The sequence below is a fragment of the Bacteroides sp. An51A genome, assembly GCF_002161565.1.
Classification (GTDB): Bacteria; Bacteroidota; Bacteroidia; order Bacteroidales; family Bacteroidaceae; genus Phocaeicola; species Phocaeicola intestinalis.
In genome coordinates this window covers 230,330-281,584 of record NZ_NFIC01000007.1, presented here as the reverse complement: position 1 = coordinate 281,584, position 51,255 = coordinate 230,330, and the positions used below count along the sequence as shown (strand labels likewise).

The following is a 51,255-nucleotide window of genomic DNA, read 5'->3' as shown; positions in this document are numbered from 1 at the left end:
TAATTAATTAACAAAACTCGGTTTAGGGCACTCAAAAGTGCCCTTTCAAAGGGGGATGCCCTAAATTGAGTGCTTACTAGTAGCCCAATTGGCAAGTGGCATGGTCCACTTCTTCCGTATATTGCGGTATGCAAGATAAACCAGTTTTTCAAGGGCCGTATCCGACGGGAACACGCCCTTATTTTTTTGTTACCTTACGGGGCTGGCGGTGATATCCTTCAACGGTATTTGTAGTATATATAAGCTTACGGATAGCCGGAGTGTACTGGAAGTATTCGGACAGTTTATCCCAATTGTCCTGCCAGGACGAGGATGTAAATTAAACTGTGTCAACAAAGAGTAAAATAAAATATTAACTTTGCTAACACAGTTTTTTTATGAAAGAAGAATTTGATTTTGAATTCAATATACTAACTATTAATAATCCCTTTTATTAAATCTTTAATCTCTTTTGGAGACAGTTGCTCGTACTTAGTATCTGTGTCACTTGTTACGCCCTTCTTAGTCTCTAAATATGTTAGCCAAAGTGCCAAAAAGGTCTTGGTAAATTCTTTCGCAAATATGCCATTAGAATACTTTCCGACATATCCGTTGTATGAGGTTAATATTCCACTTCTGACTGGATAAAACTCATAATCATCTTCAACGACTTCAACATAACCAGACTCATTGATAACGACATAATTATCATGTCGGTCATCTGCTGCCATAACTACATATTTTAATTCCTTGTAATTAAAGATATGCTTAGGGACTTCTACCAAAAATAAATATGGATAAAAGTATGCATCTAAAGTCTTATACTCTTGCCCATTTGCTATACTATACTCTTCAAGTCTTTTGCGCAGCCTTTTATTAAGATTAATTGCATTCTCTCTTCCGTAAATATAGTATATCTCTTCCGAGTCATTTTTTACTTTTTTCACCCGGCCATCTTTGCATAGAAAATAATCAATAGAAAAATCGTCAAGTAATCCTCTAGATTCCATTAAGTTGAGTTTAAAGCAATATTTTACAGATGCTTTAGATTCTTCAACTAGTAAATCTACAAAATTGATTTCGTCATAATGACTTTTAATTAAATCTCCATCATGAGAGGTGTCTATTTCAAGTAAATCCATACCCAATGTCCTATCCAGTTTGAAAGGATTTTGAGAATACTTATTTCGTATAAGTGTAATATCTTCTTCGCTCAAAATTGAATAATAATCATTACGCATTGAACAAATGTAAGAATAGAAGTCCTCTTCGGAACAATCGGCATGTCTTCCGTCAGTTGTTTGACTTATTGATTCAAGTTTCGCAAGTTCAACTTGCAGGTTTTAATCTATAAATGTCGCAAATATGTTTCATATCTTCCTCCCTGTTGATGATAGCCTGATAGATATCTTCATCAGTCAATCCGAAGAGTTCCGCAACCGCAATGACCAGTTCTTGCATGACGCCCCATATCCTTTCCGCAACGGACAGTTCCAAAGAATCCTTGGTTACGTCTTCAAAGAGCTTTCCCATGGTCTCGTAGGCTGCAAACCTCTTCACTAAGGAAAGGATGTTGTATTGCAAAGCCGTCAGGGATGTCGCCGCGATTTGCGAGGCGAAGTTGCCGGCCTGGCATTTGCCCAGCCCCAACAGCCCCTTCGCTTCCTTGAACACGACTTCCAAAGACCACCTTTGGGCATAAATCCGGTACGCTTCAAGGAACTCAAGCCGTATGTCCGTGGTCATCAGGCCGTTCCATGCGCCCCGTTTGCTTCTCCTGACAAAGTACAGGCGTACCTTGGTATCCGCAAAGGTCACGTCCGCCACGATGTAATAGCAACGCAGTCTCCTGCTGTACTTCCGCCTGCCTTGCCTGTTAAGGTGCCTGATCAAGGCCGGCGCGGTATAAGGCTTCCCGTCCAGACAGTATTTTGTCCTGCTGTTTTCTCCCACCTTGATCATGCCCAGGTAATCGCACCTGACGTGGCGGGAGCGGATGAACCGGATGACATCCTTGCAGGCGAACCAGCTGTCTGCCAGCACATACCTGAACCTGACCCCTTTGCGGATGGCGCGTCTTATCATGGCAATCATCAGGTCGGTTTTCTTTGCCGTGTATTCACCGATACGCTCCTGCAAGGCGTCGCCGCTGTCACGTCCTTTGGTGAAACGTCTTGCGAGCTCTTCATCGGACATCCCGAACTTTCCATCCTTTCCTTTTTCACCCAGCAGTGCAAAATCCAGAAGCATTTGGGTTGTCCCGTCCGTGACGGCAAGGAACAATGCCTTGAAACCGAGGATGCACCTGTGATGGACATGGGAAAACACCCTGCCGATGTTCTCCATGCGCCGTCCCGTCTTGGGATAGTCCGTGTCATCGACTATCAGACAGACCGTGCCTTCCTTGCGCCCGGAGCCCCACCGTCAAGTTAGAAGTGCAACTCCGCCACCGCCTTCCTCCGTCCTTGGAGCGTAGCGGAAAGGGCGGAGGAAGGCGGTGGAAGCCCGGAATCAGGGTCATCCGGCAATACAAAATAAAAAAGGGAGACCTCTGTCTCCCACGGATTAATTACTTTTGTATTGTCTATGAAGTATAAGCACTTAACCCGTGAGCAAAGGTACGCAATTTACCTGGGACGACAAAAGGGTGAGACTCTGGAAATGATTGCTCGTTCCATAGGAGTCCACAAATCGACGGTAAGCCGTGAGATAAAGCGTAACTCCACGCCGAGCGGCAAGTATGTATGGAACAAGGCGCATGACATGGCAGAATCCCGCCGGTGTCATACGCCCGGCAACAGGGGGCTGGATGATGTGCTGCAATGGCGCATCATTGAGTTCATAAAAAACGAGCAGTGGTCTCCCCGGCAGATATCCGGACGTTTGAAGCTGGAGGGTATAAACGTCTCCCATGAAGCCATTTACGCCCTCATCCGCAAGGACGAAAGCGGGGAACTGGCTTCCCATTGCCGGCATAAGATGAAATACAAGCGCAAGGCCTCACACCGTCATGAGACTAAGGCCACGAACATCCGTAACCGTGTGAGCATACACGAGCGTCCGGCGGAAGCCGACGGCAAACGTTTCGGGGACTGGGAGATGGACCTCATCGTGGACAAGGACAGCAACGCCATCCTCACGCTGACGGAAAGGAGCACGAACTTCCTGTTGATGGAAAGGCTCAAGCACGGGAAGAAAGCGAAGCCTGTGGCAAGAACCGTGTGGAGGTTGCTGCTGCCATACAAGGGAGAGGCCTTGAAGTCCATCACCACGGACAACGGCAGTGAGTTCGCCGAGCATGAATGGATAACCAAGAAGCTCAACGTGCCCGTGTATTTTGCCGATTCCTATTGCGCATGGCAGAAAGGAGCCATAGAAAACGGCAACAAGCTGATACGGCAATATATCCCGAAAGGAACCGACATCAGTACGGTTACAGAAGGAAAAATAACCAAGATCAGGAAGAAAATTAATGCCAGACCGAGAGAAAAACTCAATTTCTTGACTCCGGCTGAGGTCTTTTTCAAAAATATTTCGTAATGTTGCACTCGCTGGTTGACTCTGCCCTTGCGCCCGGAGCGGAGTCTGATCTTCGACCAAAGCTGGAGGGTGAGGTGATAGACGGACTTCCGCCAGTTTATCTTGGGATTACTCATGAAACGGTAGAACACGTCTTTCTTGCATCCCAGCAAGCCGCTTAAGGAAGACCCGGTGAAACGATAAGGGTTACGGACCATGAAACACGGGTACAACAGCAAAGCCTGGAACACCTGCAACAACGGATACACATTGTTGCACTTGCTCTTCATGCCGAACAAGGTGGATTCATTCATTCTTAACCATTTGATAACGTCCAGTATGGAATACATCGCTTTATGCGCGTCATTTTTTCTAAAAAATGCGCTGATTTCTGAAAGAAAGTCTGTAACTTTGTGCAAGGGCATAGGGCTGAGTAATGTTTTGATTTGCAACTATAAAATTACTCATTTTCTGCGATATGTGGAAATCCCTGTGCCTCTTTTATATCCCAAGAAGAAGGTTATCTATTAACTTGCGAAACTTGAATTATTGAGTTATAAAAACTACGCTTAGCGACAAAGACTATAGCTCCATGACAATACCTTTCTACACGTTTTGCATCAACTGGTAATGGTTCGCCTGTGTCATAATCATATACTCGATAGATCCAATTCTTAGCATCGATGTAATGAGCCGGCTTATCTTCAATCAATTCTTCACTAATTCGATCTTCAAAAATAAAAGGAAGTTTATCAAATTCAAGATAGAAATAATTCCACAATTCATCTCCAACAAAACTTCTGATTACTAAACGTTTTGGCTTACAAATAAAAGTAAATTGGTAGTCCAGATAAATACACCCTTCTTCAGGTGCAATGCTCGCTCCTTCCAGCTTTAGACCGCCTCTAGAAGGCAACATGGAATAATTCAATACGCCATATCTCGATAAAGCATTTAGAGTCTTTACAATATCTTCTCTTTCTGTAAGGACAGTATGAACCGGTTTCATGCCTCTAAAGAGAATTTTATATATGAAATTCCATTCTTGTATATTTCTTAGACGTAAATCACCATCAGATCTTTCCCAGGAATCCAAGGCTGCAATCAAATCATCCATATTCGGTCGTTTCCTCGGTTGTTCTTGTGTTGCATCATGAAGAAAATCATCTATTTCTACAAGATATTTACCTCTATACTGCTGGATATCATGAAGGCTGATAGAACTATATTCAACATCATATCTTCCATCAAACCCATCTTCATCTGTGGCTAAATACATCCATAATGACTTAGCCAAAGAGTATACATCTGCGGCTGGCGTAGCTTTACTTGCATCCCTTAACACCTCTGGGGCTATAGTATTCCAAGCTCCCAATTTATCACCTTTCTTTGTTTGATGATCGCTGTCTGGGATATCTACAATACCGAAATCTCCAATTAGAAATTTATCATCCAACCGATATAAATTTTTAGGTTTAATATCACGATGAGTATAACCAAACTTATGAACTTGCGATAAAGTTATAGCGAAATTGCGGAATGCTTCAACTGCAAATTTCACAATATCATCTTTATACATATCTTTCGGAAGTGCTTTTTCTATTTTCTTCTTCCAATCCTTAATTTCGTCACTTATGCTTCTAGCTATTGGCATCACATACCAACACTCATCAATATTAAAATCAATGATTGGCATAACCCCCTCTATGCCCTTTCTCGCACACATACGCATCACTTTGATTTCATCTTTGAATCGTGATATTTTATCTTGATTTTTCTCATAGAGAAACTTAATAGCAAATTCTTGTCCATCACTTTTACGCTTGCATCTAAAGACTTTAGCAGCTCCTCCAGATCCTAAAGAGGATTTCATATCTACATCATATATATCTACATATGATTGTCCAATATTTAGAGAATTTATTTGATTTTTATATTTGATGAGCATACTCCACTTTACTTTTAGATCTTTAATAATTTTCTCTTTAATACTTTTCAAACTATACATAGTGATAATAAACATAATGTTCCCTTAACCCCATTTCAGGTAATATTTCAATCATAATTATATTGTATGATTCCATTGCGCTCCATGTCTAGCATCACAAAACGGACACCTTCAACCACTGCCCAATGGTAGTAGTGATTGACCATAACACCAAGTGTGCAAAGAATGACCATCAAGACGGAGCTTTTCCCATAATTTTGACATAGTCTCTAGCTCTGCATTTTTAATTCAGGAAAAATATTTAAAATCATCACTACCCCCAATATACCACTAGAAAATAAAAGACTCACCCTGAGCGCGCTGTTCTTATGGGAAGCGAGGAGAGTATGTTATTGCAACATTTAATTAATTCAAGTTTCGCAAGTTAATAGATAACCTTCTTCTTGGGATATAAAAGAGGCACAGGGATTTCCACATATCGCAGAAAATGAGTAATTTTATAGTTGCAAATCAAAACATTACTCAGCCCTATGCCCTTGCACAAAGTTACAGACTTTCTTTCAGAAATCAGCGCATTTTTTAGAAAAAATGACGCGCATAAAGCGATGTATTCCATACTGGACGTTATCAAATGGTTAAGAATGAATGAATCCACCTTGTTCGGCATGAAGAGCAAGTGCAACAATGTGTATCCGTTGTTGCAGGTGTTCCAGGCTTTGCTGTTGTACCCGTGTTTCATGGTCCGTAACCCTTATCGTTTCACCGGGTCTTCCTTAAGCGGCTTGCTGGGATGCAAGAAAGACGTGTTCTACCGTTTCATGAGTAATCCCAAGATAAACTGGCGGAAGTCCGTCTATCACCTCACCCTCCAGCTTTGGTCGAAGATCAGACTCCGCTCCGGGCGCAAGGAAGGCACGGTCTGTCTGATAGTCGATGACACGGACTATCCCAAGACGGGACGGCGCATGGAGAACATCGGCAGGGTGTTTTCCCATGTCCATCACAGGTGCATCCTCGGTTTCAAGGCATTGTTCCTTGCCGTCACGGACGGGACAACCCAAATGCTTCTGGATTTTGCACTGCTGGGTGAAAAAGGAAAGGATGGAAAGTTCGGGATGTCCGATGAAGAGCTCGCAAGACGTTTCACCAAAGGACGTGACAGCGGCGACGCCTTGCAGGAGCGTATCGGTGAATACACGGCAAAGAAAACCGACCTGATGATTGCCATGATAAGACGCGCCATCCGCAAAGGGGTCAGGTTCAGGTATGTGCTGGCAGACAGCTGGTTCGCCTGCAAGGATGTCATCCGGTTCATCCGCTCCCGCCACGTCAGGTGCGATTACCTGGGCATGATCAAGGTGGGAGAAAACAGCAGGACAAAATACTGTCTGGACGGGAAGCCTTATACCGCGCCGGCCTTGATCAGGCACCTTAACAGGCAAGGCAGGCGGAAGTACAGCAGGAGACTGCGTTGCTATTACATCGTGGCGGACGTGACCTTTGCGGATACCAAGGTACGCCTGTACTTTGTCAGGAGAAGCAAACGGGGCGCATGGAACGGCCTGATGACCACGGACATACGGCTTGAGTTCCTTGAAGCGTACCGGATTTATGCCCAAAGGTGGTCTTTGGAAGTCGTGTTCAAGGAAGCGAAGGGGCTGTTGGGGCTGGGCAAATGCCAGGCCGGCAACTTCGCCTCGCAAATCGCGGCGACATCCCTGACGGCTTTGCAATACAACATCCTTTCCTTAGTGAAGAGGTTTGCAGCCTACGAGACCATGGGAAAGCTCTTTGAAGACGTAACCAAGGATTCTTTGGAACTGTCCGTTGCGGAAAGGATATGGGGCGTCATGCAAGAACTGGTCATTGCGGTTGCGGAACTCTTCGGATTGACTGATGAAGATATCTATCAGGCTATCATCAACAGGGAGGAAGATATGAAACATATTTGCGACATTTATAGATTAAAACCTGCAAGTTGAACTTGCGAAACTTGAATTATATAATTGGGAAAAGAAATGGTTGGAGAATAATAATGAAAATTTTAATTTGTACTTGTTGCAAGGAAAAAGAAAATACGCTAGAAAATTTTCTTATTATTGTGGACAAACTATTAGATGCGTATATAGAAGACTAAAAGATAGGGATCATCATTTTAAAGAAATAGAACATAGCGATTATTCTATATGGATTGGTAAATTTTCCAATGTTGTACCTAATAAAACAGATATAAATGTAGTAGAGAAAATCATAACTTCAGAGCTAGCAGAATTAGAATTAGGATTTGAAAATATGATGAATGAAATAAATTTCCATCCACCAGTTTTCGATGTATATATTATTAATCAGTGGTATCATCCTATAAAAAATAGTGAATGGAAGAGGATACATTATAATTCACCTGCTAATTATATTCCAGATTTAATGATTTATGATTCAAACTCAAAAGAAATGAAGGGAACTAGAAAAATAAGGAAATTAGGAATATTGGAATAAGTTTCATGTAATATTCAGATTTAGTCTGATTTTACATCCAGATTCTGTGTGTGACATTTTACGTTCAATAGTTGAGATTTCCAGGTCGCGAAGGGTATGGGCAAAAACATTCTTGATTAGGGTAGCAGTATGAATACGCTTTCTGCCAAAAGCCTTGCCAATATTCCAACCAAAGTGCATAATGTCAATGCTTTTAAGTTGTGAGTCAACCTTTACGGGCGATACCTTTTGTAAGGTATCGCTTGTACTATATTCTGTAACGTATGTGCATAGACGGTTGAGATCTTCTTCACTCATATAGGCAACCATTGTTTGCTTCGTATAACTAATGACCTTTTCCAATTTGCTTTGAATAGCACGATTCATTTTTGCGATAGAATTGGTTCGCATAACTTCATATTCTGAAGGTTCAGAGATTGTTTCTTCAGCGGCAGAAGCAGGGTCTATGATATTGGGAATAGCCTGATTTGAATCTTCAATTGTAAGGGCTTCCGGTTCAGAAACGGTATCATTGTAATTTTTCATCGTTTGAAAAGCAGAGAAACGCAATAGAAAAGCTTCTATGCGTGGTAGCAGGAACTGATTAAAAGTTGTCTGTAAACTGGCATAGATCGCCATCAAGACAATTACTGTTGCAAAAAATGCAACACTGCTACTGAAATCGTCAACACCTTTGGATAAAACAAACTGCCGAGCTAAAACGCCAACAACAAGAGTACCTACCAATACAAGGGAATAGAGTGCTATATGTTCTATACTTTTCTGATTCATAGTGATATTTGCTAATTGTTTGTGCGCAAATATATGTCATTTCATAGATACCATGTTATAAATCCAGGAAAGTGGCAGCATTTGTCCTCGATATGGTACTTATTTCTATACCATCTATGCCACAATAGAATAAAAAAGAAGAGTCCGACTAGTTTTTAACCCCATGTCGGACTCTTCTTACGTTACAGAACTTTATACTTATTTCAGCGAAATCTTATTCGCCGTCTCTCGCTTCTTGGAATTGACCAAATCAGCATAGATTTGAGTAGTGGTGACATTCTTATGCGTTAGCATCTTCGACACTGTGTAAATGTCTGTACCTAAAGAGATTTGGATGACGGCGTATGAATGACGAAAGCAGTGGAAGGTTATGTGTTTTCTGATTCCGGCTTCGGCAATCCACTGTTTCAAGGGATGATGGGTCATGGAACGGGTTAAGCCTTTGAAGACTTTTCCGGTGCCCCATTCGCCACACAACTCCAGTGCCTCCTGACTGATGGGGAGGGTGGCTTCTGTTTCTGTCTTTTCGGTGCAGATACGGATGTAGTAGCCTTGATCCGGGCCGACTTCAAAATCACGCCAGTCCAACTTCAGAATATCACTGATACGGAGACCGGTCATGCAGGCAAACAGGGAGGCCTGTTTCAAGACTGGAATCTTGCATGGCGTAGCTGCCAATTTCTTGACTTCATCAAGTGTCAGATACTCTTTCTTGACCTCTTTCCATTCAATCTTTTCCAAAAAGTCGTTCAAGTTCTCACGCAGCATCTTCTCTTTATAGGCTATTTTCAACAAGGCTCGGAAAGTTGAATAATAGCCGGCTGCCGAATTTCGTGAGATGTAAGCATTGGGATGATTGATCTGTTTGCATTTGAGCAGGTAATCCCTGAACTTCTCGCAAAGTTCTACGGTGACATCGCCAAAGGTGCATTTACCGCCGACAAATTTCTCGAAGTGATTGTAAACGCAATCCCATTTCTCGTACTTTTCTCGTGCTTTAGTCCGGAAATAGGCGAGGAAATCTACCTTTTGTTTGTTCTTATCCAGGAACCCGAATTCTTCATTGATAAGCGACTGGACACGGATACAGCGGATTGCCTCTGCCTTGTTCAGCATATCCTGATTGAACATTCTTTGCTGCTCGTTCTTGGGCTTGGCATAAATGTAGATGCCGAGGAATTCCCGGCGGCTCATCTTCATCGTGTAAGGATTGCGGATGGCCGGGTAATAATCCAGATAAAGAGATATGCGGTCGTTACGCAATGGTTTTTGTCTCAGTGTTACGTTGGTGCATGTAAGTGTCATAGCTATATTGTTTTTTGATTAATACTTGTTTTTGTTGCAAATAAAATAGGTGTTCTAATGGTGGTATATATCACCGGAAAATAACTTTTGCCTCATTCTATCTTTGGAGGCTCAAAAAACTTGTCCAGCTCTGCCCGCAGGATCTTGGTATATTTACCGACCTTAATACGGGGAATATTATGGTATTTCACATAATGGTAGAGTTGGTCTCGTGTCAGATTGAATCGCTCCATCGCTTCGGCAATGGTGTAGTATTTAGGTTCTTCGGGAGCTATGAGGCCTTTGGCAATGTCCACATGTTTCTTGGAGTAGTACACCATGATGCCGACTTTCTTTTTGGGAATGGCATTCTTTGATACAAAAGAATAGATGGCCGTTAATGTCATGCCGAACTTCTCCTGCATATCTTGCGTGCTGTACCATTCCTTGATTTCAGGATCGGGAGCTTTCTTTGCAAAGTAGTCATCAATATGCTTTTTGCTCCAATAGGTTTTACCACGGTTAAATGTCCGGGGTATATTATGCTCTTTAGCTATATGAAATATCCAGGAATCTTTGACACCGAATTTCTCTTTAATCTCATTGGTGGTATAGAAGTCTGTGATAGGGATTGTATCTTTGGGCATTCGATATTGATAAGGCTTATTTTGAAGCATAGCATCAATATCAGTCCTCCTGATAAATGAAAGCCTACTGCTAATTTTAGACGCTTTAAGGTGACCTGCCTTTACCATGGTATAGATAGCTTGGCGAGATAGACCTAACAGACGTCCTGTTTCTGAAAAGGAAAGATATTCCTTCTCCTTAATGTCTTCAATGATGCGTTCAGTTTTCTGAACTTGAGTTTGTGACTCTGTTGTCTGCACTCGTTTTTTGCGTATGGCCCGTTTATAGGCAAAATTTGCACACCTGTGTGAACAGAACCTTGTAGAAACTTTCTGAGCCTCGAATTCTTTACCGCACCACTCACAAATCTTTTTAATTCTAAAGTTACTAGTTGCCATTTTTACTTAATATTTAGGGGTTAATTCTCCTTCATTTCTCCTGTTTTTTGTCAACCATCGTAAACTATTGTCAACCATAGTCAACATTCTCCACGACCTTGCCAACGATAATCCTCGTATTTTCGTGGTGAGGTACACAGGAGGTACAAAAAATGGCGTAAAAAGGCTTAGCAACGATTATCAACGATACTTGAGCAACAAAAAAGGCGCCCGTAAAGAGCGCCATATTAATCGATTATAATCAATTTAACTATTTGATAATCAAGTATTTACTTACCGATGCAGAAAGTGCTATATTTTAATAATTTATTTTATATCAACGATTTATATATGTATATGTGTTTGTTAAGGGACAAACTGGGGACAAAAATTGGGGTAAAAAATGCAAAAAAGAACAAGTATAGACATTGAAATTGGCTCTTCAGTCCTGTTTGATTCAACTGATTTTTTTTGTAAAGTTAAAAATCTCTGATATTACTTAAAGCAATTTTGTCCCCCGTTCATTACTAATTTTGTCCCTGGGGACAAAACTTAAATCTGATTGAAAAAAATAGAAGTTTAGTTTGGTTTTTGTATATCTTATCAAGTTCTAAACTAAACGATTTTTGCAGCCAAAAGAAATAAACTCTCTTTTCCCTTTTTATTTTTTCGCTGCACCCCTCTTTTATACGGGAAGCATCTTCCGATACTCCGCACACCGACTTTCGGCCTTCCTGATAAGAATTATGTCGCGAAGGTATATGTCATGCCACATTGTTCACAAGGTCAAGTCTGCCGATTCTTACCAAAATCTCCACCTCGGTTTCACTGAGGTTGTATTTTGCTGCGAAACCTTGCCGGAATGTTCCATGACACCTTTTGTTGCGCCAAAATTTTATCAAGCCCGAAAGTAGCGGATGCTACCAGAGGGAAGACAAAAAACTTAAAATATTGAGATTATGGCAAATTACGCAACAAACAATTTCTTCGCACAGACGGAGAACGAAAAAGACCTTATTACGATTGAACAGTTCATAGAAGAGAATTTCTGTGATAACTACATTGCGAGACATGGACAATGTGTCGAGAGCGAGTTTTACTCCAAATGGGAGTGTCCGGAAAAAGAGATGAATGAACTTATTTCTTTATTGGAAGCTCCAAAGCAAATTTACATTAGCATACATTCTTATGAGCTTTCAAATGAGTATGTGAGTTTTAGGACATTTTCAAACGATGAATGGAAAATCAAGTAAAGACAGTCTTATGTACGAGAATAATGAAGAACAGTCCGACATCATAGGTAAGAGCTGTACCTTGCTTAACCCGTACAAGGGTTATACGGAGGGAACTGTTGTCGGCGATTATGGTGATAGAATCATTGTCTCCCTGACCAGTGGCAAAGAAATATCCGAGTACCGGGATGAAGTAATCATTTATGAATAACCTAAAAATATACTTATGACACCGATAGCAAAAAAATTTGTCCAGTGGGAAGTGCCTGCACTGGAGACATTGCAGAACAGTCGTGCGTACAAACTTCGTGAGAGCCTCAATAATGGCGGCAAGTTGAGCCGTGAAGATAAGAATTGGATTACACGAGAAGTAAGAAATGGAACCTATTTCAATAGAGGTATCGCATTAAGGGGTTATTACTTTAACTTCTCTGATGTGCTCAAACGATATTTCGTCAAACAATACGGCCATATTTTCGAGTGTTATGCCGTCGATAAAACAGCTTTGCGCTCAGCTCTTTACGGCAGAATTGAAACTATTGTAGAATTAAAATAAGACAGGAATAATGGGAAAATATCAATTTTATCAAGACCGTAAGGTTACAAGTTGGGAACGTGATTATTTCACGGTGGAAGCGGCAAGCTACAAAGATGCGGAAGCCATTGTCCGTTCATGGAAGTGTGAGGATGTTTCTAATATCATTGACAGCCGTTTGTGTTACGACGAATGGCGTGCGTTGGCCGACACATCGGAATGTATGTTCCCGGACGAAAATGGCGGCTGTCCGACAATCGAGGTATATAATTCTAAAGGAAAAGCTATTATAAACAATGCTCCTGAAAAGTCTTAATCAAAATAAATAGCCATGAATATAACGATAGAACATATCTTCTGCCCCTATTGCGACGAAGTGATAAACCTGTATTTTATAATTATGAACACGATTCTCTTTTCGTGTAATGAAGCTGAACTTCGCACAAGTATGGAACGTCTAAAGAAAAAGACCAGGTTTGACGAGTATTTCACATACGGCTTTGGGGCACATCATCTTTGGATTTATCACAAGAAAAATAAAATCAAAAGTGGTATTGAACTTGTTTGCATAAACGACTGATTCACAAACAAACTCTTTTATTTTCCACTTTTGATTTTATTAGTATTAAATAAGCCCTTTCAGGAAAGCCTTCAGTTTAGGGTCTTTTTCCCAAGACTTCTCTATTGTGGGGGTTCCTATATTTTCATACGCCTTTTCTAATGCTTCTCTTTTTAGCTTAGAATCCGCTCTTGCATAAATTTCAGTAGTCTGTATTGAAACATGTCCGAGTATATCTCTTATGTATATAAGATTAACTCCCGCCTGCAACAAGTGCATTGCTCTGGAATGCCGAAGCACATGAGGACTTACAACACCGGGGAACAATTCCGCATTTTTTATTTTGGCTATAGAAACGTACTTTTGCAATATGTATGTCATACCCGTAGAGGTGAGCTTTTCTCCCCAGCAATTGCTGAAAAGGGGGCGGCTTTGGGTTGAAAACGAATTAAGGTTCTGTTCCTCCATGTATTCCATTAATAATTGCATAATTCCGTCCTCTATCGGAACAATTCTCCTTTTTTTTCCTTTGCCCAATAATTCGACAGTATATGGTTTTGATGTTCTGACAGATTCAGGGGTTAAATCAATGATTTCTTGTACCCGTGCTCCTGTATGATACATTAAAGCCAACAATGTCATATCCCTTCGCCCGTGTTTTGTGTCTTTGGGTATTTGTTCCAATAAATATTTTACAGCATCAATCGTGAGATAGGAAATACTTTTCTTAGAAGCCCTTTTTAGCCGTATGGTACAGATGTCTTTCCATTGTGACATATGCTTTGGGTCTTCGTAAATCATGAACCTGAAAAAAGAACGGATTGCCGCATATCTTTGATTTCGGGTGCTTGCGGAACTCCGGCGTTCATCCTGAAGCCAATTAAGAAAACCTATAACCGTTTTTCGATTAACATGATAAAATGAAAGGTTCTCCGCTTTCACATGCTCCTTGTCCTGCATGTAAGTAATAAACAAGACAAGCGTGTCACGATATGAACGTATCGTATGATGACTTGTTCCACGTTCCTTAACAAGGTACTCCATGAAAAATTTTTCTACACACCTTGCAAAATCTTCATATTCATTCATTCTTGTGTAATATTAAATGTTTTTTACGATACATGCCCCTTATATATACCGGATGTAACGTTTGGAAATTCGCTTATTAATTCCGGATACATACTTTGGGTAAGTCTTAAGTAATGTTCTGTATTTATGGGATTCTTATGTCCCATGAAAGTTGCAAGAATTGGAAGCGTACAGTATATGTCCATCCCGTTGCGAACCATATTAACCATTGTATGAACACATGCCGTATGACGGAGGTCATGTACCCTTGGTCCGTCATGGTTTCCGATATAAGGTATTCCTGCATTGATTATTATCTTATGAAACCAACGGCTTACCGTACTGGAACCGACTCTTTTTCCCGTACCGGAAACGAACAGATAGCCGTTCGGAGCAGTAATGTTTGGAACGGATAGCCTGTCCCTGTAACTTATATACTGTCGTAGCACAATTTCAAGGCTATCGTTTATTGGAACCAAACGCTGAATATGGTTTTTGAGGCTATCCACGACAATAAAATGTCTGTCAAAATTTATATCCCGATTCCGAATGTTCAATGCTTCGTTTATTCTCAAGCCTGTACTATAAAGTAATCTTATTAATGAAGGTAACACCATTAATATTGTATGTGAATGGTATTGACTTGCAATTCTTAGCCTGTCGCACTCTTTGAAGACCTTTTCCATTTCTTCATGTGAAAAGATGTAGGGAATAAAATCTGACGAGGGATTCTTATGTGGATACGGTATGTAGCAATCATTTCCGACCGTACACATGTATTTAAGAAAAGCTGTCATCATCAGTACCTTGGTGTGTATTGTGGTACGTTTTCGATTAACAGATGCCCACTCATACCAGCCATCATACAATTCTTTGGTAATCTGTGTAGAAGTCAGATTGTTCTGTTGAAAATAAATATCTAATTCATGGAAAAACCATTTGGTCTGGGTTACAGTATGTCCGATTGCCTCTTTCTCCTTTATATACGCATACATATATGGAGAAAGCACACTATTATATCTCATTTGATTAACCATATAGAACCCCTCCTTTCTGATTATAAAAGTCATCACTAACCGAAGGCACGGAAAGGGAGCACCGCAACAAGGCATTAATATCAATCTTTAAGTATGAAAGCGTAGTTTCGGTTGTACTGTGCCCAAGCACTTCTGAAATAACTGGCATTGAGATTCCATTTTCTAACATTCGTGATGCTAAACTATGTCTTAAGCTATGAGGTCCATGGTGTTTTTCTTGGAATTTGACACCTGATTCCCGAAAATATTCCACTAAAATACATCTGAAAGTTCCTATTGATAGTGGTCTGATTGGAGGGTTTAGAGACAAAAAGACAGTTTTAATATTCGATTGAGGGCGCACATAACGGAGATACTCAGCCAAAGCATTTCCAACTTCGGTCAATAGAGGAAGGACAACTTCCTGTCCAGTTTTTTGTTGGGTCAATCGTATAACATTATTCTCCCAGTCTAAATTGTCAAGATTGAGATTAACAATGTCAGACCCTCTCAGCCCCAATCTGGAAGCGAGCAATATCATGGCATAATCTCTTTTCCCTTTACAGCTACTTCTGCAGACCGCATTTTCAATAGCCAGCACTTCTTCTTTCTCGTAATAAGAAGGAAGTTTTGTTCCTTTTTGACGTACCATACCAAACAAGAGTTCTGACAAGTCTCTATTCGTTTTGCCTGCCGTGAAAAGATAGGATAGGAAGCGTCTTAAAGAAGAAAAACGGTCAGACTGTATATTATGCCGGGAACTGATAAAAGCATAAATATCCGTATCTGACAATGTAGAAAGTGTGACTCCACGCATTTCCATCAATACTGAAAAGTTATTCAGCTGAAACCTGTATTGTCGAATCGTTTCTTTACGGACACGGTTCTCCTCGCTGTAAATTTTTATAAACTCTAACGCAGCCAAACCGATTTCTCCCGGAAATGGGTAATCCTTGTATTGGTATCGAGGATGTTGTGGGATAACAAAAGTTTTTTGTCCTTCAATATAAGCATTTAATGCCTGAATAGCAGGTATTACTTGTCTGCATCTGTACTTGTTTACACTTTGCTCGTATAAATCGTTGATACATTGTTCGCCTATTTGGGGAACATATTCACATACATCATGTGACTCCATGTATCTGCAAAGAAAGGCACAGCCTTTGAGACAGCATCTTATCTGCTCTGCCGATAATTTGTAGATACAAAAAACCTTTTCCGCAAAAGGAATCAAATCTTTACGGGCTACTGATTTTATTTGCATAATCCTAAATATTTAATGGATGGCGACTTTGCCAACCCAATGCAATAATAAGAATTTTGAGTGATATTATCTATAAAGATTATCATAAGTATCACTGAAAAACAAGTATTTATAAAAAATAGTATTACTTACTTTTGATTTTATTTTTCTTGTGATAAACCCAATTATCAAAACCTTTTGATAATTGGATATGCCAGAGGAAACCGAGCGATAAAAACAAGGTCTTCGAGCATCGCATCATGATTGCCCGTTTCTGACCTTGCTGTATATGTATAGGTAAGGATGGATTGCATTTTCTGGATTATTCAAGGTCATATTCTCAATACGGCGTATTGAGAATATGTACCTTCGATACTTTTTATCATGGCTATTTTCCGGGGGCAGGGATTCCTTTTTTAACGTGAGTTCGATGAATTTAGAATAAGGCAAGCTGTGTATCCAATGTGCGTTGTACATGGATGCAAGGCTTTTTAGGGAACACGCAATAAGCGGCAATTGCCCCAAGCATGTTTACTATGAAATTCTCAAAACTCCTGTGCCTTGAATGCTCCACTTGTGCGATGTTTTTCAATTCGTCATTCACGGTTTCAATTATAGCCCTCTTTCTGAGAAGAAGCTTGTCTGAGACACTCATCAACGCACCTTTCATGTTGCTTTTCAATTTTGTGATAAGTTGTATGCCATCGACAAAGAGCCTTTGGAAGAGATTCTTTCCGATATAGCCTTTGTCACCGACGAGCTTTCCGTAAATGAATTCAACAAAAGCCTTGTACTCAAGCGGTTTGCGGTCATCTACGTCACCTGGAGTTATCATGAAATTCAAAATCTCGCCCTTCTCGTTGCAAATCAAGTGCAGTTTGAAGCCAAAGAACCATCCCATGGAACATTTGCCTCTTTGCGCAATGCCCTTGAATACTTTGTGGATATGTATCCTTTGGTTCCTGCACACCCTCAACGGAGTGCTGTCGACAAAGCTTATGCCTGTACACTTGCCCAGCAATACCTTCTTTATAAATAAGGCCAAGGGGACGGCAACCTGCTTTTCAAGTTCCACGAAGCGGTTGTAGGAGACAACCTTGGGGAAGAGGTGGCGAAGGTGCTTGCAGACTTTTTCTACATAAAAATGCTTTAGGCAACGATAACCAGAGTCATGAAACAATATCATAATAAGCATAATTTCAGACTTTGACATGGTTGAATCGCGGTGATAAGCACGCTTATTATCAGATTTCAATGTGTATTTCTTCATCATAGCATCAAAAAACTTGCAGAAATCGTCTGCCATACAAAATAATTCTGTAACTTTGTCCTCGGTGATCATAGCGATTATTGTTTGTAAGTCTTTGTATTTTAGCACTATAAAGTTACAGCAATTTTCGCTAATCACCAAATCTTCAAACACTTATATTTCATCGAACTCACGTTTTTTTATTTTCTTTTGGCTGCACCACACCCTTTTATAGCACATTCCATTCGCTGCGGAGCGACCCTCATGCTTTTGCCCGCAGGGGGGGTATTCCTGCCCGCTTTCCTGCCTGCCTCCTGCTTCCCATTGCAGCCGGAACAGACGCCTGCCGGCTGCTTTACGCAAAGCCGGCTGTCGAACTTCCGGTCATGACCCTCCACGCAGGGCTTTTTGGCCTGCCATTGGCTCCTTTTTGCCGCTTCAATGTCAAGGGTGTGGCTGGCCTGCCGACTTCATGCCGGCACTACGGGGAGAGTGTGCCTGCTTGTGTCTTGCGGACACGTCCTTCCGAAGCCCGTCGCTTCGTGTTCTACTTTTTCACTACTGCTTTTGGCCGAAGTCACAATCATTTTCCGCCGCAAAGATAGTATGCGGTCGGGAGCGGCTTGACAAGCCTTGACCAATGCACAGCTGTACAAATCTTCCTTTATCGGGCCTGCGGTTTTGGGAGACCAAAAATAAAGAGTATTTGCTGGCAGTCCTTGGTGCATCCCTTTGCGGCACCTACTTTTTGGGGCATCGTAAAATTGATTTGTTTAACTTCTAAAAGCATTGAATTATGAAAAAGATTGAGAACACATTCACAGTGACAGGTTTCGTAGGTAAGGACGCTGAAATCCGCAGTTTCACCAGCGCAAGTGTAGCACGTTTCTCCCTGGCCGTAGGCCGTCAGGAGAAGTCCGGTGATCAGACCAGCCGGATATCCGCTTTCCTGAATTTTGAAGCGTGGCGCAAAAACGAGAACAAAGGGTCTTTCGACTACCTGGCCAAAGGTACCTTGCTTACCGTGGAGGGCTATTTCAAGCCCGAAAGATGGACAGACAAAGACGGCATCGAGCATAATAGCATCACGATGGTAGCTGTCAAGTTCTACCCGGCAGCGGAAAAGGAGGAAGCTCCTGCGGAACCGGCAGCGAAACCGAAACGGGGCAAAAAATAACCTCCTGCTTCCCGGTCAAAAGCGGCCTTCGGGTCGCTTTTCTTATGCTCATTGTTATTCTCTTCGAGCCTGTTCCTTTTATACTGCATCCATGCCGGTCCCGCCGTCCATTGATTTTCCTGTGCAAAGTTAAGCCGGGCTGGAACCGTCAAGGCGCGGCTACATTTGTGGTTAACAACCATCAACTCGCAAGCTCGTCAATACTTCTTGAACACAAATGCAATCGTCATGGACTGTCCGCTTCCTCCTTGCCTTGTTCCCTCCTTTCCGGCTTGTATCCTGCACATAAAATCAAATCCCGTCGGACGAGGCGAAACCTCCGAAGAGAGGGAAGAAAAACAAACAATTAAAATCATATCAAATGGAGACAATTTACAGCTTCAAAGGATGGGTAAAAGCAATCATCGACAATGAAAACGCAGAAGTTCTGTGTCAGTTGGAAGAAAATGGGGTCGGCAATATAGGGAAAAAGACTCTGGTCGAAATGGCGAAAGCGCAATTTGAACACTGGAAAGAGTTTTGTCAACTACTTGACACAGAGAGTAGAATAGCGGTGCATGTTTGTGTATACGGCAATGACATTCTACCCAACGGCTTACTTTGCCGGAAAGAGCACGAATGTGTCTATAGGGACTTCGTTAAAATTGAGCCGCACAGGAAGAATATTAACTTATAAAATTAAAAGACATGAAACAGATTATTTGGTCGAGCGAGGACAGGTTGGATGATAATGCAAGAGAAAGATACCAGGAATTTCAGCGTGAGGTGCAAGATGACAACACTTACATTGTCAGTGAAGAAGAATGGGCGGACGAGGTGTACGGCTATTTGGATGACGAACGGCATAACTTGAACAAGCACATTGACGGCGTTATCATGGTGTTTGCCGATTTAGGGCTGTGGTATGGCCGGAGGCAAGGCTACCAAATACTGGGCAGCAATATCGCCGACATATTGCACTCCCAATGTGATGAAGCCGAGTGGTACGGTGATGGTTACAACATTCGGGGGCGCATGATTCACCATGACGGAACAAACTATGTTTTGTACCGTATAGCCAAAGACAGGGACGAAGCGGAACGCATTGCCGCCAAAATCTACAGTGGGGAAATCGACGAGGAAGGCTTTCGCCGGAGAACCCGCTCCCTCTATCCGTATGTCGCCGATGTTTACGGCTGGAAGACCAGAAACCGTAAAAAGTCCGCGTGAGAATGACAAACATGGCAATGAATGCCGCAGCCGTCTATGGGATGTGTTGCGGCATATTCCTTTCATTCTGCATGAAAGACCCTTTTGCGGGCCGGGCAACCTGTTCTGACTCATCCGGACTAACCTTTATATATCTTTCCCTTTTCTATTATTCTCTGTACACCTACCTCTATAATCCGGACCGTAAGCCGTCTATTGTTTCTGCAAATTTCGATTGCCGCCTGTCAGTCCGCTCAAGGACCTCCTTGTTTGCTGGCGAAAAATCTTCCTCACCGTCTCCGCTGGCGAGCGTATTTTTCGCAGCATCCTTGTTCTTGGACTGGTCGCCAATCCTCGGGCAGAAAAATAAACAGCCTTCCGGTACAGGATTGTATCAGAGGGAAAAAAATCAAACTTAAAATTGAAGCATTATGACATTCAGAGAATTTATGAGCGAGAACGGCTACACGGTACAGACAACCTTTTGGGAAGATTTCACAATAGCCGACCGGTTTGGGCTTTCGGCTATCCGGGACACATACAACCGTGCTTTCAAGGAGTGGAATGAGAACTACAAGTTTCTGACCGAATTGGTATTGGTTCTCAATCACAAGATTTGGCAGCATCACAAGAGCCACCCCGAAGTCGCAGCACTTTACAATGACCTATGGAAGCAGGCAGACCTATACGCGGTCGAAAATCTGAAAGATGACGAGTTGAATTATTTTTTTGAAGTAACGGATTAAACAGATATTAAAATAGAAAAGATATGACAAAAGAAGAAGTTTTACAGCATGACAAGAAGTTTCGCTATATGCTCCTGTCCCGAATGCAGTCAGATTGCGAGTATTATCTGAACTATGGCAACAGGAATCCAAAACGCCTGTGGGCTGGCGATGAACAGCGACAAATCGAGTACATGATACTGTTGCATGACAGTTTCAAGGAGGATGAGAAACCGCAATGGCTGACAATGGATGAAATTATCGACTATCAAAAGAGAATGCTTGAGCCTGTCGCCTGATGCGAAAAGTAGCTGCAGCCGTCCTGATGGTGGCGGCTGCGGCATTTGCTGAGGTCTATCTCAACTCCTTTTTTATCGGCCACCGACATTCACTTCTGACATTTTTATTTTATTCAATGCCATGCGGCATAATAATTTATGAAAAGGTTTTATGAAAAAGAAGTATATCCGTCCCAAAGCATTGTGAAATTTAACGGATGTGCAGATACTGATTGCCTGCTCCGATTTTACCAGCTCGCCACACTCAATCTTGATTTCAAGAAATAGATGCCTGTCGTCTTTTTCAATTTGTATGTGATTGGTGGAGTTTTCCGTTATAAGGTCGTTAAAGCCGTTACTGGCTTTCAGCCCGAACCTTTTTACAATTTTATTCCGGATATTGAAAAGCAACCTTACAAGAGGAGGATAGTCGGAGAAAATCATGTCGTACACCTCCTGTGCCGTAATCTGCTTTTTCGTACATACACTTATCGAATATTTGTCTATGTAATCCATTTTACTGTTTTTTATTGCAACATTGCACGTTTATAATTTGACAATACATTTTCTATTCGGTCAAAAAACATTCCCCATCAATGTCTTTAATACGGATGACAGGAATACCCGTGCCATCCTCGAACTGTAGAACCCCTTTGTCCGGCTCTACACTCTTGACAATCCCGGTCGCCGTATGATAACTTCCACCCTCTTTCTTATCATCAGGCACAAAATAAGTAACACTAATAGTCGGCTTTTCATCCAATGATTGCAGATAAGCCAGCTTCCTGTTCAGCACTTCAGCATCACTTTCGGACAGTTCCTCTTCCGCCTCCGTCAGCCTTGCGGCCTCTGTGATGGCCGAATCATGTCCGGTCAATGCGGCAAAGGGAGCAAACTGGGCAGCACGGTTATACATGGACATCTGCGGATGTCTTTCGGAAACATGGTGCGGCAGGTTGATGATGTCGTCGTATGGGTGATTCATGCTTTGTGCCCTCCTATCTGTTCATTACGTTCCTTGGCAGTGGCGCCCTCTTCATAATTCAGTCCTTTCAGAATGGCGTTCTTACCGAACTGTTTCTTGATGTTCAGAATGGCCGTCTGTATTTGGCGCTCCTTGGCAAGCCTTTCCTTTTCTTCCCTCTGTTTCCTTTCCAGCGCTTCATAGTCTGTGAACAGGTCATACTGCACCGGAGACGGATTCTTGGCTGCCGTTTCTTCATCGACGACATGGTTCGTGGTCAGGTTGATGCGTCTCACCAGCAGCTTGGGATTGACAATCCGGTCGAAAAGTTCCATGACGGCTTCTGATATGAGCCGGGCGGATGATGTCGGGCTTTCAAGGTTGGCCGTGCCATGTGCGTGCTTCGGGACTTTCCGGCCATAGTAGTCGGTCGTTACTTCACCCTTATATGTTGTCCGTGCATCTTCATTGGACAGACTGGCTGTATCATAGCCGATGGTCAGCACGAGCTGGTCTGTAACCATCCTTTTGTCAAGCAGGTCGAGAGCGGCGCTTTCCGCCATTTCCCGAACTACCACACGGGCTTTCCGTACCGTGTATGGCTCCTGGAGCACCTGCCCGCTGCTGAACGAGTTCGTTGCCGGCTTATAGGCTTTTATAAATTCCATCGTGCAAGGCTCCCATCCCCAGGCATGGTCTATCAGCAGCTCTGCATTGACGCCAAACAGCTGATACAGCACCTCCTCGTTCCTGACGGACTGCCTTGCGATGTCTCCCATCGTGTAGATGCCGTATTGCTCCAGTTTGCTGGCTATGCCTTTTCCCACACGCCAGAAATCCGTCAGCGGTCGGTGCGTCCACAGCTTCCTGCGGTATGTCATCTCATCCAGTTCCGCTATGCGCACACCGTCCTTGTCCGCTGGGATATGCTTGGCCTCGATGTCCATTGCTACTTTGCAGAGGTACAGATTGGTGCCAATCCCTGCGGTTGCCGTGATGCCAGTCTGCCGCAGTACATCGCCGATCATTCTTCTTGCCAATTCGTGTGCCGTGACTCCGTAGGTGGACAGATAATCCGTTACGTCCATGAACACTTCGTCTATTGAATATACATGGATGTCCTCCGGGGCAATATAGTTGAGATATATCTTGTAGATGCGCGTGCTGTGCTCGATGTAATAAGCCATGCGGGGCGTAGCGGCGATATAGTCCACCTCCCAGTCCGGATGAGCTTTCAGATCAATGTCCGACACAGATTTTCCTGTCAGCCTGTATCCCCTTGAGTTTCTTCTGCGCCCGGCATTGACTTCCCTTAATTTCTGCTCAACCTCGAACAGCCGGGCCCGGCCGGGAATGCCGTATGCTTTTAGCGAAGGACTGACGGCAAGGCAGATGGTCTTTTCCGTCCGGCTCCTGTCGGCCACGACGAGATTGGTCGTGAGCGGGTCAAGCCCACGTTCCACACACTCGACCGAGGCGTAGAACGACTTCAGGTCAATAGCTATGTATGTCCTGCCTGTGTCCTGCATGTCTGTCTTGCCAACGGGTTATCGGTCTCTCCGGTAATCAGACTTCCTGAATCCGCCCCACAGCCCTTTAAGGATTTTGCCTACTACCCAGAACACGGCTATAATCACCAGAATTTCCATACTCTTCTCTTTTTATATAACCATATAATTATGCACTTATATAATTATGATTTTATATAATTATATATTATAACAATATCAATTCTATAACTCATTGAGGCTCTCCTCATTCTCCTCAATGTAAGTCATTATTATTGCGGCTGCAAGCGACCTCAAAGGAATATTACGGTGTGCATTGAGGCGGATTAGTTCAAGCCGTTTCTTTACCTCTTTGGGAAGCCAGATGGCAAATCCCTGCTCGCTTATGCCGGTATATTTTGCGAGGTTTTCCTCAAAGGCTTTCTTGCCTCTCTTGCGGCGTTTTGTCTCCCTTTCTGCGGCAGGGTCGCCGTTCGCATCCACGACGGGTTCTTTATCCTTGCCTGGTGTCGTTATGCCCCGCACGATGTCGTCCAGTCCCATGTTCGCAAGCGGGTTGTCTATTTCCGGTCTGCTGTTCTTTGCCATAGCCTTTATTTTTTAAGATCAAGTTCCTCGATGATTTTATTGAAAGCCGGTTCAAGCAGTTCCGTCTGGTTTTTCTCCAATGGGTACAGCGTGGAATATCTCTTTATGGCCACGCTCTGCCTCACCATCGGTGTAACGGTGCCGATCAGCCCGAGATACCCGATGGTCTGTTCCCGTTGCCGTATCTCTTCCGCCTTCCTCTCGGCCGCGTTGATTCGGTTGGGGATGAAAATCAGGCCGGCTGATGACACAGACTTCAAAGCCTTGACGAATATGCCTGTGGCGTCCACAGTGTCCGCGTCGAAAGATATGGGTACTATTGCCGTATCCGCTGATTGGTAGATGTATGCCAGGTTGCGGTCGTTCAGGTTTCCCGGACAGTCTATCAGTACGATACCCGGCACTTCTTTCAGTTTGCCCATTACCTGCACGAGCCGCTTATGGTCGGACGTGTCAAGCATCTCCACGTTCCACGGAATCTGCGCGTCCGGTGCGGCGTCCTTTTCACGTTGGCGGTGACGGAACAGCGATGCCTGAAGGTCTGCATCTATCACAAATGAGGGGAAGCCATGCTCTATAAGATGATTTGCGAACAAGGCACAGAGGGTCGTCTTGCCAACGCCTCCTTTGATGTTGCTGAATATGACAATCTTGTTTTTCATGTCCATGCGAATTTATGCTATATAATTCACCTACAAAGATACAAAATTATCGGCTCACAGCAAAGGAAAAACAGTTAATAATTATATATTTATGATTTTATATATTTATATAATTATATAGTTGCATCTATTTCGTATCTATTTGTATATCAAATATGAAGAATGTCATATAGTGAAATTGTACAAGAATGAATATAAGGTGATTGAATTCATTTTATATATAATTATATAATCACACGATAGAAGTCATTTCCGTCTGAAGGCTTTTCAACAAGGTTGTAGTAATTCAGCTCCTACTTACCACCTTGCATTTGAAGCAATCCGTTCACATCACCATTCCCGATATAAGCCAAGCATCTCCGTATCTTCTCGGCAGACCAATTCCACCATTGCAGCGTTTCAAGTTCCTGTATCACTTCTTCATCGAAACGCTTCCTTATCGGTCGGGCAGGAACACCGCCGACTATCGTATAGGGCGGCACGTCTTTCGTAACAACGGCACGGGCGGCTATGATTGCCCCATTGCCGATGTGAACACCAGCCATAATCACCGCTTCATAGCCTATCCACACATCGTTGCCTATCACGATGTCACCTTTGTTGTCCCAAGCCGTTGCCACGTCCGATTTCTCCAAATCCCAGTCTTCATAAAAGAGCGGGAAGGTGTAAGTGGATAGGGATTTTAAGGTATGGTTGGCACAGTTGAACAGGAATTTCGCGCCGCAGGCAATGGAACAGAACTTGCCGATTATCAGCCGCTCGTGGTTGATAGGGTAATGGTAAAGCACATTATTTTGCTCGAAAAGCAACGGGTCGGACACAAAATCATTATAGATGGTATAGTCTCCCACCTCGATAGACGGGTCTTTCACGACGGCATTCAGGTACACGGTCTGCGTGTCGCCTGCGCGTGGATATATCTTTTTCATTATGACGTTCTGTTTTTAATAGTGTTTATATTTCAGATAAATGACAGAAAGCAAGCCGAGTAATATCACATACAGATATTCTGCTGTCCAATAAACGGACAATGACGTGCTGAAACAGCTTATGCTCCACAAATAAATTTGATAAGCCACGATAGTTATCAGTTGGAAGATAAACGTCATGCGTGTCGCCCCCGTACCTGTTACGCTGTTCATATAGACATAGCCGGGCAAGGCAAAGATGTAGTTCAGCAACATGACCACAAACGGCAAATGGGCAATCTGCATCAGAGCTGTGCTTTCCGTATAAATACCGATAATCGGACGATAGAAAATCACGGCAAGGATGACCAGCGGAAAGCCGATGGCATATCCCAAACGGACAACACAGTTACATAGCGGGATGACCTGTCTCTTTTGTCCGGCTCCCAACAAATTGCTTACCAGCGAACCGGTAGTAGCCGCCAGCGAATTGACGATGACAAAGAACACCGTCGAGACACTGCGTATGACATTGGTAGCTGCCAGTTCCATTTCTCCCAAATGCTCGACAGCTACGAAGAAAGCAAGCCACGAGGCCACTCCGATAAACGAATGGAACATGCTCCAAACGGACACCCGGCAGACATGTAGCAATACAGCTTTGTCAAAGCTCCAAGACAAGCCATAAAACCGTTTATCCATTTTACGTAAAGCGTGAATTGCCAGTACCGCCAGCGAACACGCTTCGGCAAAAGATGACGCGATGGCTGCACCTGCTATCCCCATGTCCCAATGAAATATGAGCAGCCAGTTGCCCGGAATATTTACCAATACGGCTGTCAGAGCCGCCATGTTCAAGGCTTTTGTACGGGTAATGCCGACCAAGAAAGAGCGCAAGGCAAGGAACGGAAAAGAGAACAACAGTCCCCAAATTCGCCCGTCCAAATAATCAATCACGGCATGATAGACTTCCGCAGAAGTAATCAGCCTACTTAGAATAATCGGAGAAAGCAGTTTGGAAAACAGACATAAAAAGACAGCAAGTCCCGACAGGAAAAACAATCCTTGAAAGAATGTTTTTCCTGTTTCGGAATAATGCCGCTCGCCGTTGCGCCGTGCAATAACAACCTGTAAACCCAAACTGAAACCAAAGCCGAGCATATAGATAGCCAGATACCAAATCCCGGCAAGGGCGGATGCCCCCAATTCTATTTCTCCCACATGCCCTAAGAAAATGGCATCGGTAATATTGATAAGTTGTTCGATAAGGATACTCATCATTACAGGAAAGTTAATGAGCCAAATATGCTTATATGTATAGTTCATTGTTCAACTTGATAGGATGCGGCAAGTCCTGCTGCACAAGGCGGCATGATACATCGCATAATTATGAATTTGGAATAATGGCAAAACAAGATAGGACAAACCTGTTATCAGTCTGTCCGTTACTGAATAGCTATGACAAAATGCTATCCGTTAAGCGCAGCTATATGCACACTTGCCATTTCATACGGGTTGAACAATCTTTGTTTTTAATATCCAAATACAAAGGTAGTAAAAATAGAAATGGTTCGATACATTTCTGTATTTTTATAATCTTCCGTTATCATTCCATTCTCCGTAGAGAAGTCCTTTTCGGGTATTTTCTATGAATTTGTTCAGGCGACTTTCAAAAAGTTCGGGTTGATTCTTCTTGATTTGGATAGTATCAATTCTGATTCGCTTATATAAGTCAGGAAATTGGCAGAAGTTATTCCACACTACCGGATCGGATTGTAGCCTTTGTAATATTTCCTCGTCTATGATGAAACCATCAGGCGACATATCCGGTAAAACGGCTCTTCCGGCATCAGTCATCAATCCTAACCGCTCCATTCTACGGCATCTTTCCTTGTTAAGCTCGGACCAATTGCTCTTCGGTTTTCTGGGACAAAGTTTCTGGGCTGTTACATCATCTGATATTTTCTTAGTTGTGCTGTCAATCCAGCCGAAGCATAGGGCTTCTTCTACAGCATCAATATACCAGAAAGTATTGTCATCTGTAGGTCTGCCACGTTTCACGACTACCCAGCATTCTTTTTCCGTTTTATGGTTCTGTATTAGCCATTCACGCAGCTCTGTTCTTGATTTGGCATCCAATAAATTATGAATTTCCATTGTCGTTTATTGCTTCAATTTGCATTTTGCAATGTTGGCCTCCCTGTAATATGGATTCGCAAATAGTTACCCGAAATGCCTTGTCTTTCCATAATGAATGCAGGACGTAAAGAATGCTTTGCCGGGAGCATTCACAGAGCATAGGTGTAGAAACATAGCCTTGATTGTGCAGGCCGCAGGTACATTCCAGAAAATACAGGTTATAAACAGAACCTTTCTCTATCGTTTCGCATCTTACACCGGGCAATTTATTGGCTTTAGAGAAAAACAGGTCAAGGTCTCCAGCCGCCTGTTCATACAAGTCTTTATAAATTTGAAGCGTGCCACATTGTACACAGTTTTTACCACACTCATGGAAGAACGTTTCCCTTTGCCCTTCCGTCAGTTTGGCGATGCCTTTCTCAAATCCTTTGAACCAATCGGATAATTCCATATAATTTGGTATTATATTACTCACCCTGCATCTTCTGTCCCCTTTTTCCGTCTCGGCCCTTTGGTCCGGCCTCTGTTCAAATCGACGTTGTATTTGTTAAGAATGCGAAATATCGAACTTCTGCTGCTGAATCCGCTGACATTGGCAATGTCGTCCATAGAATAACCGGCATTGTACATATCTACGATGGTTCTTTCCCGTTCAGTCCGGGATAAAGTCTTCACCGTCTTGGCCGGAGATTTGATGTTCTTTTGGAGCAGCATGATATGGCTGGAAGATTTCCGCAATGCGGCTATTTCTTCCGGAAGGGCTCCAATCATTTCAAGAACCTCCGCTGCCGTAGTTTCCTTGAACAGTTCATTACGGCTGTCAATTCGGTCATGGATGGAAATCAGACGCACGACCTTGATCCTGCACATCTCTATGCAGACGGCAAGTTCCCGCACCCCACGAACCGCGTTACTGAACTTCGATACCACAAGCTCGTCGCCCCGGTCAAGGGCATTCATGAGCTGTTTCCATTGCGGACGCATCAGTTCATGGTCTGTCTCTTCCTCAATCACCTGTACACAGCCGAATTTCAACATCCATTCCTTATCGGCCTCGTATGAGTCATAGTGATTAGCCTTGAATATGTATCCAACTTTTGCCATTGTCTTATGCTGAAAATAATAACCGATGCAAAGATAATGTTTTTTGTTTGTCTGAAATCATACTCCGACATATTTATTCTAAAAATCGTATTCTGAACTTACTTTTTCTTTCACTTGTTTTCATTGGAAATCATACTGTTGAATATGAATAAAAATAATTATCAAAATGCGGTTTTATATCGCGTTTTATGGCAAATATTGTATAGTTTTGTGTCGTTTTTAGTCTGAAATTGCAAGATGATAGATACAAAATCATATTCAAAATCAAGGTCTCTTTTGGCCGGGTTGGTTGCCGCATCGGTAGCCATGTTCCTGTCCGTATCTTGTAGTAACGGAAATGGCAGTGCCGAATCGTCAATGAAAGAAGATCCTGCCGGAACATACGGAAAGTTCCTAAGTGAAATCAGAAACATGGACAGCCTCTCGACGGAAGAGCTGGCAATTAGTATCAACCGGTGGCAGTCCCTCAAGGATTCCGTCTTTTTCTATGCGACACAGAACACTTCCGGCAATCCCCATTCCGACCTGTACGGTAAATGCAACGAGGTTCACGATTCTCTCCACACGGAGTTCACCCGTCTGGCAGGGTCAGCACCGCGTTCCTATCAGGACGTGTTTGTGCTCAAGGAAAGGACTTCTCCCTATTGCGACGACAAAGAACTGGCAGACGCGGCAGACAGTATAAGGCCTTTTTTTGTTTCTCTTGACAGTATTCCGCCCCTTGCCATTGATGGCAACGGCATTCGTTCAGCGTACCGCCGGTTGCTTGCCGGGACATTGCAGGGCGGAATACATAATCTTACCGACTTGAAAACATTCATCAGGGACGAGGATGTCATGTTCCGCACCTTTCTTGCGCACCTTGACGGTCAGACCGAAGAGGATGTGTCGGATTTGACAAAAGACACGGAACGGTGCTGTTCGTTGGTTTTCCTCGCTGCGGAGAAAAAGGAAATATCCTACCGGGATGCGATGATATACATGGCCATGCGTACCAACCGCCGGATTATACAGAATGCGGTTGCCTGCCTTGATGACATCCGCGAGGACAAAGTAAAATCCAAGGCGCAGGCATTCGGATATGCGTGCATGATACTGCAGCCCTACATCTCGATGGACGGCATTTGTATGGCCTTGCTTTCCGGATACGAAAAAGAGAAGTTGCGCCACATTGCGGAACAGACGCCTGCGGCTTTTACCCGGCTGGGAGATGTTCTGCAGTCGGACAATAACGGACTGGCGGAACTGCCCGGCACGCTGATGGGGATATACATCCGGACATTATGAACGAAACACAAACAGACATGAATATGCTACGACATTTTCTGAACGATTTCCTTTCTTTCGTCCCGTTGCAGTTGCCGCAGCTTCTCGATGTGACGACAATGGAGGAACCGCAGTTCTACGGAGACTATGTACTGCTTACATTTCCTCTACGCGACACCTACGAGTTGGAAGAGGTAATGGACATGTTCGAGGACGACATGGAACTGATTACGCTGTACCACCATATCCCGATGCCGACGGAGCAGTACGGGCACAGTACCTGTGCGTACTCCAATCCCGCATTCGGGCAGATGTTCAAGATGAACGCTAAGACCGATGCCGATGGCAGGGTCAGCTGCGTTTTCGCCACTATTTACGATTCGCTCGATCTGATGTACGGCGACCTTTGCCTTGATCTCAAACTGCATTCGAAAAGTGGCACATTGAAATACAGGAGGAACAAGGAAGACTTATTGATGGATTTTATATGAGAAATACATTGTACCGACAGATGGTGTACTGGATCAATGCACACAGGACATGGATTGAGGTGGCCGATGCCAGCCTTTACAGGGAGCACGTCATCGCAAGGAGCGACAGGACAGACTACCTCGTTTCCCGCACGCTGGTCCTACGGGCATTCAAGCCGAACGGAGGCTGTGCCGAAGGCACCGTGTGGAACATTCCCGAACACGATTTGGACAGGGCGTTGGCCACATTGCGCAAGCAGGACAGGCAGTTCCGTCAGCGAATCAAGAAAGCCGCCATGTATCTCACGGCTCCAGATGCAGAAGCCATCATACTGTTGGCCACACACGGCATTGTACGTTTGGAGCTGCTTGAACAGCCCATACATTTGACATCAAAGCCATCCTACCTATGACCAGCCTTCTATTACAATTTGTATTCATAGTACTGCTTGTCATTCTGCCGATGGCGTTGTACAGGAGCCGCCGTTCCTTCATGGCAGTATTCTACCGTGCCATGACAGACAATGCCCAGGCCCGCAAATTCTACACGCAGGTGCTTGTGGTCCTGTTGCTCCTTTTCCATTATGTCTATACGACCGGACATCCCGGACAGTTCGGCACGGTATTGTCTGCCATCGTATGTGCCGCCATGTTCTCCGCCAGGAGGACGGACAGATGGCTCCGCAAGCTGCTCGACCGTCCGAAGGCATTTGTCGCCTGCGGCGTCTTCGCACTGGCTGTATGTATCGTGCCGCAGTTGTTCACCCTGTCCGCTACCGTCTCATATATCCTTCTGGCAGCCCTGTTCTATCCCTCCGGCAGAGTTCTGGCCGAATGGGAGGACCGGGACAGGAGACTTTACCTGTCGGAACATCCGGATGAGATGTCCGACATCTACCATTGCAATCATCACGCGAGGCTGCCATGATAATGCGGACAGAAGCGGCCTTATTTTATCCGCACAATAGTCAATCACAAAAAACAGAATGAAGATGAAGAATAAAGAAGAAATGACCGCAACCATATCGACATGTATCGGTCTGTTCGACTTCCTCAAGGAAAAGGTCGGTGAACGCAAGACAAGGACGGAAGCCTATTGCGACCTGTTGGACAAGTCACTGGCAGGCTTTGTTTCCCCTTTTTTAAGAAATCAGGATTTCGAGCTCAGGCCGAGGCAGTGCCATGTGACCGTTTCAGACCTCGCAACCGAATGGCGGTGGCACAGGGCCACTGTCCGTTCCTTTCTGGATACGCTGGAATCATTCGGACAGCTGGAAAGGACGAAACTGCCGAAAAGCATGGTCCTCACCATGCACCTGCATGATGGCAGCCATGCCGTACCCGATATTGTACAGGGAACCGCAGGCATTGTCCGACAGTTGAACGGAATCCTGTCCGAATGGATAAACGGCAGCATCACTTCCGATGACGCCGGTATTGCGTGTGGTCAGATTGTACACCAGGCCATCACCGATGCCGGACTCAAGTATGAACTGCCGGAAGACGACTGCCGTGTCACCTTGCAGAAGTTGCCGGAGAGAATGAACGCGCGAGTGCTGGAAATCCACACCGCCGCTGTGGAGTGCATCGTCCTTGCTGCCCTGCGGAAAGTGTTGCGCCGGTCGAAGCCGGAAGAAAGCATGAAGCTCATGCAACACTTCTGTTTTGATCTGGGAGCAAGCTGGCCGTCATTCATTGACCTGTCAAAGACCCTTGCAGAGCAAATTCTGAACTCAGGGAAAGAAAAGGACATCGACCACGACGACGACCGTCAGCTGCTCCTTGACGACCTTCACGACCCGTTCCTGTCGGCTGCGGCGAAAGCCCTGGAGAAATCCGCAGGTGCGGACTGTCGAACCCCATTGTATAACCACGGATAATCCGTCCTTCAGCCGGCGTAGCCGTCCTGCCGTTTATAGCAGGCATCCGGGCTTGCCCGTCTGCCACCAAACAAAGGGATGGGGAGCCTAATACCCCAATGACAGGAGCCATTGGGAGAGATGTCCAGGCAGGCAGCAAGCTGGGACATGAAAGATTATCCAATGCAACAGAAGAAGCAGTATGACAAATGCAAAACAGGTTCTCGACGTTCAGGTCTCCAAAGGCATCACCACCGCCCAAAGTAACGAACATCTGCGTAACCGCAGTGAGAAGGCGGCGGAATATGCCATGAAGAAAGGTAACTACGACCCGACAAGGGAACATCTGAACTTTGAGATAGTAAACGGCAAGGTGCGTCCTGTGGACAAAAGCCGGAGTATTCCGGATAGGATGGCCGACAGTCTCCGTCAGCGGGGTATTAAGGACCCGAACGAAGGACTGGTGGAACCCAAGTACAGGACGGTGGTCAACATTATCCTCGGCGGCTCCCGCGAACTGATGCGGCAGCTTGCCTTTGGAAAGCAGGATGTGGATTTCGAGCAAGGAGCGGATAACAGCCGAATCGTCAGAAAGCCGGAAATTGAACAGTGGGCAAAGGATGCCTATAGATTCATCTGTGACAAGTATGGCGAACAGAATATAGCGGCGTTTGTTGCGCATCTCGATGAACAGAATCCCCATATACATTGTACACTTCTGCCAATTAGGGACGGCAAGTTTGCATACAAGGAGATATTTGCCGGAAAGGACAAATACGAGTACAGCGCAAGAATGAAACAACTGCACAGCGACTTTGCAGAAGTAAACAGGAAGTGGGGACTTTCCAGAGGCAGCAGTGTCTCAGAAACAGGTGCTCGTCACAGAACAACCGAGGAATACCGTCGTATGCTGTCGGAGGAATGTACGACCATTGAGGAACAGATAGCCCGACACAAGGAAGTCCTTTCGGATCTCCAATCGGACATCCGGCTGGCAGAGCGCAGGGTTAAGGGTCTGACCTCTATGGTGGAAAATCTTTTGAAGAAGCAAGCGGAGAAAGAGGCAAGGCTCGCCGTTCTTGAGGACGAATTGAAAGAGCACAAGGGCGATGCCGCTGCCATATCAGCTGAGACGGACAAGCTGAAAAAGGAGCTTGCCTATATCCAGCTTAAACTGGCAGACAAACAGGATAAGCTGAAGCTGGCTGACCGACAGCTGTCCGACCTCAAAGAGAACATGGATGCCATTCAGGAGAGGACAGAACATCTCAAGGAAGAAGCCTACAAATACTCCCGTGATGTCCATTCCAAAGTGGACAGTCTGCTCAAGGATGCGATGCTGGAAAATATGGTGAATGAGTTCCGTGACCTTTCGGCACGGATGACCGGCCCGGAACGGCAGATGTTTGACGGCACTCTTGTACAGTCCATAGCGGAACAAGGGAAAGAGGTCATGCACTGCGCCACCTTGCTATTCCTGGGCATGGTCGATGATGCCACCACCTTTGCCGAAACACATGGCGGAGGCGGAAGCAAGAGCGACCTCAAATGGGGACGGGACGAAGACGAGGACAACCGTGCATGGGCTCTCCGCTGCATGAGGATGGCAAGTCGCATGATGAAGCCTGCAATCGGCAGGAAGCCCAAGCGTTGACCGGCATCCCTGACCCATAAATCAAAAGAATCAACCAATAAAGTATCAGATTATGACGAAACATATCATTTTGTTCTTTGCGGCACTTTGTTCGCTGCACAACCATGCGAATGCTGCACCGTCGGACAGCGATACTGTCCGATATGAAAGTTTCAGTAACGGCATTGAAATGCTACGTCCGATGCAGCCCTCTTATCTTGACGGAGTGGTAGTCCCGACACGCAAAAGCGGCAACTGGTTTGTCAGCCTGTCCGGAGGGGCATCGGCGTTTCTCGGCACGCCGCTCGGCTGTGAAGACCTTTTCGGGAGACTCAAGCCTTCGTACACTATAGGTGTGGGCAAATGGTTCACACCGTCGGTCGGCGTCCGTGTCAATTACAGCGGGCTGCATTTCAAGGACAGTCAACTGTCCACACAGGAATATCATCATGTCCATGCGGATCTGATGTGGAATCTGCTCGGAAACAGGTATGCAAAACAAGACGAGGTTCGCTGGGGGCTTTCCCCGTATGCGGGTCTCGGACTGCTGCACAATGCGGACAACGGACACAACCCTCTTGCCATATCATACGGCATACAGGGCCAGTACCGCATATCCAGGAGAGTAAGCGTCCTGATGGAACTTTCCGGGACGACCACATTCCAGGACTTCGACGGATACGGGAAAGCGAACCGTCTCGGAGACCACATGCTCTCGCTGACGGCGGGATTCTCTTTCAGCATCGGCAAGGTCGGCTGGAAACGCGCTGTTGACCATCGCCCGTATGAAAGGCGCAACGAGTGGCTGACCGGCTATGCGAACACCCTGACAGAACGGAACAGGCAATATGCCGGAAAGCTGGACAAGGAAAGAAGGACTTTGGACGAGCTGAAGAAGATTCTCGAAATAGAAGGGCTGCTTGACACTTACGGACATCTGTTTGAAGACATGGAAGCCGATGACAGGAGGTTTCCCGTAAACAATTACAGCGGACTGAACTCCCTCCGAGCCCGGTTGAAGAACCGTCATTGGGACGGCAACTCGCCCCTTGTAACAGAAACGGGTACAGACAGTCTTCAGGGCATGAATACGGACAGCATCTGCAAAGTGGGAACGGACAGCCTGCCCGGAAAACGGAATGCGGCAATCAACCGCCCGGACACTGTTTCCGCAGCCGGTTATTTCGCCCTCATGCAGCATGGAGACGAATGTATAGGCTCTCCGGTCTATTTCTTCTTTGACCTTAACACCGCCCACCTTACGGACTCTCTGCAAAAGGTCAATCTTGACGCGCTCGCTCATGTAGCCAAGAAGTATGGACTGTCTGTGAAAGTTGCGGGAGCGGCAGATAGCGCAACCGGCACAGCTTCCATCAACAATGCGTTGAGCACAGCCAGAGCCGATTACATTGCCGGTGAACTCATCAAGCGTGGCTTATCGGCAGAAAGCATTACCAGAATGTACGAGGGCGGCATATCGTATTATGTACCGAACGAAGCCAACAGACACACGAAAGTAGAACTTTATTTCAGATAAGTAGTCTTTTTGTTCATAAGTGAAAACAACTTTTTCATTTTTTGAGAGCCTGTCCGTGACGGATCGGCTCTCATTTTCGCTAATATATTTCTATGAATTTGTTTGGGTTGAAGGCCAAATGTTCATTATAGAATACATAGCCGAGTTGGTTTGTGACACATTTTGTCCCGCCGATAATTTTATCAATATTACGATGTGAATGACCGTATATCCAATAATCTATAGGATTGTTTGTAATATAATCGGTAAGATCGACTGTAAAAGCTCCGTTTAACGGACTTCCCGTGAACTCTGGCGCAAGCAATTCAAGTGACGGTACATGGTGCGTAACTACAATGATATGTTCCTTATTGCTTTTGAATATGCTTTCTTTGAGAAATCTAAAGCATTTGTCGTGCTCCATATTGAAGCGCGTCCAGTTAAGAGAATCGTTGTCCCCACATTTGATACGCCGGAAATCCGATATAGCCAGTTCTGTCCGGAATGCATCCTGCCGTTCTATATGAGACCATAGTGTGGTCGCTATTATTTCAGTATGTTCGGACAAAGGAATAACAGCATTATAATAACAAATGACATTAGTCCGTATTCTTGATGTCCAACCGTTATATAAAGAGTCAAGATTGAACATTTTGTAAAACTCATGATTTCCTGGAACAACAATTACTTGCTTGTAATTGTCGGAAGCCCAATCCCAAAACGGATGGCGGCTGTAGTTCTCATCTCCGAAATACCCTATGTCACCTGCCAATACAAGAATATCTCCTGCAACTTTCAGCGGATTATGCTTGATATAACTGGCATTCTCCGCAAATTCCAGATGAAGGTCGGATGCGTATTGTAATCGAGTCATTTTACAAAAAGCTGGTTTTCAGTTGCTCCAACATCTGCTCTCCGGTAATGTTTCGCAAACCGGCCGATTTGAAGAAATCCTGGTTGGGAAGTTCGTCCTTAACTTCATCACAGAAATGTGACACATCATCTTTTAATGTTTGTGGTACATCCTCGAAACTGTCGGAAGGAGCAAGCATGGCTGCAAGCCTGAACACATCCTTTTTGTGTTTCTGTATATGCTTGCTGTCCACTTGTTCCCCTTTCGCCTTTCTATCGGACATTTCAAGAAATGCTTTGCATTTCAGGCAGATAAGGCTCTCTACATTTGCAATGTGAACACCATCTTCAACATAGCTGTGTTTTATCGTGAAATTGTAATAGCCATCATCCATAAGTATGGCAGAAAGGCTTGACAAATCATCATCTGTCGGGATGGGGGTTATGTGGGCGTCTTCCGGAAAGTCCAACAGTCCTATATTGCGTGAGAAAAGCTCTATCTGATAGGGAAACTCCATACTTGCCGGTTTCATAAACCGATAATACTCGTGTTTATGCTGATTGCCTTCACTTGTTCCTATATTGCGCTGCTCATATCCTGCGGCTTTTACCAGTTCCCAAAACCGGGAGACAAATTCGTGGGACAGGGCTTCTACTACGAGAATGATGTCTATGTCTTTGGTTGCCCTTGGAGTCTGCGCATATAGTTCCTCGTGAATTTCACATGCCGTGCCTCCAATTATAACATAGGAATCTTCAAATCCCTTGAAGAACTCCTTGAACTTCTCAATACCTTTTACCATTGTATGTCGTTTAATAGATTATCTAATTCAATTTGAACTCGCTCGTCGTCATTGTCTTTGAGAGACAAATACAATGACAGTTTGTCAACTGTTCCCGTATGGCTCAACAGTTTCGGGTCATATTTCCAGATTTCAATACGGAATAATCCATATTCTTTATTGATTGGAATATCGGACTGATGCATATCAGTCCTGTTGATGGCATACATATCCGAATTTTCCTCATTGATTAGTGTATATTCTGATAGAGCATTTATACCGCATTTCAGGCTTCCGCTCGGAAGGAAATCGGAAAAAGCAATTTTTTCAACCGGAGACACGAGGAAAGGCATGGCTTTCTCCCATAGTTCCTTTCCGTAGTAAATCAATCTTACTTCTTTTGTCTTTTTCCCTTCAAGTGAAACCAAACCGTTTTCGCTCAGCCACCGTAATGAACGATTGATGGTCGCGTATGAGACTTGAAAGATTTCCATCAAATCTTTTGTCTCACATCTATCAATGGACTTTATTTCCAGATTGTAAAGTAGTAAGCACTGTGCCATAGGAGGTATGGTCTCCTTTATATCTATTCCTGTTGCTTTTGCCTTTTTAAGGTCAATCAGCAGAGATGGAATGAACATCTGTTTTTTCGGAATGATGAAATTTGACCTTTGTGAGGTCAGTCTTCCCACATTATAGGATGCTATGTTGTCTGTAACAAGTACGACCGGGCATTCACATTTATGCTCTATTAGATTAAATGTCCGTTTCAGCTGTGCAGGAGATATTTCATTCCCATCATGAGTTAAGGCAAATACAACAGCGTGACCGAGCAATTCAACTTTATAAAGATTGAAGCTCTGTGTTACTGCAATGGGAATAGTATCGGATATGCATTTTTCTAATGGGACAAGAGTTACTTTCTCATCCAAGACGGAGAGAACATAGTCTGTCACCAATTTTATAAATTCATCGTTATTGCACATAATCATATTGATGTGATTTTGTGCAAAAATAGTGATTTTATATTGATAGGCAAAGGTATAGCATCTTTTTTACAGATAATATCCATCTTTTTACTCATTCTCGTACTCATCGGCTGCCTGTCAGCCCTGTTTTTCCGTGCAAAGGTACTGCGGAGGGCGAATGTCAAGTACCGCCATGCTGACAGGCCTGCGTACCGGATGACAGCTTTCCGCAAATCACAGATTTGGGTATTTCATCAGCTACTTTGCCGTCCACTTGCCTTATTGCCCCTGACCCGCAGTCTTTTCACGCACGAAAATCATTCCCGACCGGAAGCCGTAAGGCTCCGAGAAAAGGGAAAGATAAAGAAAAAGTTTAACGGATTAAATTTAAGAGTTATGCCTAATTGGTGTTCAAGTGCGTATGTAATAGAGGGCGACGCAAAAGAAATCAAGAGCCTCTATGAGTTAATGAAAAGACTGGAAGACATGGAAAAACCTTCAGTGAAAAACGGCTTCGGGACTACATGGCTGGGATGCCTTGTGGATGCCTTGGGCAAGGATTGGAACGATGTATATTGTCGTGGTGAGTGGAGCAGCCTTGAAGTGGACGGCGAAGTGATAAGATTATACACCGAGACGGCATGGTCTCCCTGCAATGAGGTGTTTGACCTTGTGAGGGAAAAATATCCGTCACTTTACTATTATTTTCAGGCGGAAGAGCCGGGCATGGGAATTTATGAAACGAACGACAGTTCGGGTGTCTATTTCCCCGACAGGTATTTTTTTGATGCCTGTACGCCCGAAGAAGAGTACATCAGCGAATACTTCGAGAATCAGGAAGATGCGTTCAAGTGGATTGAGAAAGAGACTGGGAAACCAATAAGGTCGGCAAAGGATGTCGAAGCTCTTGATGCAGAATGGAGTGAGAAGTGCGAAGATGCTTTCTGCTACCTGCATGAGTTTGAGGTGATAAGTTGACTCGGGTAAAGGGGCATATCTCCCGGGCTGCAAGTCAGTTCGGGGGATTTTTCATGTCATCACAATCCTTTTTCCAGTTCCTGCTCCCTGTTTTAGCCGGATGCCTTGAAAGGCACTGCAACCTTTTGTATGTCCCTTCCGTCCTGCCTTTTTATTTCGCAACTTCTGTCCACTTTTATCATGGGTCATAGTCTGTTCCTCCACTTCCGGCATTCCCCGCCGGAGTGATTTTCTCATGCAAAAGTACAGCGTTGGTACGGATGTCAAGCACCGCTATACTGACATGTTCAGAATTTGGCGGCAGCCTTCCGCAAATCCCAGATTTGGGTATTCCGCTAAATTCCTCCATGTCCTGCTTGTCTTTCCGTCCCTTTTCCCGCTGTGACGCTTGCATGTAAAATCTTTCCCGACAAGGAAGCCGAAGAAGGCTTTCGAGAAAAGGGAAGAAAAAAGAATGTTCAACAAATTAAATTTCAAGATTATGCACAGCAAAATTTTTCAAATCACAACGACAAAGGTGGACAAGGAATGCTATCTGAACGAGGACACGCTTATGCAGGGCGATAACAGTTATTTTGACTATTGCGATAAAATTGACGAGGAGGAGCGCAAGTACCACATTGACGTATTGGTAAACCATATCCTGCCCAAAGGGATGTTCGAGCTTGTCGATGAAGATACAATCCGCTACATCGGTGGGGTGGAAAAGTGGAAGGAAGAATTTGTCGCAGGTTTGCGTAACAAGGTGGAAGCCGTTACTCCCGACACTGTACAGGATTGGATTGGCCCGGTCTATCAGCTTGAAAAATACTTGAAGAACCCGCTTGAAACAGCTTATTGGTTTTACACGGATACGGAGGGTGCGCAATCCTATGCCGAACAGTCTTACGAGTTTATGCGCGAGGTTTGTGGGTATGAACCCGGCACGCTGCTCTACATCGGAGGCGTCATTGATTATCATTTCTGACTCTAAATTAAAAGATTATGAACGAACAGGAAAGAATTGATTTAAAACGGAAATTACGGGAGGGACTTGCAGAATTGAGACTGACTTTTGACGAACTGCATAAGACCCTCGAATGGGCGGAATTGACGGAATGCTATCCTGAAGCATCCGCCGTATATAGGCGGATTGAATATCTGGAGGACATTGTAAATAAGATATGATTTGAATGACAAGACAGCCATCATCGGCAGAGGAGGTATCCCAGCCGGTGGTGGCTGCCTCACAACGGGACTGGCCGAGCCTGTTATAACATGCCCATAGGTCATGGGCTCCCTCCTTTTAATAATGGATAAAGCTCATTTCCATGTACCGCCAACACCCCCACAGGCTGTTTTTATGCGGCAAAGGTACGGCGAACGGATAGCCGGTCAAGGACCGCATTGCCTATCAGGATAAAATTTGACGGAAACTTTCCGTAATCACAGATAGCGGCTTTTCATAAAATTTCACCGCTGATTCCTTGCCTGCCATCCTTGTCTTCGCCGTGGAAACCGCACATAAAAACAATCCCTGCGGCGGGTCGGAAGACTCGGAACAAAGGGAAAATAAAAAACAAAGCTATGACAACAGTAGAACTAATCAAAAGCATCGCCTTCGATTTCGGCTGGACAGTAAGCACAGACGAGGAAGAAGACACTGTAGTATTCGATTTCCGCTATTACACAAAGCACGGGCTGGATTACGGATTTTGCGCCGAACTGACAGGAAACAACTTTGACGGGTTTCTTGGGGAGGTGGAGCGGAATTGCGAGGACTTTGACCCCGACTATGAAGCCTACCGGTGGATTGGCTATGACGGGCACGGAAAGTGTGGCGCACCTTACCATATCAAGGACATTGTGGATGAGATGGAAGAGGCGAAAAAACTTTTCACGGATTTTTATAACTCATTAAAAACAGCATTGACATGAGAACAAAGACACTTTACAGGCGGGATGGTGAAAGAATAGGCATCAGCCGTTTCCCTAATTTCCACAAGTCCGGTAGCATTGCCGGAATGAAAAGGCTGTACTACGGTAAGAATGCACTTCTGGTGCGGTGCGGCAGGTGGATTTACAATGTATCAAGCGAACCCGAAATTTATTATAACTTGGCTCATTAGATTATTATGGAAAGAAATTGCAAGAAAGACTTTCAAGGTTGGAAAGGTATAATGGCTCTGAAGTTACTTTGCTGCAATATTGCGGCAGGCCGTTTCGACTGGCGGAAATACTGTACGCCGCAGCCTTATTATGGCCACGAGATTTGTGTTATACCCTTGCACAGTTCTTACGGTCAGATAGGCTATACCGTGTATTTCCCTTATGCTAATATGCCGGAAGTAGAATACGATTGGGAAAAGGGCAGACTGACTGTTGATGAAGAAAATTGGCAGGAGTATTTTCAACAAAGCTGACAAAGACACGGGGCTGGCATCCACACCGGCCCCGTGTTCCTTTTTGTCTATCGCCGCATTCCGCCGCCATATTCCGCCTCTTGTAGCTCCTCCCTGTATTCGTCGAGTTCGTTCAGCTTCTCGTTTACGGCCTGCAGGTTGGCATCGAGCGTCGAATTGTAGTCGTATGGGAAGCTGTGCCGCACGGCAAGACCCGCATTGCATACACCTCCCACATCGAGCGCATCCTTCTCCCTGTTGTACGCTGCATACAGAATATCCCCGTTCGGCATTTCGAATACCGGCATTCTCTGATGCGTCAGTTTGGCAAACTGTTCAACGACCATATCCTTGGCAAGCTCTTTCACATCCACGCTCGCACGGTCAATGCCGTAGCGGTTGATGTGGTCGCGTACCTCCTGCTCCGAGTATTTCAGCATCACCTCATAGGTGCCGCCCACGCTCCCGTTATACACCACGGCAAAATCCTTATCCTCGACAAGCAGGTCATCGCCCCTGTGCTGCAAGGGAGTCTGGTAGGTGTATTGTTCATCCATGCCGTTCCCGTCATAATATTCCTTGGCGCAGGCCAGCAGTCCTTCGTAGTCTCCTTTTTCCCTCAGTTCGTCAAGTTGGCTCCTGTCATCGGTGGTTTGCAGGTAAGCCACGGACGCATAGAATGTCTTTCCCTTTGGAGAGGTCCCGTTTGCTATCCGTTCCGTATTGTCTTCGTCCAGTCCCTTTGCAATCCTGTCCACCTTCTGCGTGATTATAGAGGATGCCTTTTTTACATCCATCAGGGTTGTCTTGATGAACTGCGGGGACTCTTTCAATGAGTCGAGCCATGATTTGAGGTAGGCGCAGCAGTCTTCCTTGATGTGTTTGGTCATGCCGTAACGCTGTGAGACCAATGCGCTGCCGAGTTCGGCCACCAGTTCCTCCCTGGCATATTCCTTTGAACCGAAGGCTGTCGGTTCGAGGCGGTCGAGCACGCCTTTCGCACCGGTGGAATGGGTCATCTCGTGGAACAGGGTGCCGTAGAACGCTTCCCCGTCCTTGAACTGCCTCTTTTCCGGCACTACGATTTCATTCTTCGTAATGGAATAGTACGCACTATCCTGATGCATGGGCCGTATGGGACAGATCCACAGGTTCTCGCTTATCATCCGGTCCACCGGCTCGAAGTCGAACTGTTCGCCTGCTTTGACTTCAGGACGGCCGTTTTCCTTTTCCAGCTTTTCCCACAATTCCGGACGCGCTTCCCGCAGGTTGGTCTGCTGTACGTTGAACACCCTGAAAACCTGCATCCTCGGATAGACATTGTACTCCTTCTTCTCATCCTCGGAGAGATTCTTGTAGTCGTCATACTTGATTTTCTCCTTCGTCTCCTTGTGTATGCAGGTGAAAGTGGTGAGCATCACCGGGAAGGATTTCTCGCCGCGCAGCACGGAGACCCTCGGCAGTTCCTGTCCGTCCTTTCCCGGCTTGTTCATCCGCTGCACGCAGTCGAAGGTACAGAAGCGGGGTATCTTGTATCCCTCTTTCTCGCAGTGCAGCATCAGCATGAAGGCGTTCATGCCGTTGTATTCGCGTCCGGACAGGTTGCGCGGCCACTGCAATGCGCCTTCCGTGAACCAGGGCTTGCGCCAGTCCTCATTGATGCTTTCTATCTTTTCAATCATCATCTCGGCGAACAGGTCGAGAGCCTTTTCCTCGCTGTTCGGCCCGTCCGCGTTCTGTCGTCTGTAACCGGCCATATCCGTCATCTGTTATCGTTGCCGGCCTCCGGCACATACTGGTTGAGTTCTTCCACACGGCAGGAGATGTCCGGCTTGCCGTCGTATAGGGAGAGGGACATTTCTCCTTTCGCGTCCACCTTGACACCCGGCTGCAGCCACTCCTCCTTTTCCTTGCCGAAACAGAAGAAGCGCACCCATTGGTACTCGAACCCGTCATTGACCTTCTCCGTGCTGAACGCGGAGAACATCAGGTACGGCTTGCCGGTCTTGTCCTTGCGTTCCTCTATGTGCTTGCCGGTCTTTCCACGGAAGACCATCTGCCCCTTGACGGAATCCGTGTTCCCGGCATCGGAAAGATCCACGGAATCTGCCGACAGGTTGAAATAGAGCTTCTCGCCCCTGCGTTTCAGCAAAAGGGTGCCCGTGACCTTGGCACGGGAGCCGTACCGGTATTCATGGACGGTGTCCTGTCCTCCGTCTTTGCTGACACTGACTTCCATGTTCCCGTCATTCCCGTTCTTTCCGGGGATGGAGACCTGGAGAGGAAAACTTACGAACTCCTTGCCGTCCTTGCCTGTGCGGACGGAGGCGTCGCGGCTGATCGTGCCGCATAGGGTAACATTGCATTTTATCATCGCTTGTCTTTTTTTGATGTGTGACATTTCCACCGGAAAGCGGAAACGGCCTTGTTGAAGTTGAACCGGAAATTCCCTTTGCTAATCGGGCGCCCTGATACGGATGTAGATTATCCATGCGGCAAGCAGCACCTGTATCCCGATGATGACAAGCGCCGCCACCCATCCGAACAGCTTAAGGTACATGACGGTATGCAGCACGCACGAGGACAATCCGAGTACATAAACACATAATTGCATCATCACGCTTTTCATATTTTCATTGCTATCTTTTCAGTCCTTCTGTCTGTCCCTGCAGTTGTTCCATTCCCATCTCGAAGTTGCGGGAAGCCGTCTCGGAGAGGATGACCGTGTTGAGCAGTCCGCTCACGCGCATACGCCTGGTCTCTTCGGAGAGAGAACGGTTGTTCAGCGTGGCCGACAGGCGGCTGAGTTCGGCAGAGGAAAGCTCCCTCGACATCTGCATGTTTCCGTTGTCGGCATGAAGCACGGCCTTGCCGTTTTCGTTGATGGTCAGGGTGCAGCTTTTCATACCCGGCAACAGGGATTTGAGGTCGATTCTCCCGCTGTCCATCGCAGCGGACACTTCCGCTTTCTGCCTTTCTTCCTCCTTGTTGTCAATCTGCACGGCCAGCAGCATCAGGGAGGTGAAGGCGGTCATGGCCATCTCCACGACAGGATCGCTGCATCCGGACAGGCCCACGCCGCTGTCCTCCGAGGAGAGCAGCTTTTTCATCCATCCTTCGGTGGTGAGCGGTTTTCCGTCCCTGGTGCTTTCCGTACTCCTGTATCTGGCGAGCAAGTCGTTGCCGTTGTGCAGCACCTGCTGCCGGATGCTGCCTTTCTGGGCGATCTCTGCGAGGTACGCCGCCGGGTCGATGTCCCGCTGCGTGCCGTCCGCATAGATGTTTTTTACCCCGAAATGCAGATGTTCGCCGCCCGTCTTTCCGAGCTGCTGCCCGGACTTGACAGTATCCCCGGCCTTGACGGAGACTTCGCCGAGGTGCATATAGGTACACTGCACCTTGCTGCCGTCTTTCCGGCTGTATTCCACGGTCACGGACTGCCCGCTACCGCTTCCTTTCACGGAGACGACCTTGCCTCCGTTTTCCGTGGCGAGGACAGCATCCCCGTCACACCGGATATCCATGCCTTTGTGGACTTTCTCGCCACCGTTGGCCATGCGGCCGTCCACACCGAACGGGGTGGTGACAAAAAGGAAATCCTTCCTTTCGACCGGAAAGGAATAGGCCGTGCTTTCAGATTCTCCCAAAGGGTTTTCCTCCACGCCGAAATGCCGTCCCTGTGCCGCCATCTCCTGCATGACCTGACGGTCATATCTGTCAAGGCCGTTCTGCTCGATGATTTTCTGCAGGTTGGCGGCATAGCCGCTTCCCGTGGCATATCCGGCCCGGGCGATGCCTTCCGTCCACCCCTTGTAGTCGTCTGGCGACAGATTGAAGCAGGTGGCATAGCGGCTGTTTTCTTTCAGGAAACGGGAGTGGTGCTCGTAGGAGTCGCCCACGGAGTCATAGCTGCAGAACTTCTCGTCCGGTCTGTCATCCGAATACAGGGCGTACCGTCCGCCTTCGTCAATCCATGACGGCGTGGCCTTGATGCCGAAATGGTTGTTCTCGTTCTGTGCCAGTTGGCTCTGGCCGTTGCTGCTTTCCAGTATGCCTTGTGCCAGCGTCACGGAGGCGGGAATCCCGTACCGCCGCATCTGTTCCATCGCATATCCGGCATATTTCTCTGCGTATTCTTGATTTTTGCTCATTTCTTATAAATCTTCATCGTTTCATTCCTGTTTTCTGTTCTTCCTGTTCACTCTGTTCCGGCTTCCTTTCGGCTGATGCCGCTGTTTCCACGGAATTGTCCCGTGCCTGTCCTTTGCGCAGCACATCGGCAAAGAGAGCGGCCGCCAGGTTCAGCTTGTAATCGTCCCTGTCCTCGGCAAGCCACATCCGCTGCCATTGCTGTTGCGTGACGCTTCTCGGTTCCGGCCTTCGCCCGTCGATGGTCGCCGCGCACAGGATGCCGTCCTGCTTCGTCTTGAACACACTGACGCGCTGGATCCGGCTCATGTCTATATCCTTCTCCCCGCAACTGAACAGGTCAACCTTCAGGTCGGGTTTTGTTTCCGCAAGGGCGTAATACTTGTGTGCCAGTTCCATGCGCACTTTGTCAATGTTGTTCATCGCCTGTTTGAGGGTGGAGAAAAAACGGTTCACGTCCTCCTTGTCCGGATAGACGCTGTAACCGTTCTCGTTCTCCGGCTTGATGTAGAGTGCCCAGCGGTTCTTGTCGTCCTGTATCATCTGCACCCGGTCGAAACTTACCTCGCAGGCCTGCTTCACCGCAGGAGCTACATCCAACGTGGACAGTTCCTGTATCTCCCAGTTTTTCAGCCGGGCCAGAGATACCTCCTTGCCGGAGAAATAGCTGTCGTCGGGCCTGAATCCCAATGCCCCGTCCGGATTGAAAAACCGTATCTGCTCGAAGCCCTCTTTACGCAAGGCTCTTTCGATGCGGCTCTTGTTCATTCCCGGCACCTCGTTGTCCACTTCCGTCGAAGCACCGGCCGGCAGAACCACATCCGCCGTTTTCGCGGCGTTGTCCCTGACCACAATGATGGTTTTCTTGTCCTTGTCCGGATGTCGGGCTATTTCGTCCGCTATGGCATGGTGTTTCGGAAGTTCCGCCCTCATGTCTGATGTCTGTCTCCGGTTGCGGATGGTGGCGTATTCAATCTTCTCGCCGCGTTCCGCCTTGCGTATCACTTCAAGGGCGTTATTCACGTCGCTTTCGATGGCGGCCATCATGAGCGGATTCTCCTGAAGTTCCCTGTTCCAGTATTCCACCGTCTTCAGACTCTCTTCCGACAGTCTTGCCGGCAGGCCGAGTTCCAGCATCTTGATGCCGGAAGCCACTTCCACAATCAGCCGTTCCTGTTTCAATGCGTCCTCCGAGGGTGCCATGCCGTTTTTCATCACCATGCCTTCACGTGCCAGACGCTGCTGGTGACCGGTGGCGCTGACAATCTGCCGAAGGGTTTCCTGTATATAATCGTGATAGTGGTCGAAATTCCGCTGCCGGGGCATATAGACGGCATCCTTGTCCGTTTCGTAATGGGGCATTCCGCTGCCGTCGTAACGGACGGGGACAAGGCTGTCTTTCATCTTCAGCAGAAAATCATTGAAGCGGATATGCAGCTTCCGGTTGTCCGCTTCCGTATAGCCCCTTTCCGCCACACCGCCGTATTGCCTCAGTGCGGCTTCATAGGATGGTCTGTCCACATCCTGCAGGGTGGTCTGGTCTATGTTGAAGAGGGTGCGCACTTCCCGGTTATGCACGCCTTTGTAATGTTTCCTGTCCTGTTCGTCCAGTCCGAGATAGGCTGTGCGGCTGATGATCTCTTCCGGATTGTTCCGGTTGACATATCTGTTCCAGTTGTAGAAAAGGAAAGGCACGCCCCGCTCATGCTCCCGGACGGACATACCCATCGCTTTGGCTTCATTATAGTGAATGAAAAGATTTGACCCGCAGCCGTTCTTGTCCGAGTGCAAAGCCATGAAAAGGGCATTGAACGGACTGACGGACACGCCGCGCGGATGGAACTTGGGATAGCCTTTGCCGGATGCGTTCAGCCAATACCCGTTTGCGTTCGAGGCTCCGTTCAAGGCTTCGGAAAGCAAGTCTATCTGCTTCCTCTCTGCATTTTTCTCTATGGGTGATTTTTCTTTCATACTCCGTATGCTGTTTTAATGGTCGGTTATTGGATGCCCCGCGTCCGAACGATGGTTTCAGGACGGTTGTTGTCGTAATTCTGGGAAGCCATCTGATTCATCCGGTCACTTTGGGCAAGCACGGCGTTGGCCAGCGTGTTCAGCGGCAGGGCACCTTTCCTGTAGGCATCGGCCACCACCGGACTGAGCTGGACGGTGCACGGCACATGGTCTATCGTGGCCACCAGCGTACAGCCTTGCAGCACCGGATTGACGATGCGGGGATTGAGCGGCTCGTCAGGATAACGCTTGTATTCGGTTTCCCTGTTTCCGGCGGTCAGCCCTTCCGACTGCTTGCGTTCCAATGCCTCATGTCCGGCTTTGTTCAGCAGGTTTGCTCCGCCCAGGCCGATAAGGAGCATCTTCAACAGCGGATTACGGACAAACAGGCCCGCCACGATGCTTGCCATCGGCAGCAGGTTGTCTTTCAGTCGCAAGGATTGTGTCTTTCCCGTGAATGCTCCCAACAGGATGTCCGGAAGCATGGCCATGATGTAACCGAGGTTGCCGGTGATTTCACCCAGCCCGTCCAGTCCCACTGACCGTAACAGCCCGTTCCAGCCGTTTTCGTTGCTTTGGATGGCTGATGCAGATGGATTCTCCTGCCCGACAGTCGCAGTTTCTTCGTCGCCGTGAATTTGGGTTTGTGATTCTGTCCTGTTTTCTTCCCTCTGCTCCTCTTGCACTACAGCCTGCCCGTTCTTGTCCTCCGCTTTCTGCCTTTCCAGATCCCGCAGGTAGGCTTCTTCCTGGCCGGGAGCTACAATCAACGGAACATCCTTGTATTTTTCCTTCCGGTCATGTTCTGTTGCCCCGAAATCGGGCCACCACTGTGTGTTTCCCACTTGCATCCATTTCGTGAAGTCAAATTCGCATACAGGTATTTTCTTGCGCAGCACATTGTTTGCAGCGGCAAGGGTGACGTTTTCTTGGGGAGAAATGGCTGCGGCTTCCTTCCGGAACGTGGTGAAAACATTGCCGTCAATGCCGAACACGCCCTTGCTGATGCACGTTTCCACCGTAGGGCCTTCCGGCTTGTCCTTATCGAGATGTCCGGCAACGGCGGAAACGGCGGCATCCGCTCCAATGAACTTGGCGAATGTCGTCCACGACCCAGCGCCGCCCAGCATGAGAGTGTCCACAGAAACCCCCAATGCCCAGGCTGCACCTTTCTCTACCTTGCCCGGACGGTAGGCTGCCTCTCCTCGGGCTTCTATCTCTTCGGCAAGCGGCGATCGACCCAACACCTGCGGCAGTCCCAGCAGGCTCGACTCCGCCGCCTTGCGGATGATGTATTCTGCGGACGATTTGGGCATCCGTTCCTTGACCAGCCTGTCTACCATCAGCTGCTCCACGCGGTAGTCCACATAGGCATAGGCAAGGTCACAGCCCAGTTCCTTCGACAGTTCGTCGTACCGCTCCCTGCCGATTTCCTGCACGACGGCATGACGCCATTGTCCGGCGATACAGGCAAGGTCATGCTGCATCTCGTCGGACGAGACGATTTTCTCCCGGCACATCGCGATGTAGTCCTCGGTGGTTTTCGAGTTCCATTCTCCCGTGACCTTGAGGGTCTGGTAAGGGTCGCCGAGCGGCTGACCCGCCGTCGCCATCATGCTGAGTATGCCGCCGATGGAGGTGGAGTATTCCTTCATCTCCTCGCCCTGTTTCTCGTTCAGGTACGCCTGCGTCTGTTTCATGACGGGAACTATGTGGCAGACGAAATAGTTGTCCATAAGGGATTCCGTCTCCGCAAACTGTCTGCTATGTTTTATTCCTTCCATTATGTTGTCATATCATATCAAGTTCACCTGTTTCAGTAACTGTTCCTTTGTCTGTTCGATGGCGTTGCGGTACACCTCCATCTGCTTGGGGAAGAACGCTTCGAGCCATGCGTCCTTTCTGATGCGGTCGTGGATGAAGTCCACGGCCTGTGTCCGCTCGATTTCCACCGATGCCTCGCCTTCCTCCCGGTTGTTGAACCAGGCTTTGGTCCACCACCGGATGCCGGCACGGTCGGGATAGACGGTGACCGCCCTCGGTATGTCGAAACTCTGGATGTCGATGTCCAGTTCCGCCAGCGGGTCGATGATGCCGCTGGAGGCTACTGCTTCGGCACGAAGTTTTTTTTTAAGTTCCCGCCGCCCATTGTCGAAAGGTACACCTCATGCCGCAGGGCGAGGTAGTTCAGGAAGTCCGCTATCAGCAGGTTCTGTACCTTGCACACCAGAGGCAACGCTTTCTGTCCCAGACCGAGCGGGTTTGCCATGCTCGGCATCCGCTCATAAAAATATGCTTTCATCGCACCGGTCGTGAAGATGTTGCGAAGCGATTGCTCCGTATGTTCCGGCACCGTGTATCTTCCCAGCCGAAGGTCATCCATGTAGAGCGGCAGGAAACGGAACATCAGCCGTTCTATTTCCTCCCTGTCCCGTTCATAGTCGGTTTCCGGTGCGCCATCGTAGAAGCCGTCAGCACTGTCGCCGCCCGCTTCCTGCATGGCCTTGATGTTGCCGTACAGCATGGCGAGGAACTCCAGCGGATCCATTTCCTCGCCTTTGAACTTGACCCCGACATGCAACAGGTCGCCGCTCATCGCTACCGTCTGCCCGGCTTTCACTTGCCTGCCGAATTGGGCGAACACATTGGACAGGTGTCCGTATGTCACTTCATATTGTCCGTAGCGGATGGTCTGGCAGATGCCGTGTGTGGGGTCGTTGCCTACACCCGACACGACACCGCTGGCCACGGCGGACAGCAGGTAACGCCGCACGTCGAAGTCGATGCCGTGGTGGAAAAACTTCTCGCCGCTCTCCGGATGGTTCTGCTCGCCGTAGCCGAGCGACAGGCTCACATCCCTGCCGTCAGGTTCTGCGAACGGCATGCAGTAGCCGCTGTCGGAGTGCAGTATCATTTCTTCGGTATATTTCATTTTCTTATTTGTTTGATGTCCTATCTTCTCATGCCTCCGCCTTGCGCCTGTCCCTCTTCTGTGGAAAGGCCCTGTGCGGAATTTCTCTGTGCGCTCTCCGGAACTTCCGTGCGGACAAGCCCGGCATTGTTGCCGATGAGCATCATGCCCAGAAACAGCCCGGCTATCTTGCCGAGCCAGCCGGTGCGCCCGAAGACCAGGAATGCGGCGGCGATAAGTCCCGCTATGCTCAGCCCGGACACGTTACCGCGTCCGAGGTTGCTGAAAAAACCGCCGATCATGTTCCCAAGTCCGCCTCCGGTGGCCTGGCCTATG

General features: G+C 46.4%; 58 protein-coding genes and 3 pseudogenes (1 of these 61 running past the window's edge). 26 read left to right on the top strand and 35 right to left on the bottom strand.

Going from position 1 to position 51,255, the window contains the following annotated elements; genetic code table 11:
- Nucleotides 1–60: 60 nt before the first annotated feature.
- The 3 genes and pseudogenes from B5G04_RS15280 to B5G04_RS15270 form a co-directional block, all read right to left on the bottom strand.
- Nucleotides 61–307: pseudogene (locus B5G04_RS15280) on the bottom strand (transposase); the annotation flags it as partial.
- Between the two features lie 103 nt (nucleotides 308–410).
- Nucleotides 411–1,121 (bottom strand): hypothetical protein, encoded by a 711-nt coding sequence (locus B5G04_RS15275; RefSeq protein WP_143270474.1) that lies wholly within the window; start codon nucleotides 1,119–1,121, stop codon nucleotides 411–413.
- 187 nt (nucleotides 1,122–1,308) lie between these two features.
- Nucleotides 1,309–2,385 (bottom strand): annotated as a pseudogene (locus tag B5G04_RS15270) (transposase); the annotation flags it as partial.
- 180 nt (nucleotides 2,386–2,565) lie between these two features.
- On the opposite strand from B5G04_RS15270, the gene B5G04_RS15265 reads away from it, so the two are divergent.
- Nucleotides 2,566–3,519 carry an IS30 family transposase gene (locus B5G04_RS15265; protein WP_087395476.1) on the top strand — a complete coding sequence of 318 codons (954 nt, stop codon included), beginning with the start codon at nucleotides 2,566–2,568 and terminating at the stop codon, nucleotides 3,517–3,519.
- A gap of 35 nt (nucleotides 3,520–3,554) precedes the next feature.
- On the opposite strand, the pseudogene B5G04_RS19435 reads toward B5G04_RS15265, so the two are convergent.
- Nucleotides 3,555–3,923, bottom strand: a pseudogene (locus B5G04_RS19435) (IS4 family transposase); the annotation flags it as partial.
- A gap of 95 nt (nucleotides 3,924–4,018) precedes the next feature.
- Complete coding sequence (locus tag B5G04_RS15255; protein ID WP_158100103.1) at nucleotides 4,019–5,506, bottom strand: protein kinase; 1,488 nt, start codon at nucleotides 5,504–5,506, stop codon at nucleotides 4,019–4,021.
- A 470-nt stretch (nucleotides 5,507–5,976) separates the two neighbouring features.
- Here B5G04_RS15255 and B5G04_RS15250 point away from each other — a divergent pair, with 470 nt between their 5' ends.
- Together B5G04_RS15250 and B5G04_RS15245 are read left to right on the top strand one after the other, a co-directional pair.
- Nucleotides 5,977–7,428 (top strand): transposase, encoded by a 1,452-nt coding sequence (locus B5G04_RS15250; RefSeq protein ID WP_087394992.1) that lies wholly within the window; start codon nucleotides 5,977–5,979, stop codon nucleotides 7,426–7,428.
- Between the two features lie 40 nt (nucleotides 7,429–7,468).
- The gene (locus tag B5G04_RS15245; protein WP_087397957.1) at nucleotides 7,469–7,942 is read left to right on the top strand and encodes a hypothetical protein; all 474 of its coding nucleotides are present in this window, start codon (nucleotides 7,469–7,471) and stop codon (nucleotides 7,940–7,942) included.
- A gap of 3 nt (nucleotides 7,943–7,945) precedes the next feature.
- Here B5G04_RS15245 and B5G04_RS15240 read toward each other — a convergent pair whose 3' ends face one another.
- The 3 genes from B5G04_RS15240 to B5G04_RS15230 form a co-directional block, all read right to left on the bottom strand.
- Nucleotides 7,946–8,713: a mobilization protein gene (locus B5G04_RS15240; RefSeq protein ID WP_087397956.1), complete on the bottom strand. Its 768-nt coding sequence runs from the start codon at nucleotides 8,711–8,713 to the stop codon at nucleotides 7,946–7,948.
- Between the two features lie 198 nt (nucleotides 8,714–8,911).
- Entirely contained in the window at nucleotides 8,912–10,018 is a 1,107-nt protein-coding gene (locus B5G04_RS15235; protein WP_035449428.1) for a site-specific integrase, read from the bottom strand.
- 92 nt (nucleotides 10,019–10,110) lie between these two features.
- Complete coding sequence (locus tag B5G04_RS15230) at nucleotides 10,111–11,022, bottom strand: helix-turn-helix domain-containing protein (protein WP_087397955.1); 912 nt, start codon at nucleotides 11,020–11,022, stop codon at nucleotides 10,111–10,113.
- A gap of 938 nt (nucleotides 11,023–11,960) precedes the next feature.
- Here B5G04_RS15230 and B5G04_RS15225 point away from each other — a divergent pair.
- From B5G04_RS15225 to B5G04_RS20580, 5 genes are read left to right on the top strand one after another with little or no spacing between them, the layout of a single operon-like run.
- Nucleotides 11,961–12,254, top strand: coding sequence for a hypothetical protein (locus B5G04_RS15225; protein ID WP_087397954.1), 294 nt, complete (start codon nucleotides 11,961–11,963; stop codon nucleotides 12,252–12,254).
- Between the two features lie 10 nt (nucleotides 12,255–12,264).
- Nucleotides 12,265–12,444, top strand: coding sequence for a ribonuclease P (locus tag B5G04_RS15220; RefSeq protein WP_087334759.1), 180 nt, complete (start codon nucleotides 12,265–12,267; stop codon nucleotides 12,442–12,444).
- A 15-nt stretch (nucleotides 12,445–12,459) separates the two neighbouring features.
- Complete coding sequence (locus tag B5G04_RS15215; protein ID WP_087397953.1) at nucleotides 12,460–12,789, top strand: molybdenum ABC transporter ATP-binding protein; 330 nt, start codon at nucleotides 12,460–12,462, stop codon at nucleotides 12,787–12,789.
- 10 nt (nucleotides 12,790–12,799) lie between these two features.
- Nucleotides 12,800–13,084, top strand: a complete 285-nt coding sequence (locus B5G04_RS15210; RefSeq protein WP_087397952.1) for a hypothetical protein — start codon at nucleotides 12,800–12,802, stop codon at nucleotides 13,082–13,084.
- Between the two features lie 15 nt (nucleotides 13,085–13,099).
- The gene (locus tag B5G04_RS20580; RefSeq protein WP_087397951.1) at nucleotides 13,100–13,348 is read left to right on the top strand and encodes a hypothetical protein; all 249 of its coding nucleotides are present in this window, start codon (nucleotides 13,100–13,102) and stop codon (nucleotides 13,346–13,348) included.
- Nucleotides 13,349–13,393: 45 nt separating this feature from the next.
- Here the strand turns inward: B5G04_RS20580 and B5G04_RS15200 are convergent, their stop codons facing one another.
- The 4 genes from B5G04_RS15200 to B5G04_RS15180 form a co-directional block, all read right to left on the bottom strand.
- Nucleotides 13,394–14,416, bottom strand: a complete 1,023-nt coding sequence (locus B5G04_RS15200; protein ID WP_087396925.1) for a site-specific integrase — start codon at nucleotides 14,414–14,416, stop codon at nucleotides 13,394–13,396.
- 23 nt (nucleotides 14,417–14,439) lie between these two features.
- The gene (locus B5G04_RS15195) at nucleotides 14,440–15,420 is read right to left on the bottom strand and encodes a tyrosine-type recombinase/integrase (protein WP_087397096.1); all 981 of its coding nucleotides are present in this window, start codon (nucleotides 15,418–15,420) and stop codon (nucleotides 14,440–14,442) included.
- Between the two features lie 4 nt (nucleotides 15,421–15,424).
- On the bottom strand, nucleotides 15,425–16,675 hold the full coding sequence (locus B5G04_RS15190; protein ID WP_087396923.1) for a tyrosine-type recombinase/integrase: 1,251 nt from the start codon (nucleotides 16,673–16,675) through the stop codon (nucleotides 15,425–15,427).
- A 415-nt stretch (nucleotides 16,676–17,090) separates the two neighbouring features.
- The gene (locus B5G04_RS15180) at nucleotides 17,091–17,996 is read right to left on the bottom strand and encodes an IS982 family transposase (protein ID WP_087396154.1); all 906 of its coding nucleotides are present in this window, start codon (nucleotides 17,994–17,996) and stop codon (nucleotides 17,091–17,093) included.
- 703 nt (nucleotides 17,997–18,699) lie between these two features.
- On the opposite strand from B5G04_RS15180, the gene B5G04_RS15165 reads away from it, so the two are divergent.
- The 5 genes from B5G04_RS15165 to B5G04_RS15140 all read left to right on the top strand — a co-directional run bounded on the left by B5G04_RS15165 (nucleotide 18,700) and on the right by B5G04_RS15140 (nucleotide 21,292).
- A complete protein-coding gene (locus tag B5G04_RS15165; protein ID WP_087397948.1) occupies nucleotides 18,700–19,080 on the top strand; it encodes a single-stranded DNA-binding protein in 381 nt (126 codons plus the stop codon).
- A 361-nt stretch (nucleotides 19,081–19,441) separates the two neighbouring features.
- Entirely contained in the window at nucleotides 19,442–19,756 is a 315-nt protein-coding gene (locus B5G04_RS15160) for a hypothetical protein (RefSeq protein WP_087397947.1), read from the top strand.
- 11 nt (nucleotides 19,757–19,767) lie between these two features.
- Nucleotides 19,768–20,289, top strand: coding sequence for a hypothetical protein (locus B5G04_RS15155; RefSeq protein ID WP_013616431.1), 522 nt, complete (start codon nucleotides 19,768–19,770; stop codon nucleotides 20,287–20,289).
- Between the two features lie 410 nt (nucleotides 20,290–20,699).
- Nucleotides 20,700–21,014 carry a hypothetical protein gene (locus tag B5G04_RS15145; protein WP_072544739.1) on the top strand — a complete coding sequence of 105 codons (315 nt, stop codon included), beginning with the start codon at nucleotides 20,700–20,702 and terminating at the stop codon, nucleotides 21,012–21,014.
- A gap of 23 nt (nucleotides 21,015–21,037) precedes the next feature.
- Entirely contained in the window at nucleotides 21,038–21,292 is a 255-nt protein-coding gene (locus tag B5G04_RS15140; RefSeq protein ID WP_013616433.1) for an LPD11 domain-containing protein, read from the top strand.
- A 72-nt stretch (nucleotides 21,293–21,364) separates the two neighbouring features.
- On the opposite strand, the gene B5G04_RS15135 is transcribed toward B5G04_RS15140, so the two are convergent.
- The 10 genes from B5G04_RS15135 to B5G04_RS15090 all read right to left on the bottom strand — a co-directional run bounded on the left by B5G04_RS15135 (nucleotide 21,365) and on the right by B5G04_RS15090 (nucleotide 29,144).
- A complete protein-coding gene (locus tag B5G04_RS15135; RefSeq protein ID WP_013616434.1) occupies nucleotides 21,365–21,787 on the bottom strand; it encodes a DUF2867 domain-containing protein in 423 nt (140 codons plus the stop codon).
- A gap of 52 nt (nucleotides 21,788–21,839) precedes the next feature.
- Nucleotides 21,840–22,256, bottom strand: a complete 417-nt coding sequence (locus B5G04_RS15130; RefSeq protein WP_013616435.1) for a hypothetical protein — start codon at nucleotides 22,254–22,256, stop codon at nucleotides 21,840–21,842.
- Nucleotides 22,253–23,764, bottom strand: coding sequence for a DNA methylase (locus tag B5G04_RS15125; RefSeq protein ID WP_087397945.1), 1,512 nt, complete (start codon nucleotides 23,762–23,764; stop codon nucleotides 22,253–22,255). Before B5G04_RS15125 ends, B5G04_RS15130 begins: the two co-directional genes overlap by 4 nt.
- Before the next feature lie 204 nt (nucleotides 23,765–23,968).
- The gene (locus B5G04_RS15120) at nucleotides 23,969–24,331 is read right to left on the bottom strand and encodes a hypothetical protein (protein WP_013616438.1); all 363 of its coding nucleotides are present in this window, start codon (nucleotides 24,329–24,331) and stop codon (nucleotides 23,969–23,971) included.
- 5 nt (nucleotides 24,332–24,336) lie between these two features.
- On the bottom strand, nucleotides 24,337–24,993 hold the full coding sequence (locus B5G04_RS15115) for a ParA family protein (RefSeq protein ID WP_087397973.1): 657 nt from the start codon (nucleotides 24,991–24,993) through the stop codon (nucleotides 24,337–24,339).
- 293 nt (nucleotides 24,994–25,286) lie between these two features.
- Entirely contained in the window at nucleotides 25,287–25,925 is a 639-nt protein-coding gene (locus tag B5G04_RS15110; protein ID WP_087397944.1) for a CatB-related O-acetyltransferase, read from the bottom strand.
- A 12-nt stretch (nucleotides 25,926–25,937) separates the two neighbouring features.
- Entirely contained in the window at nucleotides 25,938–27,227 is a 1,290-nt protein-coding gene (locus tag B5G04_RS15105; protein ID WP_087397943.1) for an MATE family efflux transporter, read from the bottom strand.
- Between the two features lie 264 nt (nucleotides 27,228–27,491).
- Nucleotides 27,492–28,058, bottom strand: coding sequence for a YdeI/OmpD-associated family protein (locus B5G04_RS15100; protein WP_087397942.1), 567 nt, complete (start codon nucleotides 28,056–28,058; stop codon nucleotides 27,492–27,494).
- Entirely contained in the window at nucleotides 28,045–28,491 is a 447-nt protein-coding gene (locus B5G04_RS15095) for a hypothetical protein (RefSeq protein ID WP_087397941.1), read from the bottom strand. The genes B5G04_RS15100 and B5G04_RS15095 overlap by 14 nt, the downstream gene beginning before the upstream one ends.
- A 20-nt stretch (nucleotides 28,492–28,511) precedes the next feature.
- The gene (locus tag B5G04_RS15090) at nucleotides 28,512–29,144 is read right to left on the bottom strand and encodes a recombinase family protein (protein WP_087397940.1); all 633 of its coding nucleotides are present in this window, start codon (nucleotides 29,142–29,144) and stop codon (nucleotides 28,512–28,514) included.
- 237 nt (nucleotides 29,145–29,381) lie between these two features.
- Between B5G04_RS15090 and B5G04_RS15085 the strand changes: the two genes are divergently transcribed.
- From B5G04_RS15085 to B5G04_RS15055, 7 genes are all read left to right on the top strand, one after another.
- Nucleotides 29,382–30,431, top strand: a complete 1,050-nt coding sequence (locus B5G04_RS15085) for a hypothetical protein (RefSeq protein WP_087397939.1) — start codon at nucleotides 29,382–29,384, stop codon at nucleotides 30,429–30,431.
- Nucleotides 30,432–30,448: 17 nt separating this feature from the next.
- Nucleotides 30,449–30,901: a hypothetical protein gene (locus B5G04_RS15080; protein ID WP_072544728.1), complete on the top strand. Its 453-nt coding sequence runs from the start codon at nucleotides 30,449–30,451 to the stop codon at nucleotides 30,899–30,901.
- On the top strand, nucleotides 30,898–31,293 hold the full coding sequence (locus B5G04_RS15075; RefSeq protein WP_013616450.1) for a hypothetical protein: 396 nt from the start codon (nucleotides 30,898–30,900) through the stop codon (nucleotides 31,291–31,293). Before B5G04_RS15080 ends, B5G04_RS15075 begins: the two co-directional genes overlap by 4 nt.
- Entirely contained in the window at nucleotides 31,290–31,808 is a 519-nt protein-coding gene (locus B5G04_RS15070) for a hypothetical protein (protein WP_185150407.1), read from the top strand. Before B5G04_RS15075 ends, B5G04_RS15070 begins: the two co-directional genes overlap by 4 nt.
- Nucleotides 31,809–31,872: 64 nt before the next feature.
- Entirely contained in the window at nucleotides 31,873–32,760 is an 888-nt protein-coding gene (locus B5G04_RS15065) for a hypothetical protein (protein ID WP_087397972.1), read from the top strand.
- Nucleotides 32,761–32,941: 181 nt separating this feature from the next.
- The gene (gene mobV / locus B5G04_RS15060; protein ID WP_087397938.1) at nucleotides 32,942–34,393 is read left to right on the top strand and encodes a MobV family relaxase; all 1,452 of its coding nucleotides are present in this window, start codon (nucleotides 32,942–32,944) and stop codon (nucleotides 34,391–34,393) included.
- 52 nt (nucleotides 34,394–34,445) lie between these two features.
- Nucleotides 34,446–35,909, top strand: coding sequence for an OmpA family protein (locus B5G04_RS15055; RefSeq protein WP_087397937.1), 1,464 nt, complete (start codon nucleotides 34,446–34,448; stop codon nucleotides 35,907–35,909).
- A gap of 79 nt (nucleotides 35,910–35,988) precedes the next feature.
- On the opposite strand, the gene B5G04_RS15050 is transcribed toward B5G04_RS15055, so the two are convergent.
- From B5G04_RS15050 to B5G04_RS15040, 3 genes are read right to left on the bottom strand one after another with little or no spacing between them, the layout of a single operon-like run.
- Nucleotides 35,989–36,762: a metallophosphoesterase gene (locus tag B5G04_RS15050; protein ID WP_087397936.1), complete on the bottom strand. Its 774-nt coding sequence runs from the start codon at nucleotides 36,760–36,762 to the stop codon at nucleotides 35,989–35,991.
- A 1-nt stretch (nucleotide 36,763) separates the two neighbouring features.
- The gene (locus tag B5G04_RS15045) at nucleotides 36,764–37,543 is read right to left on the bottom strand and encodes a hypothetical protein (protein WP_087397935.1); all 780 of its coding nucleotides are present in this window, start codon (nucleotides 37,541–37,543) and stop codon (nucleotides 36,764–36,766) included.
- A complete protein-coding gene (locus tag B5G04_RS15040; protein ID WP_087397934.1) occupies nucleotides 37,537–38,514 on the bottom strand; it encodes a hypothetical protein in 978 nt (325 codons plus the stop codon). The genes B5G04_RS15045 and B5G04_RS15040 overlap by 7 nt, the downstream gene beginning before the upstream one ends.
- 372 nt (nucleotides 38,515–38,886) lie before the next feature.
- Here B5G04_RS15040 and B5G04_RS15035 point away from each other — a divergent pair, with 372 nt between their 5' ends.
- Nucleotides 38,887–39,468 (top strand): hypothetical protein, encoded by a 582-nt coding sequence (locus tag B5G04_RS15035; protein ID WP_087397933.1) that lies wholly within the window; start codon nucleotides 38,887–38,889, stop codon nucleotides 39,466–39,468.
- 178 nt (nucleotides 39,469–39,646) lie between these two features.
- Here the strand turns inward: B5G04_RS15035 and B5G04_RS20265 are convergent, their stop codons facing one another.
- Entirely contained in the window at nucleotides 39,647–39,862 is a 216-nt protein-coding gene (locus tag B5G04_RS20265) for a hypothetical protein (RefSeq protein WP_041583837.1), read from the bottom strand.
- An 87-nt stretch (nucleotides 39,863–39,949) separates the two neighbouring features.
- On the opposite strand from B5G04_RS20265, the gene B5G04_RS15025 reads away from it, so the two are divergent.
- The 5 genes from B5G04_RS15025 (at nucleotide 39,950) to B5G04_RS15005 (ending at nucleotide 41,870) form a co-directional block, all read left to right on the top strand.
- The gene (locus B5G04_RS15025) at nucleotides 39,950–40,435 is read left to right on the top strand and encodes a hypothetical protein (protein WP_072544959.1); all 486 of its coding nucleotides are present in this window, start codon (nucleotides 39,950–39,952) and stop codon (nucleotides 40,433–40,435) included.
- Nucleotides 40,436–40,452: 17 nt separating this feature from the next.
- Nucleotides 40,453–40,635 carry a hypothetical protein gene (locus B5G04_RS15020; protein WP_072544723.1) on the top strand — a complete coding sequence of 61 codons (183 nt, stop codon included), beginning with the start codon at nucleotides 40,453–40,455 and terminating at the stop codon, nucleotides 40,633–40,635.
- Nucleotides 40,636–41,034: 399 nt separating this feature from the next.
- Nucleotides 41,035–41,385 (top strand): hypothetical protein, encoded by a 351-nt coding sequence (locus B5G04_RS15015; RefSeq protein WP_087397932.1) that lies wholly within the window; start codon nucleotides 41,035–41,037, stop codon nucleotides 41,383–41,385.
- Entirely contained in the window at nucleotides 41,382–41,576 is a 195-nt protein-coding gene (locus B5G04_RS15010; protein ID WP_087397931.1) for a hypothetical protein, read from the top strand. Before B5G04_RS15015 ends, B5G04_RS15010 begins: the two co-directional genes overlap by 4 nt.
- 6 nt (nucleotides 41,577–41,582) lie before the next feature.
- A complete protein-coding gene (locus B5G04_RS15005; protein ID WP_087397930.1) occupies nucleotides 41,583–41,870 on the top strand; it encodes a hypothetical protein in 288 nt (95 codons plus the stop codon).
- A gap of 47 nt (nucleotides 41,871–41,917) precedes the next feature.
- Here the strand turns inward: B5G04_RS15005 and B5G04_RS15000 are convergent, their stop codons facing one another.
- The 9 genes from B5G04_RS15000 to B5G04_RS14960 all read right to left on the bottom strand — a co-directional run.
- On the bottom strand, nucleotides 41,918–43,606 hold the full coding sequence (locus B5G04_RS15000; RefSeq protein WP_087397971.1) for a zincin-like metallopeptidase domain-containing protein: 1,689 nt from the start codon (nucleotides 43,604–43,606) through the stop codon (nucleotides 41,918–41,920).
- Between the two features lie 5 nt (nucleotides 43,607–43,611).
- Nucleotides 43,612–44,223: a hypothetical protein gene (locus B5G04_RS14995; RefSeq protein WP_013616464.1), complete on the bottom strand. Its 612-nt coding sequence runs from the start codon at nucleotides 44,221–44,223 to the stop codon at nucleotides 43,612–43,614.
- Nucleotides 44,224–44,304: 81 nt separating this feature from the next.
- On the bottom strand, nucleotides 44,305–44,466 hold the full coding sequence (locus B5G04_RS20155) for a hypothetical protein (protein WP_162612731.1): 162 nt from the start codon (nucleotides 44,464–44,466) through the stop codon (nucleotides 44,305–44,307).
- 22 nt (nucleotides 44,467–44,488) lie between these two features.
- Nucleotides 44,489–46,000 (bottom strand): glucosaminidase domain-containing protein, encoded by a 1,512-nt coding sequence (locus tag B5G04_RS14985; RefSeq protein ID WP_087397929.1) that lies wholly within the window; start codon nucleotides 45,998–46,000, stop codon nucleotides 44,489–44,491.
- Between the two features lie 13 nt (nucleotides 46,001–46,013).
- Nucleotides 46,014–47,969 carry an ArdC-like ssDNA-binding domain-containing protein gene (locus B5G04_RS14980; RefSeq protein WP_087397928.1) on the bottom strand — a complete coding sequence of 652 codons (1,956 nt, stop codon included), beginning with the start codon at nucleotides 47,967–47,969 and terminating at the stop codon, nucleotides 46,014–46,016.
- A 26-nt stretch (nucleotides 47,970–47,995) separates the two neighbouring features.
- A complete protein-coding gene (locus tag B5G04_RS14975; protein ID WP_087397927.1) occupies nucleotides 47,996–49,792 on the bottom strand; it encodes a hypothetical protein in 1,797 nt (598 codons plus the stop codon).
- 12 nt (nucleotides 49,793–49,804) lie between these two features.
- Nucleotides 49,805–50,089, bottom strand: coding sequence for a hypothetical protein (locus B5G04_RS14970; RefSeq protein WP_087397926.1), 285 nt, complete (start codon nucleotides 50,087–50,089; stop codon nucleotides 49,805–49,807).
- A gap of 23 nt (nucleotides 50,090–50,112) precedes the next feature.
- Nucleotides 50,113–50,940, bottom strand: a complete 828-nt coding sequence (locus B5G04_RS14965) for a M23 family metallopeptidase (RefSeq protein ID WP_072544716.1) — start codon at nucleotides 50,938–50,940, stop codon at nucleotides 50,113–50,115.
- A 20-nt stretch (nucleotides 50,941–50,960) separates the two neighbouring features.
- A protein-coding gene (locus tag B5G04_RS14960) for a hypothetical protein (protein WP_072544715.1) crosses the window boundary here: on the bottom strand, nucleotides 50,961–51,255 show its final stretch. The gene runs 374 nt beyond the window's last position; only the last 295 of its 669 coding nucleotides appear in the window; its start codon lies off the right edge, out of view; the stop codon is at nucleotides 50,961–50,963.

Excerpts from the sequence above, each read along its gene's own strand:
- B5G04_RS15275 (WP_143270474.1), bottom strand. The coding sequence starts at position 1,121 with ATGGATTTACTTGAAATAGACACCTCTCATGATGGAGATTTAATTAAA.
- B5G04_RS15265 (WP_087395476.1), top strand. The coding sequence starts at position 2,566 with ATGAAGTATAAGCACTTAACCCGTGAGCAAAGGTACGCAATTTACCTG.
- B5G04_RS15255 (WP_158100103.1), bottom strand. The coding sequence starts at position 5,506 with ATGTATAGTTTGAAAAGTATTAAAGAGAAAATTATTAAAGATCTAAAA.
- B5G04_RS15250 (WP_087394992.1), top strand. The coding sequence starts at position 5,977 with ATGCCCTTGCACAAAGTTACAGACTTTCTTTCAGAAATCAGCGCATTT.
- B5G04_RS15240 (WP_087397956.1), bottom strand. The coding sequence starts at position 8,713 with ATGAATCAGAAAAGTATAGAACATATAGCACTCTATTCCCTTGTATTG.
- B5G04_RS15235 (WP_035449428.1), bottom strand. The coding sequence starts at position 10,018 with ATGACACTTACATGCACCAACGTAACACTGAGACAAAAACCATTGCGT.
- B5G04_RS15230 (WP_087397955.1), bottom strand. The coding sequence starts at position 11,022 with ATGGCAACTAGTAACTTTAGAATTAAAAAGATTTGTGAGTGGTGCGGT.
- B5G04_RS15225 (WP_087397954.1), top strand. The coding sequence starts at position 11,961 with ATGGCAAATTACGCAACAAACAATTTCTTCGCACAGACGGAGAACGAA.
- B5G04_RS15220 (WP_087334759.1), top strand. The coding sequence starts at position 12,265 with ATGTACGAGAATAATGAAGAACAGTCCGACATCATAGGTAAGAGCTGT.
- B5G04_RS15215 (WP_087397953.1), top strand. The coding sequence starts at position 12,460 with ATGACACCGATAGCAAAAAAATTTGTCCAGTGGGAAGTGCCTGCACTG.
- B5G04_RS15210 (WP_087397952.1), top strand. The coding sequence starts at position 12,800 with ATGGGAAAATATCAATTTTATCAAGACCGTAAGGTTACAAGTTGGGAA.
- B5G04_RS20580 (WP_087397951.1), top strand. The coding sequence starts at position 13,100 with ATGAATATAACGATAGAACATATCTTCTGCCCCTATTGCGACGAAGTG.
- B5G04_RS15200 (WP_087396925.1), bottom strand. The coding sequence starts at position 14,416 with ATGAATGAATATGAAGATTTTGCAAGGTGTGTAGAAAAATTTTTCATG.
- B5G04_RS15195 (WP_087397096.1), bottom strand. The coding sequence starts at position 15,420 with ATGAGATATAATAGTGTGCTTTCTCCATATATGTATGCGTATATAAAG.
- B5G04_RS15190 (WP_087396923.1), bottom strand. The coding sequence starts at position 16,675 with ATGCAAATAAAATCAGTAGCCCGTAAAGATTTGATTCCTTTTGCGGAA.
- B5G04_RS15180 (WP_087396154.1), bottom strand. The coding sequence starts at position 17,996 with ATGATCACCGAGGACAAAGTTACAGAATTATTTTGTATGGCAGACGAT.
- B5G04_RS15165 (WP_087397948.1), top strand. The coding sequence starts at position 18,700 with ATGAAAAAGATTGAGAACACATTCACAGTGACAGGTTTCGTAGGTAAG.
- B5G04_RS15160 (WP_087397947.1), top strand. The coding sequence starts at position 19,442 with ATGGAGACAATTTACAGCTTCAAAGGATGGGTAAAAGCAATCATCGAC.
- B5G04_RS15155 (WP_013616431.1), top strand. The coding sequence starts at position 19,768 with ATGAAACAGATTATTTGGTCGAGCGAGGACAGGTTGGATGATAATGCA.
- B5G04_RS15145 (WP_072544739.1), top strand. The coding sequence starts at position 20,700 with ATGACATTCAGAGAATTTATGAGCGAGAACGGCTACACGGTACAGACA.
- B5G04_RS15140 (WP_013616433.1), top strand. The coding sequence starts at position 21,038 with ATGACAAAAGAAGAAGTTTTACAGCATGACAAGAAGTTTCGCTATATG.
- B5G04_RS15135 (WP_013616434.1), bottom strand. The coding sequence starts at position 21,787 with ATGGATTACATAGACAAATATTCGATAAGTGTATGTACGAAAAAGCAG.
- B5G04_RS15130 (WP_013616435.1), bottom strand. The coding sequence starts at position 22,256 with ATGAATCACCCATACGACGACATCATCAACCTGCCGCACCATGTTTCC.
- B5G04_RS15125 (WP_087397945.1), bottom strand. The coding sequence starts at position 23,764 with ATGCAGGACACAGGCAGGACATACATAGCTATTGACCTGAAGTCGTTC.
- B5G04_RS15120 (WP_013616438.1), bottom strand. The coding sequence starts at position 24,331 with ATGGCAAAGAACAGCAGACCGGAAATAGACAACCCGCTTGCGAACATG.
- B5G04_RS15115 (WP_087397973.1), bottom strand. The coding sequence starts at position 24,993 with ATGAAAAACAAGATTGTCATATTCAGCAACATCAAAGGAGGCGTTGGC.
- B5G04_RS15105 (WP_087397943.1), bottom strand. The coding sequence starts at position 27,227 with ATGAACTATACATATAAGCATATTTGGCTCATTAACTTTCCTGTAATG.
- B5G04_RS15100 (WP_087397942.1), bottom strand. The coding sequence starts at position 28,058 with ATGGAAATTCATAATTTATTGGATGCCAAATCAAGAACAGAGCTGCGT.
- B5G04_RS15095 (WP_087397941.1), bottom strand. The coding sequence starts at position 28,491 with ATGGAATTATCCGATTGGTTCAAAGGATTTGAGAAAGGCATCGCCAAA.
- B5G04_RS15090 (WP_087397940.1), bottom strand. The coding sequence starts at position 29,144 with ATGGCAAAAGTTGGATACATATTCAAGGCTAATCACTATGACTCATAC.
- B5G04_RS15085 (WP_087397939.1), top strand. The coding sequence starts at position 29,382 with ATGATAGATACAAAATCATATTCAAAATCAAGGTCTCTTTTGGCCGGG.
- B5G04_RS15080 (WP_072544728.1), top strand. The coding sequence starts at position 30,449 with ATGAATATGCTACGACATTTTCTGAACGATTTCCTTTCTTTCGTCCCG.
- B5G04_RS15075 (WP_013616450.1), top strand. The coding sequence starts at position 30,898 with ATGAGAAATACATTGTACCGACAGATGGTGTACTGGATCAATGCACAC.
- B5G04_RS15070 (WP_185150407.1), top strand. The coding sequence starts at position 31,290 with ATGACCAGCCTTCTATTACAATTTGTATTCATAGTACTGCTTGTCATT.
- B5G04_RS15065 (WP_087397972.1), top strand. The coding sequence starts at position 31,873 with ATGAAGAATAAAGAAGAAATGACCGCAACCATATCGACATGTATCGGT.
- mobV (WP_087397938.1), top strand. The coding sequence starts at position 32,942 with ATGACAAATGCAAAACAGGTTCTCGACGTTCAGGTCTCCAAAGGCATC.
- B5G04_RS15055 (WP_087397937.1), top strand. The coding sequence starts at position 34,446 with ATGACGAAACATATCATTTTGTTCTTTGCGGCACTTTGTTCGCTGCAC.
- B5G04_RS15050 (WP_087397936.1), bottom strand. The coding sequence starts at position 36,762 with ATGACTCGATTACAATACGCATCCGACCTTCATCTGGAATTTGCGGAG.
- B5G04_RS15045 (WP_087397935.1), bottom strand. The coding sequence starts at position 37,543 with ATGGTAAAAGGTATTGAGAAGTTCAAGGAGTTCTTCAAGGGATTTGAA.
- B5G04_RS15040 (WP_087397934.1), bottom strand. The coding sequence starts at position 38,514 with ATGATTATGTGCAATAACGATGAATTTATAAAATTGGTGACAGACTAT.
- B5G04_RS15035 (WP_087397933.1), top strand. The coding sequence starts at position 38,887 with ATGCCTAATTGGTGTTCAAGTGCGTATGTAATAGAGGGCGACGCAAAA.
- B5G04_RS20265 (WP_041583837.1), bottom strand. The coding sequence starts at position 39,862 with ATGCAAGCGTCACAGCGGGAAAAGGGACGGAAAGACAAGCAGGACATG.
- B5G04_RS15025 (WP_072544959.1), top strand. The coding sequence starts at position 39,950 with ATGCACAGCAAAATTTTTCAAATCACAACGACAAAGGTGGACAAGGAA.
- B5G04_RS15020 (WP_072544723.1), top strand. The coding sequence starts at position 40,453 with ATGAACGAACAGGAAAGAATTGATTTAAAACGGAAATTACGGGAGGGA.
- B5G04_RS15015 (WP_087397932.1), top strand. The coding sequence starts at position 41,035 with ATGACAACAGTAGAACTAATCAAAAGCATCGCCTTCGATTTCGGCTGG.
- B5G04_RS15010 (WP_087397931.1), top strand. The coding sequence starts at position 41,382 with ATGAGAACAAAGACACTTTACAGGCGGGATGGTGAAAGAATAGGCATC.
- B5G04_RS15005 (WP_087397930.1), top strand. The coding sequence starts at position 41,583 with ATGGAAAGAAATTGCAAGAAAGACTTTCAAGGTTGGAAAGGTATAATG.
- B5G04_RS15000 (WP_087397971.1), bottom strand. The coding sequence starts at position 43,606 with ATGGCCGGTTACAGACGACAGAACGCGGACGGGCCGAACAGCGAGGAA.
- B5G04_RS14995 (WP_013616464.1), bottom strand. The coding sequence starts at position 44,223 with ATGATAAAATGCAATGTTACCCTATGCGGCACGATCAGCCGCGACGCC.
- B5G04_RS20155 (WP_162612731.1), bottom strand. The coding sequence starts at position 44,466 with ATGATGCAATTATGTGTTTATGTACTCGGATTGTCCTCGTGCGTGCTG.
- B5G04_RS14985 (WP_087397929.1), bottom strand. The coding sequence starts at position 46,000 with ATGAGCAAAAATCAAGAATACGCAGAGAAATATGCCGGATATGCGATG.
- B5G04_RS14980 (WP_087397928.1), bottom strand. The coding sequence starts at position 47,969 with ATGAAAGAAAAATCACCCATAGAGAAAAATGCAGAGAGGAAGCAGATA.
- B5G04_RS14975 (WP_087397927.1), bottom strand. The coding sequence starts at position 49,792 with ATGGAAGGAATAAAACATAGCAGACAGTTTGCGGAGACGGAATCCCTT.
- B5G04_RS14965 (WP_072544716.1), bottom strand. The coding sequence starts at position 50,940 with ATGAAATATACCGAAGAAATGATACTGCACTCCGACAGCGGCTACTGC.